Annotated in this window: 55 protein-coding genes and 2 tRNA genes (2 of these 57 running past the window's edge); 31 read left to right on the top strand and 26 right to left on the bottom strand. The window is 37.3% G+C overall.

The features are described from left to right. Both rplT and P7V56_RS06435 read left to right on the top strand, forming a co-directional pair. Positions 1-145, top strand: partial view of a 50S ribosomal protein L20 gene (rplT, locus tag P7V56_RS06440; protein ID WP_171222849.1) — the 3' end only. Its footprint begins 200 nt before the window's first position; the window shows 145 of its 345 coding nt (coding positions 201-345); its start codon lies off the left edge, out of view; it ends in the stop codon at positions 143-145. A 194-nt stretch (positions 146-339) separates the two neighbouring features. Then, complete coding sequence (locus P7V56_RS06435) at positions 340-2940, top strand: zinc-dependent metalloprotease (RefSeq protein ID WP_171222848.1); 2601 nt, start codon at positions 340-342, stop codon at positions 2938-2940. Between the two features lie 66 nt (positions 2941-3006). On the opposite strand, the gene P7V56_RS06430 is transcribed toward P7V56_RS06435, so the two are convergent. Next, positions 3007-3852, bottom strand: a complete 846-nt coding sequence (locus tag P7V56_RS06430; RefSeq protein WP_171222847.1) for an isoaspartyl peptidase/L-asparaginase — start codon at positions 3850-3852, stop codon at positions 3007-3009. 85 nt (positions 3853-3937) lie between these two features. After that, positions 3938-4810 carry a cyanophycinase gene (locus P7V56_RS06425; RefSeq protein ID WP_171222846.1) on the bottom strand — a complete coding sequence of 291 codons (873 nt, stop codon included), beginning with the start codon at positions 4808-4810 and terminating at the stop codon, positions 3938-3940. Positions 4811-4925: 115 nt separating this feature from the next. Here P7V56_RS06425 and rluF point away from each other — a divergent pair, with 115 nt between their 5' ends. From rluF to P7V56_RS06395, 6 genes are read left to right on the top strand one after another with little or no spacing between them, the layout of a single operon-like run. Then, on the top strand, positions 4926-5753 hold the full coding sequence (rluF, locus tag P7V56_RS06420) for a 23S rRNA pseudouridine(2604) synthase RluF (RefSeq protein ID WP_171222845.1): 828 nt from the start codon (positions 4926-4928) through the stop codon (positions 5751-5753). 18 nt (positions 5754-5771) lie between these two features. Further along, the gene (gene crcB, locus P7V56_RS06415) at positions 5772-6131 is read left to right on the top strand and encodes a fluoride efflux transporter CrcB (RefSeq protein WP_304986258.1); all 360 of its coding nucleotides are present in this window, start codon (positions 5772-5774) and stop codon (positions 6129-6131) included. 36 nt (positions 6132-6167) lie between these two features. Continuing rightward, entirely contained in the window at positions 6168-7172 is a 1005-nt protein-coding gene (locus P7V56_RS06410; RefSeq protein WP_171222843.1) for a DHH family phosphoesterase, read from the top strand. A gap of 3 nt (positions 7173-7175) precedes the next feature. Continuing rightward, entirely contained in the window at positions 7176-7742 is a 567-nt protein-coding gene (gene gldI / locus P7V56_RS06405) for a gliding motility-associated peptidyl-prolyl isomerase GldI (RefSeq protein ID WP_171222842.1), read from the top strand. A gap of 10 nt (positions 7743-7752) precedes the next feature. Continuing rightward, the gene (locus P7V56_RS06400; protein WP_171222841.1) at positions 7753-8799 is read left to right on the top strand and encodes a peptidylprolyl isomerase; all 1047 of its coding nucleotides are present in this window, start codon (positions 7753-7755) and stop codon (positions 8797-8799) included. Positions 8800-8821: 22 nt separating this feature from the next. Beyond that, on the top strand, positions 8822-10042 hold the full coding sequence (locus tag P7V56_RS06395; protein WP_171222840.1) for a peptidylprolyl isomerase: 1221 nt from the start codon (positions 8822-8824) through the stop codon (positions 10040-10042). A 48-nt stretch (positions 10043-10090) separates the two neighbouring features. On the opposite strand, the gene P7V56_RS06390 is transcribed toward P7V56_RS06395, so the two are convergent. The 6 genes from P7V56_RS06390 to P7V56_RS06365 all read right to left on the bottom strand — a co-directional run bounded on the left by P7V56_RS06390 (position 10091) and on the right by P7V56_RS06365 (position 15142). Then, positions 10091-11536 (bottom strand): APC family permease, encoded by a 1446-nt coding sequence (locus P7V56_RS06390; protein WP_171222839.1) that lies wholly within the window; start codon positions 11534-11536, stop codon positions 10091-10093. A 124-nt stretch (positions 11537-11660) separates the two neighbouring features. Continuing rightward, positions 11661-12434: a nucleoside triphosphate pyrophosphohydrolase gene (mazG, locus tag P7V56_RS06385; protein WP_171222838.1), complete on the bottom strand. Its 774-nt coding sequence runs from the start codon at positions 12432-12434 to the stop codon at positions 11661-11663. Positions 12435-12514: 80 nt separating this feature from the next. Beyond that, entirely contained in the window at positions 12515-13000 is a 486-nt protein-coding gene (locus tag P7V56_RS06380) for a DUF5606 family protein (RefSeq protein WP_171222837.1), read from the bottom strand. A 135-nt stretch (positions 13001-13135) separates the two neighbouring features. Beyond that, positions 13136-13726 carry a peptide deformylase gene (gene def, locus P7V56_RS06375; protein WP_171222836.1) on the bottom strand — a complete coding sequence of 197 codons (591 nt, stop codon included), beginning with the start codon at positions 13724-13726 and terminating at the stop codon, positions 13136-13138. 84 nt (positions 13727-13810) lie between these two features. Then, positions 13811-14227, bottom strand: coding sequence for a Holliday junction resolvase RuvX (gene ruvX, locus P7V56_RS06370; RefSeq protein ID WP_171222835.1), 417 nt, complete (start codon positions 14225-14227; stop codon positions 13811-13813). 6 nt (positions 14228-14233) lie between these two features. Continuing rightward, a complete protein-coding gene (locus P7V56_RS06365; protein ID WP_304986257.1) occupies positions 14234-15142 on the bottom strand; it encodes a copper resistance protein NlpE N-terminal domain-containing protein in 909 nt (302 codons plus the stop codon). Between the two features lie 157 nt (positions 15143-15299). On the opposite strand from P7V56_RS06365, the gene P7V56_RS06360 reads away from it, so the two are divergent. The 5 genes from P7V56_RS06360 to P7V56_RS06340 are packed head-to-tail and all read left to right on the top strand — an operon-like array spanning position 15300 to position 19449. Continuing rightward, entirely contained in the window at positions 15300-16115 is an 816-nt protein-coding gene (locus P7V56_RS06360; RefSeq protein WP_171222833.1) for a 2,3,4,5-tetrahydropyridine-2,6-dicarboxylate N-succinyltransferase, read from the top strand. A gap of 12 nt (positions 16116-16127) precedes the next feature. After that, positions 16128-17099 carry a stealth family protein gene (locus P7V56_RS06355; RefSeq protein WP_171222856.1) on the top strand — a complete coding sequence of 324 codons (972 nt, stop codon included), beginning with the start codon at positions 16128-16130 and terminating at the stop codon, positions 17097-17099. A 14-nt stretch (positions 17100-17113) separates the two neighbouring features. Beyond that, on the top strand, positions 17114-17704 hold the full coding sequence (locus tag P7V56_RS06350) for a LicD family protein (RefSeq protein ID WP_171222832.1): 591 nt from the start codon (positions 17114-17116) through the stop codon (positions 17702-17704). A 16-nt stretch (positions 17705-17720) separates the two neighbouring features. Then, the gene (locus P7V56_RS06345) at positions 17721-18401 is read left to right on the top strand and encodes a phosphocholine cytidylyltransferase family protein (RefSeq protein WP_171222831.1); all 681 of its coding nucleotides are present in this window, start codon (positions 17721-17723) and stop codon (positions 18399-18401) included. A gap of 1 nt (position 18402) precedes the next feature. Next, the gene (locus tag P7V56_RS06340) at positions 18403-19449 is read left to right on the top strand and encodes a CDP-glycerol glycerophosphotransferase family protein (protein WP_240976665.1); all 1047 of its coding nucleotides are present in this window, start codon (positions 18403-18405) and stop codon (positions 19447-19449) included. On the opposite strand, the gene P7V56_RS06335 is transcribed toward P7V56_RS06340, so the two are convergent. Together P7V56_RS06335 and P7V56_RS06330 are read right to left on the bottom strand one after the other, a co-directional pair. Continuing rightward, a complete protein-coding gene (locus P7V56_RS06335; protein WP_171222830.1) occupies positions 19446-20261 on the bottom strand; it encodes a glycosyltransferase family 2 protein in 816 nt (271 codons plus the stop codon). The genes P7V56_RS06340 and P7V56_RS06335 overlap by 4 nt on opposite strands. Positions 20262-20298: 37 nt before the next feature. Beyond that, positions 20299-21186 carry a lysophospholipid acyltransferase family protein gene (locus P7V56_RS06330; protein ID WP_171222829.1) on the bottom strand — a complete coding sequence of 296 codons (888 nt, stop codon included), beginning with the start codon at positions 21184-21186 and terminating at the stop codon, positions 20299-20301. Between the two features lie 75 nt (positions 21187-21261). Between P7V56_RS06330 and P7V56_RS06325 the strand changes: the two genes are divergently transcribed. The 4 genes from P7V56_RS06325 to P7V56_RS06310 are packed head-to-tail and all read left to right on the top strand — an operon-like array spanning position 21262 to position 25188. After that, on the top strand, positions 21262-21828 hold the full coding sequence (locus P7V56_RS06325) for an L-threonylcarbamoyladenylate synthase (RefSeq protein ID WP_171222828.1): 567 nt from the start codon (positions 21262-21264) through the stop codon (positions 21826-21828). Between the two features lie 26 nt (positions 21829-21854). Further along, positions 21855-23273, top strand: a complete 1419-nt coding sequence (locus P7V56_RS06320; RefSeq protein WP_171222827.1) for a CCA tRNA nucleotidyltransferase — start codon at positions 21855-21857, stop codon at positions 23271-23273. Positions 23274-23318: 45 nt separating this feature from the next. Further along, entirely contained in the window at positions 23319-24368 is a 1050-nt protein-coding gene (locus P7V56_RS06315) for a COX15/CtaA family protein (protein ID WP_171222826.1), read from the top strand. 49 nt (positions 24369-24417) lie between these two features. Then, the gene (locus tag P7V56_RS06310; RefSeq protein ID WP_171222825.1) at positions 24418-25188 is read left to right on the top strand and encodes a CDP-alcohol phosphatidyltransferase family protein; all 771 of its coding nucleotides are present in this window, start codon (positions 24418-24420) and stop codon (positions 25186-25188) included. 29 nt (positions 25189-25217) lie between these two features. Here P7V56_RS06310 and P7V56_RS06305 read toward each other — a convergent pair whose 3' ends face one another. From P7V56_RS06305 to P7V56_RS06265, 9 genes are all read right to left on the bottom strand, one after another. Next, positions 25218-25823, bottom strand: a complete 606-nt coding sequence (locus P7V56_RS06305) for a thioredoxin family protein (RefSeq protein WP_171222824.1) — start codon at positions 25821-25823, stop codon at positions 25218-25220. A 6-nt stretch (positions 25824-25829) separates the two neighbouring features. Continuing rightward, positions 25830-26315, bottom strand: coding sequence for a TlpA family protein disulfide reductase (locus P7V56_RS06300; protein ID WP_171222823.1), 486 nt, complete (start codon positions 26313-26315; stop codon positions 25830-25832). 84 nt (positions 26316-26399) lie between these two features. After that, positions 26400-27155: a LytR/AlgR family response regulator transcription factor gene (locus P7V56_RS06295; RefSeq protein ID WP_171222822.1), complete on the bottom strand. Its 756-nt coding sequence runs from the start codon at positions 27153-27155 to the stop codon at positions 26400-26402. Positions 27156-27245: 90 nt separating this feature from the next. Then, positions 27246-27551 (bottom strand): 2TM domain-containing protein, encoded by a 306-nt coding sequence (locus P7V56_RS06290; RefSeq protein ID WP_171222821.1) that lies wholly within the window; start codon positions 27549-27551, stop codon positions 27246-27248. After that, positions 27551-27853, bottom strand: coding sequence for a 2TM domain-containing protein (locus P7V56_RS06285; RefSeq protein ID WP_240976663.1), 303 nt, complete (start codon positions 27851-27853; stop codon positions 27551-27553). Before P7V56_RS06285 ends, P7V56_RS06290 begins: the two co-directional genes overlap by 1 nt. Before the next feature lie 2 nt (positions 27854-27855). Further along, the gene (locus P7V56_RS06280) at positions 27856-29193 is read right to left on the bottom strand and encodes a 2TM domain-containing protein (RefSeq protein ID WP_171222819.1); all 1338 of its coding nucleotides are present in this window, start codon (positions 29191-29193) and stop codon (positions 27856-27858) included. A 69-nt stretch (positions 29194-29262) separates the two neighbouring features. After that, a complete protein-coding gene (locus P7V56_RS06275; RefSeq protein WP_171222818.1) occupies positions 29263-29442 on the bottom strand; it encodes a hypothetical protein in 180 nt (59 codons plus the stop codon). A gap of 80 nt (positions 29443-29522) precedes the next feature. Next, complete coding sequence (locus P7V56_RS06270; protein ID WP_370529619.1) at positions 29523-30191, bottom strand: hypothetical protein; 669 nt, start codon at positions 30189-30191, stop codon at positions 29523-29525. Positions 30192-30340: 149 nt separating this feature from the next. Further along, positions 30341-32494 carry a TonB-dependent receptor gene (locus P7V56_RS06265; RefSeq protein ID WP_171222816.1) on the bottom strand — a complete coding sequence of 718 codons (2154 nt, stop codon included), beginning with the start codon at positions 32492-32494 and terminating at the stop codon, positions 30341-30343. A gap of 174 nt (positions 32495-32668) precedes the next feature. Here P7V56_RS06265 and P7V56_RS06260 point away from each other — a divergent pair, with 174 nt between their 5' ends. The 9 genes from P7V56_RS06260 (at position 32669) to P7V56_RS06220 (ending at position 45219) form a co-directional block, all read left to right on the top strand. Further along, positions 32669-33064: a hypothetical protein gene (locus P7V56_RS06260; protein ID WP_171222815.1), complete on the top strand. Its 396-nt coding sequence runs from the start codon at positions 32669-32671 to the stop codon at positions 33062-33064. A gap of 118 nt (positions 33065-33182) precedes the next feature. After that, the gene (locus P7V56_RS06255; protein ID WP_171222814.1) at positions 33183-33719 is read left to right on the top strand and encodes an IS1096 element passenger TnpR family protein; all 537 of its coding nucleotides are present in this window, start codon (positions 33183-33185) and stop codon (positions 33717-33719) included. Positions 33720-33822: 103 nt separating this feature from the next. After that, entirely contained in the window at positions 33823-34881 is a 1059-nt protein-coding gene (locus tag P7V56_RS06250; protein WP_171222813.1) for a nucleoid-associated protein, read from the top strand. Between the two features lie 103 nt (positions 34882-34984). Beyond that, positions 34985-36829 carry a BamA/TamA family outer membrane protein gene (locus P7V56_RS06245; protein ID WP_171222812.1) on the top strand — a complete coding sequence of 615 codons (1845 nt, stop codon included), beginning with the start codon at positions 34985-34987 and terminating at the stop codon, positions 36827-36829. A 163-nt stretch (positions 36830-36992) separates the two neighbouring features. Continuing rightward, entirely contained in the window at positions 36993-37259 is a 267-nt protein-coding gene (locus tag P7V56_RS06240) for a DUF1660 family phage protein (protein WP_171222811.1), read from the top strand. A gap of 49 nt (positions 37260-37308) precedes the next feature. After that, a complete protein-coding gene (locus P7V56_RS06235) occupies positions 37309-38202 on the top strand; it encodes an ABC transporter ATP-binding protein (RefSeq protein WP_171222810.1) in 894 nt (297 codons plus the stop codon). A gap of 12 nt (positions 38203-38214) precedes the next feature. Then, a complete protein-coding gene (locus P7V56_RS06230) occupies positions 38215-39048 on the top strand; it encodes an ABC transporter permease (protein ID WP_171222809.1) in 834 nt (277 codons plus the stop codon). A gap of 152 nt (positions 39049-39200) precedes the next feature. Beyond that, on the top strand, positions 39201-44300 hold the full coding sequence (locus tag P7V56_RS06225; RefSeq protein ID WP_171222808.1) for an FIDD domain-containing protein: 5100 nt from the start codon (positions 39201-39203) through the stop codon (positions 44298-44300). 1 nt (position 44301) lies between these two features. Next, positions 44302-45219, top strand: coding sequence for an alpha/beta hydrolase (locus tag P7V56_RS06220; protein ID WP_171222807.1), 918 nt, complete (start codon positions 44302-44304; stop codon positions 45217-45219). A 169-nt stretch (positions 45220-45388) separates the two neighbouring features. Here P7V56_RS06220 and typA read toward each other — a convergent pair whose 3' ends face one another. Beyond that, the gene (gene typA, locus P7V56_RS06215) at positions 45389-47185 is read right to left on the bottom strand and encodes a translational GTPase TypA (protein WP_171222806.1); all 1797 of its coding nucleotides are present in this window, start codon (positions 47183-47185) and stop codon (positions 45389-45391) included. A gap of 162 nt (positions 47186-47347) precedes the next feature. On the opposite strand from typA, the gene P7V56_RS06210 reads away from it, so the two are divergent. Together P7V56_RS06210 and P7V56_RS06205 are read left to right on the top strand one after the other, a co-directional pair. Next, on the top strand, positions 47348-49066 hold the full coding sequence (locus P7V56_RS06210) for a PAS domain-containing sensor histidine kinase (protein WP_171222805.1): 1719 nt from the start codon (positions 47348-47350) through the stop codon (positions 49064-49066). A 16-nt stretch (positions 49067-49082) separates the two neighbouring features. After that, positions 49083-49493, top strand: a complete 411-nt coding sequence (locus P7V56_RS06205; RefSeq protein WP_171222804.1) for a response regulator — start codon at positions 49083-49085, stop codon at positions 49491-49493. A 70-nt stretch (positions 49494-49563) separates the two neighbouring features. Here the strand turns inward: P7V56_RS06205 and rpsT are convergent, their stop codons facing one another. From rpsT to proS, 4 genes are all read right to left on the bottom strand, one after another. Next, the gene (gene rpsT / locus P7V56_RS06200; protein ID WP_171222803.1) at positions 49564-49815 is read right to left on the bottom strand and encodes a 30S ribosomal protein S20; all 252 of its coding nucleotides are present in this window, start codon (positions 49813-49815) and stop codon (positions 49564-49566) included. Positions 49816-49965: 150 nt separating this feature from the next. Next, positions 49966-50037 (bottom strand) — tRNA-Glu (locus P7V56_RS06195). A gap of 23 nt (positions 50038-50060) precedes the next feature. Further along, positions 50061-50132, bottom strand: a tRNA-Glu gene (locus P7V56_RS06190). Between the two features lie 82 nt (positions 50133-50214). Beyond that, entirely contained in the window at positions 50215-51693 is a 1479-nt protein-coding gene (proS, locus tag P7V56_RS06185; protein WP_171222802.1) for a proline--tRNA ligase, read from the bottom strand. Between the two features lie 100 nt (positions 51694-51793). On the opposite strand from proS, the gene P7V56_RS06180 reads away from it, so the two are divergent. From P7V56_RS06180 to rimO, 3 genes are all read left to right on the top strand, one after another. Continuing rightward, positions 51794-52726, top strand: coding sequence for a hypothetical protein (locus P7V56_RS06180; RefSeq protein WP_171222801.1), 933 nt, complete (start codon positions 51794-51796; stop codon positions 52724-52726). A gap of 76 nt (positions 52727-52802) precedes the next feature. Further along, positions 52803-54308: an OmpP1/FadL family transporter gene (locus P7V56_RS06175; protein WP_171222800.1), complete on the top strand. Its 1506-nt coding sequence runs from the start codon at positions 52803-52805 to the stop codon at positions 54306-54308. A 123-nt stretch (positions 54309-54431) separates the two neighbouring features. Next, the gene (rimO, locus tag P7V56_RS06170) at positions 54432-55733 is read left to right on the top strand and encodes a 30S ribosomal protein S12 methylthiotransferase RimO (protein ID WP_171222799.1); all 1302 of its coding nucleotides are present in this window, start codon (positions 54432-54434) and stop codon (positions 55731-55733) included. On the opposite strand, the gene P7V56_RS06165 is transcribed toward rimO, so the two are convergent. After that, complete coding sequence (locus P7V56_RS06165) at positions 55730-56608, bottom strand: TorF family putative porin (RefSeq protein WP_171222798.1); 879 nt, start codon at positions 56606-56608, stop codon at positions 55730-55732. The genes rimO and P7V56_RS06165 overlap by 4 nt on opposite strands. Further along, on the bottom strand, positions 56598-57671 hold the 3' portion of the coding sequence (locus P7V56_RS06160) for an ATP-binding protein (protein WP_171222797.1). 1035 nt of this gene lie beyond the right edge of the window; the window shows 1074 of its 2109 coding nt (coding positions 1036-2109); the start codon falls outside the window, past its right edge; it ends in the stop codon at positions 56598-56600. Before P7V56_RS06160 ends, P7V56_RS06165 begins: the two co-directional genes overlap by 11 nt.

Here is a 57671-nt window from a genome sequence, read left to right as displayed (position 1 = left end):
CGGAGCTCGTTTGGAAGGAATGAGTTATTCACAATTCATTGGATTGGTTAAGAAAAACGGAATCGAATTGAACCGTAAAGTATTAGCTGATTTAGCTATGAATCACCCGGAAGCTTTCAAAGCTATCGTGAAAAAAGTGAAATAAAACGTTTGTACAACCTCGATTTAACTTACTTATAAATAAAAAATCCCTCTCGAAAGATGGGGATTTTTTTATTTCAAACCCAAGCCGTTAAAAAAATCATAACATTTGGTTGACACATCAAATATTATAGTAAATTGGGTGGTTTTTAAACTCAAACTTTTAAAGTTATACATCAATCTATTAAATTAAAATTTATGAACAAACTAAGACTTACGTTCATGGTGTCTTTAGGGATTCTTTTTTGCTCTGGTCAAACTTTCGCACAAGACAAATCAGACCGTAAAAAGAAAAATAATAAAGAGAACACAGTCAAGACTGACTCTATTAAAAAAACACCTAAGAATGCTATTGCCGACAAAGTAAAAAGCAGCAAAAAATCAGAAGGTCTCTTTACCATTTACCAAGATACTGTGACCGGTAGTATCCAACTTTTTATCAAAAAAAATCAATTAGACAAAGAGTTCATCTACCAAAGTTACTCTATGAGCGGCCCAACTACTTTAGGCTTAAACCAAAGTATGCACAGGGCTACCAATGTTTTTAACATTAAAAAAGCCAATGATAAAATCGAATTCGGTTTAGTCAACACCAACTTTTATTACGACAAAAACAACGCTGTAAGTAAAACTGCCGGAACTGATATTGCCGAAGCTATTTTCTTAGCCGAAAAAATTGTGGCCAAAGACAGCACCGGTTACTTAATCGCTGCCGATGGTTTGTTCTTGAGCGAAAAATTGGATCCGGTAAAACCGGTTATGCCTCCGGGAATTCCACCGGGCGCTGTATTTAATTTAGGGAATTTTAATTCCGCTAAATCAAAATACCACAGCATCCGCTCTTATCCTAACAATACTGATGTTACGGTAGATTTGGCCTACGACAATCCGGCGCCTTTGAATGGCGGTGGTGAAGACATTACTGATGCGCGTTATGTTCGTGTTCGCATGCAACACACCTTCTTGGAAATGCCTGTAAATAATTTCAAACCTAGAAGAGATGATTCTCGCGTTGGGTATTTCGGACAAACCATAACCGATTTAACCAGCGTAAAAGCAACACCCTATAAAGATATTATCAACCGTTGGTATTTGACCAAAAAAGACCCGACTGCTGCCATCAGTGAACCGGTTGAACCTATTGTTTGGTGGATTGAAAATACTACACCATTAGAATACAGACAAACCGTAATGGAAGCCGGAAACAAATGGAACGAAGCTTTTGAAAAAGCCGGTTTCAAAAATGCCGTGGTCATGAAAATCCAACCCGATGATGCCGAATGGGATGCGGGAGATGTTCGTTACAATGTGATTCGTTGGGTTTCTTCAGCCTACCCAAGTTATGGTGCCATCGGACCAAGCTTTGCCAATCCGAAAACCGGTCAAATTTTAGGCTCAGATATTACTATCGAATGGTATTCAGGAAGCAGCACACCAACAATGGATGAATTGTTTTCTTTCAAAAATGATGGCGCAAGCGATAATTTAAATTCTCATTTCCACCATGATGGTACAGCTTGTACTTTAGCCAATGAGCTAAAAAGTCAATTTTTAATGGGCGCCACTTTTGCCGAAGTAAATTCTGAAGATCCAAAAACGATTTCCAGAGCACACAAAGAGTTCTTGTACTATTTAGTTTTACACGAAATGGGACACACTTTAGGGTTAAACCACAATATGAAATCGAGTCAAATGTTGAGCCCGGCCGATTTACACAATACTGCTATCACCGAGAAAATCGGTTTAATTGGCTCAGTAATGGATTATCCGGCTATCAATCTTGCTTTGGACAAAACCAAACAAGGGAACTTCTACACCACAAAACCGGGACCTTATGACTTGTGGGCTATTGAATTTGGTTACAAGGAATTTGATGAAAAATCAGAAGAAGCTGAATTGCAAAAAATCCTTAGCAGAAGTACCGATCCTAATTTGGCTTTCGGAAACGATGCCGACGATATGAGATCACCAGGAAAAGCTATTGACCCAAGAGTAATGGTAAATGATTTGAGTAGTGATGCCGTTGGTAACGCAGAAGAACGTTTTAAAATCGTTAATAATGTGATGGCCAAATTAAAAGATAAATACAGCAAAAACGGGGAAAGCTATGCTGAGTTAAGAAACCGCTTCAACATGCTTAACGGTCAGAGAAGAAATATGGCTGCTGTAGTAAGTCGATATGTTGGTGGTGTTTTTGTTGACCGAAGTTATGTGGGACAAAACGCAACTGTAAAACCATTTACTCCGGTTACTAAAGCACAACAAAAAAGAGCGATTGAAGTTTTGAACAAATATGTCTTAGCGCCAAATGCTTTTGATGCTGACGCGTCGTTATATCCTTATTTGCAAATGCAAAGACGCGGATTCAATTTCTTCTCTTCTACGGAAGATCCTAAATTAAACAGCATTTATCAATCCATCCAAACTGATGCTACTTTAGGTCATATTTTACATCCAACCACTTTGCAAAGAATTTCCAACACCAGTTTATATGGCAATACTTATACCGTGGCTGAAGTGATGACCGACTTAACCAATGGTGTTTTCAAAGCGGATTTGGTTGGAAAAGTAAACATGCACCGTCAATATTTACAAACGTATTTTGTAAAAGAAGTAATTGAAATTGCCGATGTAAATGATCCGAGAAATCGTCATGACGATATTTCCAGAGCTGCCGCTCGCCAAACTTTGAAGAAAATAAAATTAATGTTGGCCACAGCTTCCTCTTTAGATGAAAGCACCAGAGCCCACAGAAATTATATTACCTTCTTAATTGATAACGCTTTAGCCATCAAATAAGCCTAGCGTAACCAACAAAAAATCCCAACCGAAAAGTTGGGATTTTTTATTTTATTTTCAAATAGATTATTTAAATACTTCTTCTTTTTCTCCATCAAAACTCGCAAAAACCATACTCGGATGAGAATCTTGGTGGAAGATATTTCCTTTATTATCAATAGCAATCGCTCCTGCAAAACCATCGAAAGGCTTGAGTTCGTTAAAAGTTTTTTTAAATGCTTCTGCCAAGGTAAAACCATCGGTAACGCGAGTAACGATTTTTGCTGCTACAGCACCGCTGACAATGTCTTCGCCTACTCCGGTTAAACTCACCCCACAGAACTCATTAGCGTAATTTCCTGCCACTGTAGCCGAATCTGAAATCCTACCCGGTATTTCAAAACCTTTTCCTCCGGTAGAAGTCGCAACTGCAATTTTACCTTCAGCGTCTAAAGCTACACAACCAACCGTTCCGGTTCCGGTGGCGGCCAATTTCGCTTCATACTCCGCTCGGCGTTGCGGAATTTCGGTAGAGAATTTCTCAAACCCGTGTTGACGGGCAAAATTTGTGGCACCGCTTCCACCCAAAACTTTATCATCATAATCGAGTAAAACCTGTGCCACTTGCACCGGGTTTTTAACTTCTTCAATGTTAATCACACCACTCATTTTCAAAGTCGAGCCATCCATTAAAGAAGCACTCATTCTGATTTTTCCGTCGCTTTGAATTTGGGAACCAATTCCGGCATTAAACAGTGCATCATCCTCCAAAAGAGAAACCGCATAAACTACCGTTTCCAAAGCCGAATGGTTTTGCAAATAAGCATACGACTCCTTAGCAATCCGCAACAACGCTTGTTGTTTGGCTACTTTAGTTTCGTGATTCGTTGATGATTCCGAGAAAAATCCGCCGTGGATGATTATTTTAGACATGTTAGATTATTAGATTGTTAGACATTTTAGACGGCTTAGATAGTTGACTTTCTGAAAAATCTAACAATCCAAGCAGTCTAATACTCTAAACATATTGTGATGACTTAATCGTCATTTTAAAAGTGTCCAAGTCGAAAGTGTCATTTTTACTCATTACGTGAGTTACCAAATGGTTGATAGAAATAGGTTGCCCGAGCTCAACTTGGGTCAAATTAGTATCTTTAATTTCTCTTCCATCGACCAAAATTACCAAACCGGAACCTAAGGCTTCCATTTGACGACCGTTAGTGATTAACAATCCTGTATCTTCACCCAAACCAATACCCAATACTTTCGGATTCCCGACTACTGCTTGGAACAAACGACCAATGCGACCTCTTTGCACAAAATGCGTATCGATAACCACATCATCAATCAACCCTAATCCGGAAGTGATTTTAACTTCGCCTTTTAACAAAGCTTCGTGACTGCTGCCTTGGTAAATCATATTATTGGAAGCCGCCGCCGCACCGGCTGAAGTTCCGGCGTAAACAAAATCATCGTTTCGGTATTTGCCAATCAATATTTCATCGAATGGTGTTCCGCCTAAAATAGAGGTTAAACGCAACTGATCACCACCGGTAAACATCACGACATCGGCTGCTTTTAATCGGTCTAACACTTCGGGGTCGGAAGCTTGCTCTCTTCTTTCAATATGAAGTACATCAACATTGTGCGCACCCAAGTAATTAAAGGCTTTTACGTATTCGGGGCCAATTTCTCTGGGGATTTTTGAAGCCGTGGTAATCACTTCAATTCTCGATTGTTCTTTGTTTTTTGATTCTTTGATGATGCGTTTTAAAATGCCTTCTTCAAAGAAATTCAAATTCTGTGGAGCGCTTTTGTCCAAATCGGTTTCAGTAAAACTTCCTTTGTCAACCGCACCGCCAATTATTATAAGTTTGCCTTGTATATTCATGTCCGTAAAAATAGGAAAAACTTAAAACTTACCAACCTTTTTTACGTTTTTTGAAACCAATTTATCAACGGACTTATCAAGAAACAGTCTATAGAAATTGTGTTATATTTGCCCTATGGAACTCAATCAAACCCGTATCAATAAATTCTTGTCCGAATCCGGATTTTGTTCGCGTCGCGAAGCCGATAAACTGTTGGAACAAGGCCGAATTACCATCAACGGAAAGGTACCCGAATTGGGCACCAAAGTATCCGCAGAAGACGAAATACGAGTGGACGGAAAACTAATCAGAGAGAAAACCGAAAAACCCATCTATTTGGCTTTTTACAAACCGGTTGGGATTGAATGTACAACGAATCAAAATGTACGCGATAATATTGTAGATTACATCAATTATCCCAAGCGAATTTTTCCGATTGGTCGTTTAGATAAAGCCAGTGAAGGCTTGATATTTATGACCAATGACGGCGATATTGTCAACAAAATTCTTCGTGCCAGAAATAACCACGAAAAGGAATACATCGTAACGGTGAATCGCCCTATCACAGACCGATTTATCGAACGTATGGGTAACGGCATCCCCATTTTAGATACGGTTACCCGAAAATGTAAGGTAGAGCAAATCAGTAAATATGTTTTCAGAATCATTTTGACCCAAGGCTTGAACCGACAAATCCGCAGAATGTGTGAATATTTGGGCTACGAAGTTACAGCACTGAAAAGAACGCGTATCATCAATATTTCACTTGACGTTCACGTTGGTCGCTACCGAGAATTAACTGATGCGGAAATCAAACAATTAAACCAACTCATAGCACCATCGAGTAAAACAGAAGAAGCAAGTTTGCCCAAATCCTCCAAAGTTGATTTTGGAAATGCCAAAACAGAAAATAGCAAATTCCAAAAACCAATTCACAGAATCAGAAAAAATCCTAATTCCTGAATCAAGATGCTCAAAACAATGCTATACATAGCTTTAGGTGGTGCAATTGGAAGTGTTTTGCGGTTTTTGACGACCGTTTTGGTTTCTAAATTTTGGTCGAATCACTTTCCGTTGGCGACTTTTTTAGCCAATATTATTGGATGTTTCTTAATTGGATTATTCATCGGTATTTTAGAAAAAAACCAATTGACCGACAGTAATTTGAAGTGGTTTTTAATCACCGGATTTTGTGGTGGTTATACGACTTTTTCTACCTTTGGAATGGAAAATTATAATTTGTTTCAAAACCAGCATACGCTTTTGTCCTTTGGTTATATCGGTTTGAGCATTTTAGTCGGACTTTTTGCGGTTTGGTTCGGACTTTTTGTATCCAAATAATTTTCAATTCCTGAAAAAAATGTAACTTCGCCCTCTATGAAAAAAGAAGACATTTTTGCCCTCCAACAATTATTGGCTACGCCCAAAAAAATCGCGATAATTCCACACCGAAGTCCGGATGGTGATGCTATGGGTTCGACCTTGGCTTTGTATCATTTTCTATTGAAATTGAATCACAAACCTACCGTGATAGCACCCAATGATTTTCCGAATTTCTTAGCTTGGTTACCGGGTTCTGAAACGGTGTTGATTTATGAAAATGACAAGGCAAATTGTGCTCAAATCATCAAAGAAGCTGAAATAGTTTTTACCTTAGACTTTAATGCCTTACACCGAACCGGTGAAATGGAGCAAGTGCTGAATAAAGTGACCGCGCCTATGGTTATGATTGATCACCACCAAAAACCTGACCACTATGCCACTTTCACTTATTCGGATACGATTTTTGGTTCGACTTGTGAGATGGTTTATAATTTTATCACGTTTTTAGGGAATAAAGATTTAATCGATAAAACCATTGCCACTTGTATTTACACCGGAATTACTACTGATTCGGGCTCATTTCGATTTCCGTCAACCACGGGAACTACCCACCGAATTGTGGCTGATTTAGTAGATTTAGGTATTGACAATAGTGAAATTCACAACCAAATATTCGATAATAATTCATTTGATCGACTACAACTTTTAGGCAGAGCGTTGCAAAACATGAAGGTTTTTCCGGAGTACAAAACCGCTTATACAACTTTAACTCAAAAAGAATTAGACGAATTTCATTACGTGAAAGGCGATACTGAAGGAGTGGTTAATTATGGCTTGACCATTAAAGGCATACATTTTGCAGCCATTTTTATTGAGCATAAGGACGAGAACATTATTAAAATCTCTTTCCGTTCACAAGGAAACTTTGATGTCAATCAGTTTGCCAGAGACCATTTTAACGGCGGCGGGCACATTAATGCAGCCGGAGGAAAATCGTACGAAAGCATGAAAGAAACCATCAAAAAATTTGAAAAATTAATTTCGAAACTAACCATTTAACAGATGAAAAACACAACCAAAATAGCTGTTTTACTGATTGTTTTTGTGACAATAATCAGTTGCAAACAACAACAAGCCCGCATGCCTATTTCTCGCTCTTCGGGGACTTTTATGAAAGAGTCTGTTGAGCGTAACAAAAAATTGGTAGCCGGCGAAGAAGCCAAAATAGATTCGATTATCAAGAGTAATCCACAAATCAAATACATCGCTTCCAAAAAAGGATATTGGTACCATTATGAAACCAAAAATGAAACTGACACCCTTCGTCCGAAGAAAGGCGATGTGGCTAATTTTGACTATGAAGTAAAAGATTTAAAAGGTAATGTGGTTTACTCTGAAGTTGAATTACGACCGCAAACTTATGTAGTCGATAAACAAAACATCATGATGGGCTTGCGCCACGGCATCAAATTGATGCGCAAAAACGAGAAAGTAACTTTTCTTTTTCCGTCACATATGGCTTATGGCTACCATGGCGATAACAAAAGAATCGGCTCTAATGAACCCTTAATTTGCACCGTAACGTTACACGATTTTAAACCTGAAACCAAATTAAAAACCGAAAATTAATTCCACTAAAATGAACAAAACTATTAGTCTTTTTGTATTGGCTTTATCCGTATTGGTAAGCGCCTGTAAAAACGAACACAAAAACCTAAAAGATGGTTTATACGCCGAGATTGTCACTTCAAAAGGCAGTATCATTGTAGAACTTGACTACAAAAAAGCACCTATTACTGTAGCCAACTTTGTAACTTTGGCCGAAGGCAATAATCCATATGTTATGGAGGATTTAAAAGGAAAGCCATTCTATAACGGTACCGTTTTTCACCGAGTTGAAAAAGGATTCGTGATACAAGGCGGCGATCCTTACGGCAATGGCTCCGGTGATCCGGGTTATATCTTTAAAAATGAAATCAGTGATTTAAAACACGACAAAGCCGGTGTTTTGGCTATGGCCAATTCGGGACCGGATACCAACGGTTGTCAATTCTATATCACCCAAAAACCAACGCCGCAATTGGATGGCGGTTACAGTGTATTTGGCCGTGTAGTTGAAGGTATGAAAATTGTAGATTCTATTGAAATCAATGATGAAATGACCGAAGTGACTATTATCCGAAAAGGAGAAGATGTCAAAAAATTTGATGCTTTAAAAGTTTTCTCGGAATATTTCAAAAAAAATAAAACCACCAAAGAACAAAAAGCCGCTTATTTCAAAGACCTCAAGAAAACGGCTGTCAAACTGCCTTCCGGCTTAGCTTATAAAGTAATACAGCCATCATCAGGTGAAACTCCAAAACCGGGAACAGCAGTAATGATTAACTATTCAGGATTTTTAGAAGACGGAACGCTTTTTGATACCAGCGATACCGAGGTTGCCAAACAATTCGGAAAATATGATGAACAAAGAGCCATGCAAAACGGCTATTCAAAAATACCTTTCACTTTTGGCGGTGAGAATCAATTAATTCCGGGTTTTGTTGAAGGTGTTGGAAAATTAAAAATCGGTGAAAAAGCCATCCTTTTTATACCGTCGAATTTAGGATACGGCGAGCAAGGTGCCGGAAATGCAATTCCACCCAATGCCAATATCGTTTTTGAAGTTGAACTATTAAATAAATAATACCAACAAATAAATGTTAACCATGAAAATAAAATTAAGTCTTCTTTGCTTGCTTGTTATCGGATTAACCGGCAGCATGGCACAAACCAAGAAAAAACCGGCTGCTGCAAAAGCCACCCCGGTTGCCAAAGCGAAACCTAATGTAGATACCTCAAACGAAGGAATTTTTGCCGAAATCGATACCGACAAAGGAAAAATTTTATTACAATTAGAATACAAAAAAACACCGGTAACTGTAGCCAATTTTGTTGCTTTAGCCGAAGGAACAAATGCTTCAGTTACGGATGCTAATTTGAAAGGGAAACCTTTTTTTAACGGACTGAAATTTCATCGTGTGATTGCCGATTTTATGATTCAGGGAGGTGATCCTGCCGGAAACGGTTCGGGCGGCCCGGGTTATGCTTTTAAAGATGAGTTTGCACCCGATTTAAAACACAATCGTCCGGGCGTGCTTTCTATGGCTAACTCCGGACCAAAAACCAATGGTTCACAATTTTTTATTACACACAAAGAAACACCTTGGTTAGACAATAAGCACACTGTTTTTGGTTTTGTAATCAAAGGACAAGATGTGGTTAATGCCATCAAACAAGACGATGTAATCAAAAGCATTACCATTACCCGTAAAGGTGCTGAAGCTAAAAAATTTGATGCTCCAAAAGTATTCGCCGATTATATGGCTAACAAAGCCAATGATGATGCCAAAGAAGCCGCCATTGCCGCTGAAAACAAAAGAAAACAAGCGGAGGCTGAAGCCCAAAGACAAGCCGAACACAAGGCCAAATACGGACCGGTTTTTGCTGCCAAAGCAAAATATTTAAGCGACGTTAAAGGTACGGCTACCGAAACCGCTTCGGGTTTAAAATATACTATTGCCCAAAAAGGAACTGATAAAAAACCAACTGATGGTACCACAGTTTATATTCACTATGCCGGTTATTTAGAAGACGGAACACTCTTTGACAGCAGCTATGAAGCCGTTAATAAAGAGTTCGGTAAATTTGACGAAAACAGAGCCAAACAAAATGGCTACCAACCTTTTCCTTTCCAATACGGAAACAAAAGTGGTTTAATCCCCGGATTCCTTGAAGGATTGAGCTTTATGAACTTTGGTGACAAAGCCATCTTATTTATCCCATCAAAATTAGGTTATGGAGAAAGAGGTGCCGGAAATGTAATTCCGCCTAACTCAAACATTATTTTTGAAGTTGAAATGTTAGAAACCGCACCGGTCAAACAATAAAGAATTATTGCTAAATAAAAAAAGAGTCCCAAAATTGGGACTCTTTTTTTATTCTCTTTTATTCATAAACAAATAATAAACCGGTATTCCTAATGCCACAATCACCAATCCTAATCCGGTGTTGACGGTATCGTAAATTAATAGTGCCACACAAATCGCAGCGGTCAGAATTATGTATAAAGCCGGGATAACTGGATAACCAAAAGCTTTGTAAGGTCTTTCGGCATCAGGTTCTTTCTTTCTTAAAATAAATATACCGTAAATAGTCAGTATGTAAAACAACAGCGAAGCAAAAGTTGCATAAGTCAGTAAGTCACCGTATTTTCCGGAAATGCACAATATACAAGCCCAAACGCATTGAAACCAAAGCGCTTTTTCCGGCACATCATGCTTATTTAACTCGCCTGCTTTCTTGAAGAAAAGATTGTCTTTAGCCATCGCATAAAAAAGTCTTCCTCCCGATAAAACCAAACCACTGTTACAACCAAAGGTCGAAACCATAATCAAAGCGGCCATCACAAAAACTCCAATATTACCCATAATCATATTCGCTGCAGCAGCGCCAACTCTGTCTTGAGCGGCAAACATAATTCCGTTTTCCACTACCGAACCCTCAGGAGAACCGTTTAAAGGTAATAACGCTAAGTAAGCTATATTGGCTAAAATATAAATCACTGTTACAATCAAGGTTCCTAAAAACAAACTTCTGGGAATATTTTTCTTAGGGTCTTTGATTTCTCCCGCTATAAAAGTCACATTGTTCCAAGCATCACTCGAAAACAAAGAGTTAATGATGGTTGCTCCTATTGCACCAACTAAAGCAATTCCGGTTAATTTAGTCACCGTTACCGTTTTAGTAGTTTCATCAAAAACCGTTTTACTGGCTTCCCAAGTATTGTTGAAATTGTTAGAGAAAGTATCGGTACTGAAACCAATATACAAGCCGAAACCAATTAGAGCAAAGAGCGCAATTAATTTGGCAGACGTAAAAACCAATTGAATGACTTTACCGTTCTTTACCCCTTTGGTATTAATATAGGTGAGCAAAACGACACTCAGCATGGCCAAAACCTGACTATTTTTAAACACAAAACTATCGCCTATTCGAAAAATTTCTTCTTGTAAAATTGGAAAAAATACCGCGGTATAATTGGCAAAAGTCACCGCTACTGCGGCTATTACTCCGGTTTGAATTACAGTAAAGACCGTCCAACCGTAAAGAAAAGAAGCCAATTTTCCATAAGCTCTTTGGATGTAAACAAATTGTCCTCCGGCGGTAGGCATCATTCCGGCCAATTCGCCATAGCTTAATGCTGCCGACATGGTCAACAAGCCGGTAATCAACCAAGTAATTAATATCCAAGCGGCGGAGCCTAAATCGCGCGCCATGAAAACGGTAACTACAAAAATACCGGAACCTATCATGGAACCGGCAACTATACTGGTGGCGTCAATTAGCCCAAGGGAACGTTTTAATTCGTGTTTTTCTGTCATGTTGGTGGATTATAGTTTATGGTTGTTGGTTTAGTTTATCAAATATAGTCAAATAGAGAAAAGAAAAAATTGAACAAAGAAAAAAGACTATTAACTGCTGCTTACTGCTACTGGAAACTGAATACTAGAGTTTTTTCGCTTCTTCCCAAAAAACATCCATTTCCGCTAAAGTCATATCGGCTAGAGGCTTGCCTAGTTCTGATGCTTTACTTTCGAGATACATAAATCGCTTCATAAATTTTTTATTGGTGCGTTCCAAAGCATCTTCGGGATTGATTTTGAGGAATCGGGCGTAATTGATCATGGAGAACAAAACATCACCAAACTCGGCTTCGATTTTATCTTGATTGCCGGCTTTGACTTCAACTTGTAATTCCTGAAGTTCTTCCTGAACTTTATCCCAAACTTGGTGTGGTTCTTCCCAATCAAAGCCTACTCCTTTGACTTTGTCCTGAATTCGGCTGGCTTTTACTAAAGCAGGCAAGCTTTTCGGGACACCTTCCAACACTGACTTTTTGCCTTCTTTAAGTTTGAGTTTTTCCCAGTTTTGTTTTACTTCTTCTTCATCGGCCACCACCACATCACCATAAATATGCGGATGCCGGTCGATTAATTTGTCGCAAATACTATTGGCAACATCGGCTATGTCAAAAGCATTGGTTTCGCTTCCTATTTTGGCGTAAAAAACTATATGCAATAACAAATCACCTAACTCTTTTTTGATTTCAGCCAAATCATTATCCAAAATGGCATCGCCCAATTCATAGGTTTCTTCAATGGTTAAATGACGTAAACTTTCAAGGGTTTGCTTTTTGTCCCAAGGACATTTTTCGCGCAAATCATCCATGATATCGAGTAATCGACCGAAAGCTTCAAGTTGTTGTTGTCTATTGTTCATCGTTTAGAATTTGCATAAAAATAGAAAATCCTATCATTGCATTGCAACAATAGGATTTGTATTTATAAAGAAGTAATTAACTATTCTTCTTTTTTTGCAGCTTTTTTAGCAGGTGATTTTTTGGCCTTCACTTCTTCCACTACTTCTTCTTTGATGGCTTCTGCGTTTTCTACTTTTGGTTCTTCTTTAGACACCAAGCCTTTAGCTTGAAGGATATTGTACCAATTCAAAACTTTTTTAATATCTGAAGCGTACACTCTTTCTTCATCATAATCAGGTAAAATTTCTTTGAAGTAGGCTATTAGCTTTCCGTTATCTTCTTTGTGAGAAATGGCAGGACCTTCATTTTCTTTAATGGCAATCGCTCTAATAATGTCGGCTAACGGTTTTTCTTCACTATAAGTGTACATTGAAATCTCAGAAAGTAAACTTACGTTACTTCTCATTCCAACCGTAATTTTTTTTCCGTCTAATAATGACTCGGCTAAAAACCCTGAGCGAGTTTGTAATTTCAATTCGAATAATCCCGGTTTTCCGGCTATAGCTAATATTTTCTCTACGTTCATTGTATTAATTTAATTTTAGGGCACAAATATAAATAATTCAAATTCCAAATATCAAAAACCAAAGTCCAAAAGAGGTGATAAAATTGTTAAAGTTTTTTCAAAATTGGGATTTGGAATTTAAAAGATGAAATTTTTCTAGTTTCTTCCTTTTTTATTGGCAAATTTCATGCGGTAATCAGGGAAAGCTTTGCCGTCCATGATATTTTGTAACTTCTTCTTGATTAGTGTTTTTTTCAAGGTCGATATTTTATCCGTAAACAAAATACCTTCGATGTGATCGTATTCATGCTGGATGACACGGGCGATCAAACCGTCAAACACTTCTGTTTTTTTAATGAAATCTTCATCACAATATTCAATCGTGATTCTTTCGTGACGGTAAACATCCTCACGAACATCGGGAATACTCAAACAACCTTCATTAAAACCCCATTCTTCACCTTCTTCTTTCAGCATTTTGGCATTGATAAAGGTTCTTTTGAAGTTTTTGAGTTGGGCTTGTTCTTCTTTGGATAAATCATCGCTGTCGCTAAAAGGCTCTGTATCAATTACGAATAATCGAATAGCCATACCAACTTGTGGTGCAGCCAAACCCACACCATAAGCGTTGTACATGGTGTCATACATATTGGCGATAATTTCTTTTAAATTAGGATAATCCGGTGTGATTTCTTCTCCGACTTTTCTTAAAACCGGTTCACCGTATCCGTAAATTGGGATAATCATTTTGATTTTAGATTTTTTGAATAAGAATTTAGATTTTAAGCCCGAATTCCTATTTCTAATTTTAACGGAGCAAAAGTAACAAAATTAAATCATTTTTCGGGTGAGATAATCTTGGAGTAAAATCGTAGCGGCAATTTCATCAACCAAAGCTTTGTTTTGTCTTTGTTTCTTTGATAAACCACTGTCTATCATGGTTTGAAAAGCCATCTTTGAGGTAAATCGTTCGTCTACTCTTTCCATTTTCATTTCAGGAAAAGCCTTAGTAAAATCAGCTACAAACTTTTCAATAACAGGCGTACTTTCCGATGGTTGACCGTTCATTTGTTTGGGTTCGCCAATCAATACTTTAGCCACATTTTCTTTAGAAAAATAGTTTTTTAAAAAGGCAATCGCAGTGTCAGAAGCAATGGTTGTCAAACCCGAAGCAATGATTTGCAATTCGTCGGTAACGGCAATTCCGGTACGTTTTATTCCGTAATCAATGGCTAAAATTCTGGACATTTCTTATTATTTTGCAGGCTCAAAGGTAGCCAAAATTGCTACTTTTCCTTTGTGCAACTTTAGAATATTATCTTTAATAGAATAATGCTCGGTTTCTGCCAATGCCTTAGAAAAAAGCGTTTCTAACAACATGTTAGGACAAGCCATACGGGTCATTGCTACATTGGAAAATGTCAAACCAAAAGCAGAAGGCATCACATAACTTCCCGTCAGATTATTACATCCGGCATAGGCGCTAAATCTGCCGTCTTTAGAATTTAATTTTAAAAAGAAGTCTTTTTTTCCATTTTGAATTACTACTTTTCCGTTTAGAGTAATCAGTCTCCATTTGGTTTCCGCCAAGGTAGCTTTACCAATAGCAGGATTAACTTTTTTAACTACGGTTTGAGCTTCCATTCTGCTATTCAAATCGACTGTCTTCTTGGGTTCAGTTGTGGTTTCAAGTTCGGAATTCTCAGATGGTTGTTTGGCCAAAATATGCGCTGCTGCTAAATCCCCGGTGATTCTTTTGCCCGACAAATCTAATTGTGTCAGCGTATTTTCGCCTACGAAATATTGATTGGGACCATTCTTTACATCGTCTAAGATAATGGTATTGCCTTCTTTATTCCATGAAAAAGTACCCTTTTGTTCAAATACTTTATCGCCTTTACCTTGGTACTTCGTTTTGATGTTGTAAGTGTTATTTTCATTAATACAAACAATCGTTTCCAAACCTTCACAATCGGCACAAGGCAAAATACCTTTATAGGTTCCGATATAATCCAATGAATTTTTGGCATGATGTGCCGCTACATTGTTTACGGAGTCAACTTTAGCAATAGAATCTTGAGTTGATGGTTTGTTTTCCGCTTGCTTTTGACAACTCATAAAAAAACAAGTTGACAAACTAAAAAGTAAAAGTTTTGCTTTCATAAGTTAGAGATTCAGAAAGTTAAATTGGTCATCACAAACTTACTTATTCTAACAACTAATGGTTGGAATTTAACATTTTTTTGATACTCAATCCTTAGCAATAAATGCTTTGTTACTTTCTAAAAATGAAACTATCTTTGTTCCAAATTCAAGAAACATGACAACACTACAAAATACTATTGAAAAAGCTTGGGACAACCGAGCTTTATTACAAGAAGAAACTACAACAACAGCCATCAGAGAAGTAATTGCTTTGTTAGACGCCGGAACTTTGCGTGTTGCCGAACCAACAGACGATGGTTGGCAAGTTAACGAATGGGTCAAGAAAGCCGTAGTGATGTATTTCCCTATCCAAAAAATGGAAACCTGGGAAGCCGGAATTTTTGAATACCACGACAAAATGTTGCTAAAAACCGGTTATTCCGAAAAAGGAATTCGAGTAGTCCCACCGGCCACTGCTCGTTATGGCGCCTATATTTCTAAAGGTGTAATTTTGATGCCAAGTTATGTCAATATCGGTGCTTATGTTGATGAAGGAACCATGGTAGATACTTGGGCAACCGTTGGTAGTTGTGCCCAAATCGGGAAAGATGTTCACCTTTCGGGTGGTGTTGGAATTGGTGGTGTTTTAGAACCTTTACAAGCCGCTCCGGTAATTATTGAAGACGGTGCTTTTATTGGTTCAAGATGCATCGTTGTCGAAGGTGTTCACGTGGGTAAAGAAGCCGTACTTGGTGCCAATGTTTGTTTGACTGCATCGACCAAAATAATCGACGTAACCGGAAGCGAGCCGGTTGAATACAAAGGATTTGTTCCGGCGCGTTCAGTAGTAATTCCGGGGAGTTATACAAAGTCTTTTGCCGCAGGAGATTATCAAGTTCCTTGTGCATTGATTATTGGAACCCGCAAGCCTTCAACCGACTTAAAAACATCACTCAACAATGCGTTGAGAGAATATGATGTAGCGGTTTAATACTTATTTTTTATGGAAAACAAATTTGATATAGATGCGGTTATTTTGTGGGTTGACGGAAACGACATTAACCACAAAAACAAACTAATTCAACATCTTGATGACCAGACATTGATTAACAAAAAGGTCGTTACTAACCGAATCAATCAGGTTAATGAGATTGAGTATACGGTTAAATCAATTATCAAATTTGCTCCTTACATAAGAAACATTTACATCATTACCGACGAGCAGCAACCCGATTTCTTAAAAAAAGCGGAGACCGAAAGTCAATACCAAAAGGTTAGCATCATTGATCATAAAGTAATTTTTGCCGGTTACGAACAATATTTACCGGTATTTAATTCTTACACCATTGAAACAATGATGCATAGAATACCCGGATTGGCGGAGCATTTTGTTTATTTCAATGATGACATGCTTTTATTCCGAGAAACCAAACCCGAAGATTTTTTTACCAAAGAAGGTTTACCCATCATAAGAGGTCAATGGATGCGTTTTGAGGCGGAAAAAATAACCAAAAAATTACCGATTCTTCTCGGACTTAAAAAACCCAAAACCAAAGGTTACCTAGGCTACAAAAGAACTCAAGATTACACTGCAAAAGCTTTGGGTTATACCCGAAAGATTTGCCTTAACCATACGCCTTTTGCAATGAGAAAGTCGGTTCTCGAGAAGTTCTACCAAGACAACCAAACGATATTTATCAATAACATCAAGAACAAATTCAGACACGAAAATTTGGTAATGGTGCAATCTGTCGTGGCACATCTTGAGGTTGAAAACAATAAAAATGTGCTCAAAAACGATTACCAATTGGTTCGTTTTGATTCCGCTAAGAAACCATTGTCTTGGATAAAATTTCGGTTTATTATTCACAAAATGAATAAAAATAAATTATTTTTAAATATTCAAAGTCTCGATTTGTACACTAAAACCAAAATAGCATACATCTTGAATTGGATTGATAAAAATGTTTCCTAACTTTCCTTAAATAAATGGGATACGCAATAAAATTAACCGGTAGAAATAAAAAAAATGCAGAGTCACTGTTGCATGAGGTGACTTTACTTTTAGAAAAATTTAAAGTAAATTATGCCTTAGAAGGCGGAACATTATTAGGCATTTACAGAGAAAACAGATTGCTTCCTTGGGATAGTGATGTTGATATTTCAATCTTGAGTGAAGAACTTTTGAAAATGGATGAAGTTTACAAAGAACTTCATAAAAGTAATTATCGCATCAGAATCAGAACCTTTGAGGCAAATGACAGTCCATTCCAAAAAGGAATGACACGACTGATTAAAATCAGAAAGAAGTATTTTTTCGGGCTTTTAAAAGGGAATGTTTGTTTGGAAATTTTTATAAAATTTACCGATAAAGAACATGTTTATTGGAAAGTAGCGGACAAAACTATGATGGCTCCGAAAAAGTTTTATGAAAATTACACCCAAATTGAATTCTTAAATAAACATTATACCATTCCATTATTAACCGAAGAATATCTGACACATAAATATGGCGATTGGAAAAAACCGAACAAAAATTGGAATGCCTCAACAGACGAACTTTCAATCCTAAAAAATTAATTTTACATTAAAAAATATGAAAATAGTAATTCTAGCCGCCGGTATCGGTTCAAGACTTGGTAATCCGTTTCCGAAACCGTTAACACCACTAAAAAATGGTAAAAGTATCATGGAATACCAAACCGAAAACATCGCTTCAAAATTTAATATCGATGATATCAATGTGGTAGTCGGCTTTAAAAAGGATTTAATTATGGAACGTTTTCCGGAACTGACTTACATTTACAATCCGTTTTTTGACCGAACCAACACTTCAAAAAGCCTGTTGCAAGCCTTGCGCAAAAACCGAGACAAATCGGTGATGTGGTTTAACGGCGATGTGGTTTTCGACCGACAAATTCTTGACATTCTTCATCCTTATATCAAATCAAAAACTTCTTTTGTAGCCGTAAATACCAGCAAAGTAGCCGACGAAGAAGTGAAATACACTTTAAAAGACGGTTACATTCACGAACTGTCTAAAACCGTTAAAAACGGTCTCGGAGAAGCAGTTGGCATCAACTTCATTGCTTCTAAAGACATCCAGCATTTTATCAACCGATTGGAAGAATGTGAAGACAATGATTACTTTGAAAGAGGTTTAGAATTGGCTATCGAAAAAGATGGTATCAAGATTACCGCTGTTGATATTTCTGCATACAATTGTATGGAAATTGACTTTGTGGAAGACTTAGAGAATGTGAACAAAATGCTCTAAAATGAAATGCATTCTTTTTTGCCAAAACAATTATTCGTTCGGAATTCTTGAACCCATTAAAAACCATTTGGCACTTAATGGAGACGAATACATTTGGTATGTCAATAAAAAAATATTGGCAGATTTTCCGTTTACCAACGAAAACCACACTACTGAGATATCCGATTTAGAAGCGTACCAAAGCGATGCCATTTTTGTGCCCGGCAATGAAGTTCCTCATTACTTAAGAGGTGTAAAAGTTCAGGTTTTTCACGGACTGGCCGGAGAAAAGAAAGGCCATTTCAGAATACGCCATTATTTTGATTTGTACTTAACTCAAGGTCCGTATTTCACCCGAAAATTCCTCGAGTTTAAAAACAAATACCGCGACTTCGAAGTCATGGAAACCGGTTGGCCTAAGCTCGATGTTTACGGTACCGATTTTCACAAATACGATACTGAAAAGCAAAATCTTTTGCAAAAACACGGGGCGAAAAAAATACTCTTGTATGCGCCAACATTTTCTCCGAAACTGACTTCTGCGCCTTTTGTAACAGAAGAATTAAAAACTTTGGTTAAAAATCCGGATTATTTGGTGTTGCTAAAGTTTCATCCTTTAATGGATGTCAACTGGCTGGAAGTGTATAAAAAAATAGCCGAAGAAACGCCAAACATTATATTTGAAACTGAAAAAAACATCATCAAGTTTTTATTGATGGCCGATTTGTTAATCAGCGATACTTCCTCAGTAATTTATGAATTCTTGCTATTGGATAAACCCGTAGTAACCTTCAAAAACATTTCGGAAAATATTCTTTGGGAAAACAGTTCCGACTATAATCAGCTAATTCCTTTGGTTGAAAACAACCTTTCGAAAGATCCTTTTGCCCAAAACAGAAAGGAAATTTTCAACCAATACCATCCGTACATCGACGGAAAATCGGCAGAAAGAATGGTAGAAGCGGTAAAAAAATATTGTGCAGATTTCGGCGTACCCGAAAAGAGAAAGATATCGCTGTTCAGAAAAATGAAAATGTATTCGCTTTTTGGAAAACCTGCTAAAAGTTAAGCCAACTTTTCAATTCCGTTTTTAATTTTAATGATGTGGTGCTTTTTATTGTAAGCTCTAATTGCTAAATTTTTATCCCAACCTTCTTGGCTGAAATAGCCACGAGCGTGATCTAAGTGTACACAGACCGCGGCATACCTGATTTGTTTTGAAATCAAGCCATTGTTGAACAAACGTTCCCCTACTTCGCGGTCTAAACCACCATATTGCATGTCTTCATTAAATCCGTTTACGGCTATGATATCGCTTTTAAAACACGAAGTATTGTGTCCGTTAAAGGTTCGTTTGGTTGGCGTTAACCAGTTCATAAAAGCCGCAAAGTACTTATTGTGCGTTAGTTTTGAAGCCTTGAAACTCAGTGACAACCCTTGCTTTTTTAACCATAAAACATCAAAACAATTTTGCTTAATAATATCATCATCCGTAATGGCTTTGGATAGGTTCATGGGTAATTTGAAGTAACCTCCCGAAAGAAATGATCCTTCTTCCTTGTGTTTTAAATGAACCGCAACAAAATCTTTCCGCGGAATGCAATCACCATCGGTAAACAATAAATAATCGGCATTGGTTTTGAGGATGGCTTTATTGAGAATTTCAGACTTTCGAAAGCCTAAATCTTCTTGCCAAACATGTATAATCGGGTATTTAAACTTAGCTGAAAACAAAGCCAAAACTTCTTTGACTTTGGGCGTAGAACCATCATCGGCAATCACAATCTCGAAATCAGTTGTGGTTTGAACACTATACCCTACAAGAACTTTATGAAGCCATTCTTCTGCATTGTAAGTGGTGATGATTACTGATAATTTCATTATTACAATAATACTAAAATAAAATTGTAAGTAGTCATTAGTTGACCAATTTGTTTTTGCCTTTGTGCTTCCACCTTTTGTGCGTCCAAAGATAAAACTCGGGTGCTTCCCTGATTTGATCTTCAACTTTTCTCAAAAATGTTTCTGTGATTTGATAATCGGGAACAACAACGGCATTATCGGATAAGAGTTCTAATTCGGCTTCATAAAAACCTCTTTTAACTTTTTTCACTTTCAAAAAAACAACCGTCATGTCAAAACGTTTGGCCAACATTTCGGCACCGGTATGAACGGGAACTTCTATTCCCATAAACGAACTCCAATACGTTTTTCGTTTAACTTGCGGCGATTGGTCGCTGGCGAATCCGTAAAGTCCTTTTATTCCTTTAGCTTCATTACTTTCAATAGTAATAACAGCCTGCTTAGTCGTAATCAATTCAGCTTTAAAACGAGAGCGAATCTTTTTGACCAAGTCGTCAAAATACTTATTGTTGATTCTTTTATAAATGGCATAACCTATAAAATTAGATCTTGAATTGATGGAAATCACCCATTCGTAACTGGCGTAATGTGCACACATCAAAGCCACACTTTTGCCTTTTTTTTCCAAATCCTGATAAACCTCTAAATTCTTAAAGACAAAGCGTCGCTCAATATCTTTAACCGAAATAGTCATCGTTTTAATCATCTCTAAAAACATATCGCACAAATGACGATAGGAATCTTTTTCAATTCGCCTTCTTTCTTTTTCCGCCAAATGAGGCAATGCCAAAGCGATGTTGGCTCTAACCACTTTTTTTCTGTAACCGAAAACGTGGTAAACCAAAACAAACACAAAATCTGAAAAAAGATACAGCAGTCTAAAAGGCAATATCGAAATTAAATACAAAATCGGATATAGAATTAAAAACAGTAACAGTTGCATTTTTCTATTTTTCGGCAAAGATAACCAAAACAGAATTCTTGTGATTTACATTATCTTTACAAAAATTTTGCAAAAATGAATCTCAACGAAGAAGTACACAAAGCTTTTGAAGTCATCCAAAACGGTGGCATCATCCTCTATCCTACTGATACAGTTTGGGGAATCGGATGCGATGCTACCAATGCCGAAGCCGTAAAAAAAATCTACGCCTTAAAACAACGTGAAGAAACCAAAAGCATGATTGTTTTGATGAATGGCGAAAAAATGATATACAATGTTTTCAAAGACATTCCTGAAGTGGCTTGGCAAATTTTGGATTTATCTGAAAAACCAACGACCTTAATCCTCGACAATCCTAGAAATGTAGCGGCTAATGTTATTGCAGAAGACAAAACCCTTGGCGTGCGAATCGTTAAAGAACCGTTTTGTTTCAAACTGATGGAACGCATGAAAAAACCTTTGGTTTCGACCTCGGCTAATATCTCGGGCATGTTTACCCCAAAATCTTTTAAAGAAATCAGTTCCGAAATTATAAAGGGTGTAGACTATGTAGTAAATTTGCACCACGAAAAAATTTGTGACAAACCATCAACGATTATCAAACTTACAAGTGATAGTCAGGTGAAAATCATCAGAAAATAAAGTCGCAGTTCTCAGAGCCCAAAAGAATGAATTATACCAAAGCATTAGACAACCCAATATTTAAAATTATAACGCAGGCCAGTCAGGAACTTAAGCTGGAAAGCTACGTAATCGGTGGCTTTGTTCGTGATTTTCTTTTGCAACGCGATTTCAAAAAAGATATTGATATCGTGGCTGTGGGTTCCGGTATTGATTTGGCGCTGAAAGTTTCCCAATTATTACCTAACAAACCCAAAGTACAAGTTTTTAAAAACTATGGTACGGCCATGTTGCGTTACAAAGAAATCGATATTGAATTCGTGGGCGCACGAAAAGAAAGTTACACCCAAGACAGTCGGAATCCTATCGTAGAAATCGGGACACTCAAAGACGACCAAAATCGGCGTGATTTTACCATTAACGCCTTAGCATTTTCTTTGAATCCGAATAATTACGGTGATTTGGTTGACCCATTCGATGGCTTAACCGATTTGAAAAACAAACTCATTAAAACGCCTTTGAATCCGGATATTACTTATTCTGATGATCCGTTGCGAATGATGAGAGCGATTCGTTTTGCGACGCAATTGAATTTTACCATTGAAGAAAAATCTTTGCAAGCCATTACCGATAACAAAGACCGTATCAAAATCATTTCAGGAGAAAGAATTGTAGACGAATTAAACAAGATTTTGGAAACACCGAAACCATCTATTGGTTTTTTACATTTATACAAAACCGGCTTACTCGAGATTATTTTACCCGAATTGACCGCGCTCAATAACGTAGAAGAAATCGAAGGCCATACGCATAAAAACAACTTCTATCACACGTTGGAAGTAGTAGATAATATTTGCCCGAATACCGACGATGTTTGGTTGCGCTGGGCTGCCTTGTTGCACGATATTGGCAAAGCACCTACAAAACGTTTCAATAAAAAACAAGGCTGGACCTTCCACGGACACGAATTTTTGGGAGGCAAAATGGTCAAGAAAATTTTTGAAAGATTGCACATGCCATTGAACCAAAAGATGAAATTTGTGCAAAAAATGGTGATGTTGAGTTCACGCCCAATTGTCTTGTCAGAAGATATCGTAACCGATTCGGCCGTGCGAAGATTGGTGTTTGATGCCGGAGAAGATGTCGATAATTTAATGACATTGTGCGAAGCCGATATTACGACTAAGAATCCGGCCAAATTCAAAAAATACCACAACAATTTCGACATTGTTCGACGAAAAATTATTGAGGTGGAAGAACGCGATCATGTACGCAATTTCCAACCGCCTATTAGTGGTGAAGAAATTATGGAACTCTTCAATTTGCAACCTTCAAAAGAAATCGGCGTGCTGAAAGAAGCGGTAAAAGAAGCAATTCTGGAAGGAGAAATCCCAAATGAGTACCAAGCCGCATATGATTTTGTTTTGGCGAAAGCCGAGAAATTAGGTTTGAAAAAAGTAAAATAAATTGGTATTAGATTAACTTTTGTTGAATACTGAATTCAGCTTTCAATGGTTAATTTTGTAAAATATTTTAAAACAGTGAAAAAAGACAAATCAGTCATTTATTGGCTACTTTCCGGTTGTGTTTTAGTGTTTATAATGGTCGTAGTTGGCGGTATCACTCGCTTAACCAATTCGGGTTTATCGATGACCGATTGGCATTTGGTAACCGACACTTTTCCACCCATGAGTGAGGAAAAATGGGTTCATGCTTTTGAAGAATACAAGAAATTTCCGGAGTATCAAAAAATTAATGTTCACAACGATTTTCAGTTGGATGATTACAAGTTCATTTATTTCTGGGAATGGTTCCACCGTTTTATCGGCAGAATTATCGGTTTGGTATTCATCATTCCGTTTGTCTATTTCTTAATCAAAAAACGAATCGATAAAGCCACTTTAAACAAATGCTTTATCCTACTGGGAATGGGCGCTTTGCAAGGTTTCTTTGGTTGGTTTATGGTGAAAAGCGGTTTGGTTGACAATCCGGATGTGAGTCATTTCAGATTGGCATTGCACTTGACTTTTGCGTTTATCACTTTTGCTTACACGCTTTGGGTCGCTTTGGATTTGATTTATCCCGAAAGAAAAGAAGTGATTGTTCCTTTGAAGAAATTAGCGCGCATTACGATGTTTTTCTTAATTGCCCAAATCATTTACGGTGGTTTTGTAGCCGGATTAAACGCAGGATTAATACACAACCATTGGCCGCTCATGAGTGACGGACAGTTTTTTCACGAGAGTATTGCTTTGGAAAAAGACAGTTGGTTACTCCGATTAACCGAAGGCAAAAGCGGCGTTCAATTTGTACACCGAACGATGGCTTATCTAGTCGTTGGTTTGATTTTGTATTTGTATTTCAAAAGTAAAAAATATGCGCTTTCAGCCCAACAACAAAAGGGTTTGAATGCCTTGGTTGTATTGGTGTTTGTACAATTTGCTTTAGGCGTTCTCACTTTGTTGTATGCAGTTCCTCTTTGGTTGGGATTGACACACCAAGTGGTAGCGTTCTTCTTATTGACAGCGATGACTTATACTTTGCACCGCTTGTCAAAATAATACGCTTGCCCTGACTATATTGTCGCAGTTACCTTGTTTACTAACTTAAATGTCTAAACTTGCCGCTCAAGATAAATTTTTAGATTTATCAGATTACGGAAGATCTTTCGGGAGATTTTTCGCTCTTCAATTAAAAGATTCCCGCTTTACGCCAATTCATGTTACCTTACTTTTCGGGCTTTCCGGACTGATTGCGATGTATTGCATTTTGGTACATCAATATTTATTGTCCGGATTTTTCATTTTACTAAAATCAGGAATCGATGCCGCGGATGGTGAATTGGCCCGATTGAAAAATACGCCTTCCTATTCCGGCAGGTATTTAGACAGTGTGTTTGATATCGTTTTGAATTTTATGTTTCTGATGGCGATTTGTTATGTTTCTGAAACCTCGATTTGGTTTACCCTTTTGGCTTTTATCGGGCTACAATTGCAAGGCACTTTGTATAATTACTACTATGTGATTTTGAGAAACAAATCGGTTGGCGGTGATAGCACGAGCAAGATTTTTGAATACAAAACGCCTAAAGCTTTGCCGGGAGAAACCCAAAAATCAGTCAATATTCTATTTGGCATTTACCAAATTGTTTACGGCACTTTTGACAAAATCATCCACGCTTTGGATTCAGAGGCTTACAAAGTCAAAACCTTTCCCAACTGGTTTATGACCTTGCTTTCGTTATACGGATTAGGCTTTCAATTGTTGATTATCGCGGTAATGTTACCCATGGGTTGGATTGAATTGATAGTACCGTTTTTCATAGTTTATACCCTATTAATCTTCGCCTTGATTGGGATTCGAAAGGTTTATATTAAATAAAAAGTCCCGACTGAATCGGGACTTCTTGTTTATACTTTTTTCTTGGCTTTTATCGAACAACCAATGGCTTTGGTGAGAGAAGGTGAAGGTTCACTTCCTTTTTCCAATGCGGCGATGGCGTTTTCTAAATATTTTTCTTTTACAGCAGAAGCATCATCTGAATTGTCATCAATAGCGCCGATGTATTTTACCACTAAGTTTTTGTCTAATAAAAATACATGCGGTGTTTTAGTGGCACCATATTGCGGATAAACCTGTTGTCCTTCATCTACTAAATAAGGAAAAGCAAACTTTTTGTCTTTAGCCTTTTCTTGCATTAACTCGTAAGTATCGGCCGGTTGTACTGCAGGATCATTAGGATTGATGGCCAAAAGAACATAACCTTGCTTTTTGTATTTTTTGGCCAAATCATTGATTCGGTCTTCATATTTCACCGCAAACGGACAGGTGTTACAAGTAAAAACCACAATAAAACCTTTGGCGTCTTTGTAATCAGCCATGCTGTACATTTTGCCGTCAACGGATTTTAGTTTGAAATCGGCGGCTTTGTCTCCGGGTTGGTAGCCGTTATTTACCACAGTTTCTCCCAGAAATAAACTGCTGAAGAATAGGACTAATAAGGATAAGACTTTCATGTTGAATTAATTAAGATTGATAAATGAGTTTACGTAATCGTTGAGTTCGGTAAAGTTTTCAAATTCGCGTTCGGCAAATAAGTGCTTTTTACCTTGTATGAGTAAGGTGGCCGGAATGGCACCCGACCAGTCTTTGTCGATTTTAGACAACCACGAATTGTAATCTTTGTCGCTTAGGAGCAAAACCTCAGCGGTGATTTTTTTTCTTTCTACAAAAGGGATAAGCTTTTTCTCCAGGTCTTTTCGGCTGTCGAGGCTGACCAATATTACTTTTACCTTTTTATTTTCCTTGTGAAGTTGCTCAAAATAAGGTAACTCTTTGATACACGGAGCACACCAAGTCGCCCAAAAGTTAATCACATAAACGTTCTCATCTTCTTTGATTACCGCTTTTTCAAAATCGTCAAATTTTTCATAAACGGTTATTTGTGCCAAAGCATTACTGGCAAAGGTCAGGATGAAAAAGATTGATATTGAGTAAAGTAACTTCATCAGAAAAATTAAGTGTAACGAAGTTAATGAGTTAGGGTTTAGATTGGAATTTACTTAACAAAATTTTACCAACTTTAACATAGCTTACCCCAACCACTCCTTAAACTCACTCACCCTCTCTCGTGCCACAATTATCTCGTCGTCTTTGTAAGTTGGTAAAATCACTTTGAGTCTGGAATTGCTATGGAGTTGAATCTCTTTTATTGCTTTCATCGGGATGATGAATTTGCGCGAAACGCGGTAGAAGTCCTTTGGGTCAAGTTCGGTTTCGAGTTGTTCTAAAGTGTTGTCGAGCAAGTAATCTCGGTTGTCTGAAGTGTGTAAATAAGTGCCTTTGTTTTCGCTGTAAAAACATTCGACTTCCTCAATGTTAATCATCTTCAATTGTTGTCCCATTTTGATAGTGAAACGTTTTTTATAAGTTCGGTCAATGGGGTTGACCAACATTTTTTTAATCATTTCAAAATCCAAAGAAAGATTCGGCGCTGCTATGTTTCTCGCTTTGAATTTGTTGACCGCCTTTTCCAAATCGTCTTCATCTATTGGTTTCAATAAGTAATCGATACTGTTCAGTTTAAACGCACGCAATGCATATTCGTCATAAGCTGTGGTAAAAATAACGGCACTTTTAATGTCTGTATGCTCAAAGATTTCAAACGACAAACCGTCGGACAATTGGATATCCAAAAAAATCAAATCAGGATGCGGATTGGTGTTAAACCATTGGATAGATTCTTCTACAGAATGTAAAAGTGTATTGATTGGCAAGCCCAGTTTTTCCACTTTGCGTTGGAGTAATCTGGCTGCGGGCTTTTCGTCTTCGATGATGATGATATTCATTTTTCTTAAGGTTCTTAAGGTTCTGAGGCTCTAAGGTTCTGAGGCCTTTTTTTTCTTTAACCTCAGTACCTCAGCGCATTAGCGCCTATTTTATTCCCATTTATTATTTTTCTCCTTCTCCATCAACTCTTTAATCTTTTTGTCTTCCCAATTTTTGCCCAAAATCATGGTGGGTACAAAAACAGAAAAACCGTGAGCGACTAAACCGATGCCCCAAAACATAGCTGTGACAAAATTTTTCCAATGAAAAAAGCCTTCGGTAGAGTTTTGAGTGTTTACAATCAACAGTATGATGTTAATCACCACATAAACCGCAGCGTGACTGTAGAATCCTTTGATTCGCTTGACCCTTTTTACCGCTTCTTGGTATTTGATTTCGTCTAGATTTCCCATCATTATTCAAATTTATTTCTTTTATTTTCTTCCTCCATGTATTCTTTGATCTTTTTTTCTTCCCATTCTTGGTTGAAGAACGGGAACCAATTGAAGACTTTCATTGCATGAAAAAACAAACCAATTCCCCAACCCATCATAGACCAAAGAAACCAAAGGTATTGTGGGGTGTATTTTAAATTGATAAAAATTAAAATCGCCATGACCAAGATATAAGAAGCCAAGTGACTGTAAAAACCTTTGATTTGCTCCACTTGTTTTTTGGCGCGTTGGTATCTTTCGAAGTCGTTATTATTTGTTTCCATGATTAACTCCATTTGTTATGCTGACTATTTTCTTTATTTAAAATTTCTCTGATTTTACGTTCTTCCCAACTTTTTCCGTAGCCAAAAGTTTCTAAGGCATGAAAGGTCAATCCCATTCCCCAACCCAACATGGGAAACCAAAACCATTGAAAACCGCCGGTTTTTAAATTAATAAAGATTAAAAACGGAATCACACAGCAGTAGGAAATTAAATTGCCGTAAAATCCTTTTAGTTTTTCTACTCGTTCTTTGGCTTTCATGTAAGCCATATTCTCGTTGTAAATATTTTGTGTTTCCATGAGGACTATTTGTTTGGTTAAAATGGGAATTTTTACTTTGAAGGCTGTTTCCGTTTGATCGACCAAGACTTTGCGCTCTGAAATTAATCCATAACGGTTGACTATGTTTTGTAAGCCAACACCTTTTCGGTCTTGCAAGACTTCTTTCTTCTGTAAATTATTCTCAACGATTAAATAATTATTTTCAATATAAATTTTGATGTGCAACGGCTTTTGCTCGCTTGCCACATTGTGCTTGATGGTGTTTTCCAGTAAAAGTTGCAAGGATAACGGCACCACTTTAGCTTCCGGATTATCGAAATGAGTTGGTAGTTCATAACTGATGCTGTTTTCAAAACGCATTTTGAGTAAGTTCATATAAGTTTTGGCGAAAGCCAACTCTTCCTCAACCGAAACCAATTCTTTGTCTTTTTGTTCCAAAACATAGCGGTAAATTTTGGACAAAGAAGTCGTAAATCGTTGAGCATTATCGGGGTTTTCTTCTATCAGTGAACTCAACACATTCAAGCTATTGAACAAAAAATGCGGATCAATTTGGTTCTTCAAACTTTCAAACTGTGCCGAAGCGGTTCCGGCGATTACCTTTTGCTCTTTGACTTTGTTTTCGGCGTAGGCTTTGTAAAAATAAAACGCGTGAAAAGCTAAAGTAACTATGAAAGTGATAATCACCGCTACTAAATAATTGGACAATTGTTCTTGGCTTAAAAAGTCCCTAAACGAAACACCTTCGACGACCACATCTTCAAAAATTCGCAGTAAAAAAATAACAACAATAGAAATCAGAAACGAAGAAACAAAGCCTATTAATATGCGTTTGGGTGTAAATCTTTCCGCTTTAAATACTTGATCCAAATAAATAAAAATAGCTGCATTGGCAAAGTACAACGAGAATCCGTAAAGCATGTTGTACCCAAAGTTAACCAACAAAGCATAATCAAAAGCTACTTGGTTTCCGGTAATCAGTCTGATTAACAACAACACGAAAAAGATGCTGATGGAGATGATGATAGCTCTTGGGATTTCTTTTATCAATTGTTTCATTACTTTTCTTTTAGGTTCTAAGGTACTGAGGTCTTTACTTAGAACCTCAGCGCCTTAGTGTTTTTTTTCTTATTTATTTTTTTCTGAGCGATACATAGCCGAAGCAATGAATCCTACACCCATTCCGGCTAAAGTGCCGACAGCAACGTGACCAAAATACATTCCGGATGCGATGCCCACAAACATGAATCCGACGAATATCATTCCGCCTAATTTGTTTACTTCTTTGTTTTGGTTTTGGTTTTCCATGATTTCTATTTTTTTTTAGGTTCTGAGGTTCTAAGGTACTGAGGTTTTTTTACTTAGAACCTTAGCACCTTATCACCTTCTTATTTACAATTTTTCAAAGCTTCTTTGGCTCTGTCTGATCCCCATTTGGGATGAAAAGGTGATTCGGGTTGAAATTTTTCAAACAACGGAATGGCACTTTGCAAGTCTTGACACAATTTTTTCACATCGGCTCCGGTCCATGGTGCGCTGTTGATTTCAAATTCGGCTTTGCAATATACTACTCTTGGATTTTCCGGAGCAATGATTTTGGCTTTGGTATACAATTCTGTCACTTTTGGAGAATACTTCATCCCGTTGACCATCGGATCCTGAACAATCAAAGCGGTATAAATCATCGCTTGCATGACCATCAGTTCCGGATTATTTAAGCTAATCATAGAAGCTGCATCTTGGGCATTTTGTGCTTTTTCCAACAAGGCAGCTACTTTGGCTTTATTTGCCGGATTGAAAGCTTCTGTTGTATTAATCAAAGCTACATAATAATTGGGCAACCAATTGTTTTTTTCTGCAGCGGCAATGCGTTCCATCAAATCCGAAGCTTCCTGTGCTTTTCCTTCACCCCAAAGTCCGAGTGATTTGGCCATACCTTGTTCATATTGTGTTTGCGCCGATAATAAAGAGCAAACGAAAAAAGCGATTGTAGTGATAATTTTTGTCATGTCTTTTAATGTATTGATGATTAAAACTCTTGTTATTTTATAGTCCAAAAGTATCTCGGTTTTGATTGCTGTAAAACTTATACTTACCGAACTGTTGATTTTTGGGGATGAATTGTTTTTTTTGAGTGGCTTAGTTTCTGAGTATATAAGTTCCTGAGCCTTTTCTCAGTTACTCAGCGACTCAGTTACTCAGAAACTTATAGATTATTCAACTGATTATCCTTCTTATTCTCACTAATCGTCCAAAAGAAACCAACAAAGAAAAACTGATCCGCGGTTGGTCTGATGGTTCTTCGGTTATAAACGCCTTCTGTGTTGGGCGAGTTGGCATATTCGTAACCAAAAACATTTTGAGTTCCCAATACATTCGATACTGAAAAGTACAAAATCTTTTGTTGCGACATTAAATAAGCCCAGCCCAAACTCAAATTATTGTAGCCTTTGGTTCTGCCGTTCATAAACTCCGACTCATTCGGATTGTTGTAAGGTCTTCCGGTCGTGAAGGAATTGGTGATACTCAATTGTGATTTCAGTTTGTTAATCCACCATTTGCTTACGACGCTTAAACTATGATTGGCAACAAAACTTGGCGTTACTTCTGCTGTATAATTTTTATAGTTTCTTTGGGTATCGATAAACGAATAAGAAACCCAGTATTCTACATTTTTAACGGTCTTATTGTCTCTCCAAAAAATGTCTAAACCTTTGGCATAACCGGAACCGGTATTGCTGAAATCGGTATCAAATTGAGCCGTATCTGTGTCGTACTTCACCAAATCGGAATAGTCTTTAAAGTAAGCTTCAGCGCGGAATGTTCTGCGGTCTTTGCTGTATTGGTAATTCAAAATATAATGCTGTGCCTTTTCGCTTTCCAAATAATCGGCATATTTTAAATAATCTTGTCTTGGCGCTTGGGTAAAACTGCCGTAAGCAAAAGAAAACTGACCGTTTTTGGAAATTTTATAAGCCAAGGATGCTCTCGGAGCAACGACTGTTTCGTCAAGTAAATCATTGTTAGATAACCTTGCTCCTAATTTTACAGCAAACTTTTTAGAGAAGAAAATATCCGCTTCGGTGAAGAAAGCTGCAATGTTAGCGTTGTAGCCACTGTTAAAAATATCTCTTTCGTATGGTTTGAAATCTTCGTCAAATTTTGTGATAAAATAATCGCCGCCAAAAGAAAGCTTTACCCTATCTGAAAATGATTTTTTTAATTTTAGTTTCAAATGAGACGCATGTTCTGAGTTGGCTACATTGTCTAAATCTAAACCAATTTTATTTTGGCTATAACCATAACTCAAACCGGTAAACAATTGCCATTGCGAACCAAAATTGCCTTTGTAAGAGGAATTCAAGTAAAAATTATTATTATCCAAATCCACTCTGATTTTATCGGGATTGTTAATCGACTCACTGTTGATGTCGAATTGGGAAGCTTCAAAAGCGGCGTATAATTTAAAAATACCACTCGTAAAACTGTATCGGTAAACTGCTTCACCCGAAAGTGATTGGAAAGGTTTGTTCCAATCGGCGCGTTGCGGAAATACTTTTTGGTACGGCGCCAAATTGATATAAGCCGTATTAAAACTCAAGGAATTTTTTTTCCATTTTTGGGTATTGGCCAAACCTAAACCAACGCTCATCAAAGAAATATCAGTTTTCTCTTCAACAGCTTCGTCTTGGGTATTTAGCAATAAAACACTCGACAACGCTTCGCCATATTCGGCAGAATAACCACCGGTAGAAAACGACATTCCGCTGAACAAAAAAGGTGAAAATCTACCACGCGTTGGCACATTGGCAGTCGTGGCGCCATAAGGTTGTGCTACGCGAATACCGTCTACAAAAGTTTGGGTTTCATCGGCTTCACCACCGCGAACGAACAATCTTCCGTCTTCGCCTACAGTTTGTGTTCCGGGTAAAGTTTGTAATGCTGAGACGATATCTCCCATTGCGCCTGCTGTTGTAACAATGTCTAAGGGTTTCAAAACCGAAACTCTTGCTTTCTCACCGGCATCAAAAGTTCCGGCAGTTACTATAACCGCATCGAGTGAATTGACACTTTCTTTAAGTTTGAAGGATTTATTTTGGCAAGTAGCCACGTCAATTGGCGTTTTTAAAGTTTCATAAGTCAAGAAACTAATCACTAAAATCTGATTGCCAATGGCGGTTGTGGTGAATTTAAAATTCCCGTTTTCATCTGAAGAACCGCCATCGTAAGTGCCATCGATAAAAATATTGGCTCCGACTATGGGTTTATTTTTTTCATCTAATACAGTTCCGGAAACTATTTGTTGGGCATTGCTTAGACAAGCAACTAAAAAAAGGATTAAGGTGTAAATCTTCTTCATTGGTTTTGTTTTGATGAAGCAAACTTGCAACAAAACATAAAACTAGAGAATTTAAGTTTACCGAATTGTAGTTTTATGCAGATGAATTGTAATTCGTTTTCAAAAAAAAAATATCTTTAACAAAAAATACGAATAAAAATCAGTAGCATTGCATTACCAAAAACCACTTAGACAATGAAAATTATCAAATCACTATTGGCCATTGCGGCTTTCTTTGCCCTAAACAGCGCATCAGCCCAAACCATTACTGAAAGATGGCCTGAAATTAAAGCGTACCATGAAGTAATGTCAAAATCATTTCATTCTTCAGAAGATGGAAACTTGAATCCCATCAAATTAAATTCGGAACTACTAGTTGAACGAGCGGAAGCCTTAGCCGTAGAAAATATGCCGGAAGAATACCGCACTCCCAAGCTCATAGAGTCGATAGTAGTTTTGAAAAAAGAAACTAAAAAAGTCAATGATTTAGTGCAAAGAAACGCCGGAGATGAAGAAATAAAAAAAGCTTTAGCGGCACTTCACGATACCTTCCACAAGATTGTCGGTTTGTGTCAAACGGAAAATAAGTAATCAAAAGCCCGACCGTAAGTCGGGTTTTTTTTATGCAAATAGTTTTCAACAAATCGCCTCTGAGAAATCAAATATTGCAAATTAAATTTACCTTTGTGCGCTTATAAAAATTACCATTATGATTTATAAATTCAGAGCTATACTTGATGCCGAAGAAGATGTTTTCAGAGACATTGCCATTCAGGAAGAGGACACTTTAGAAGATTTGCATAACGCCATTGTCAATGCCTTCGGATTTGACGGATTAGAAGTGGCTTCTTTTTACACTTGTGATGACCAATGGAACCAAGAAGATGAAATTCCGATGTTTGATTCGGGTGATGTTCCGGGTGAAATGAAAATCATGAGTGATTATTCTTTGAACCAATTATTGGGCGAAGACCAAACCAAAATCATTTACGTGTACGATTTTATCAACATGTGGACATTCCTGGTAGAACTGGCTGCGATTGAAGAAGCCGAAACCGGAGTTATTTATCCCAGTTTATTATTCTCTCACGGTGAATTGCCAAACGTAGCTCCGGAAAAAGAATTTGAAGCCGAAAATGAAGACTTTTACTCCGAATTTGAAGACGATTTAGACGAAGATGATTTAGACATGTTTGGCGGTGATGACAGCTTTGAGGATTTTGGATTTGAGGAGAATTGGAATTAATAAAGCGCTCAGCTTTCGGTTTTGATAACTTATACTATTAAATTAATTATATTAAAAGCTAACTGCTAAAAGCTAACCGCTGATAGCTAGCCAACCGCTACAAATGATCAACCTATTCAACGCCCACATCGAGTCCTTATCCATCCACCGAGTTGGAAACAAAAGCCGTAACGAAGCCATTTTTCTTTCAGACCAACCTTATGGTTTGAATGATGAAATTGTACCGCTTTTAAAAGAATATTTCTTTAAATCCTTTCGTGAAAAAGAGGAAAATTATTTTCAGTTTGCCCATGATGTCGATTTGGAATACAACGACATGTTCAACCTAGCGACAGAGATTTTCACCAATCCGAGTGACATCCATGAAGTGTCTAAAAAAATTACCAAGCATTTGTTTGAACAGTCTAATCATCCGCATATCAAAAACGGAGAGGTTTATGTTGCGCATTTAACTAATGTTTCTATTGATAATAACACCGTAGATGCAATTGGTGTTTTCAAAAGCGAAATCAAATCTGATTTTATGCAATTTGAAGAAAAAGGCAGCACGTTAGAAATGATTTTGCAACAAGGAATTAACTTGAACAAACTAGATAAAGGTTGTTTGATTTTCAATTACAAAAAAGAAGAAGGTTACAAGATACTAACCGTGGACAGCAACCGTTATGATGCGCGATATTGGTTGGAGCATTTTCTTTCGGTAGATGCTTTTCAAGATGAAAATTTTTATACCAAAAAGTATTTGAAATTCTGTCAAGGCTTTGCCAAAGACGTGGTTCTTCCGGCAGAAGACAAGAAAGAAGAAGTCATGTTTATGAACCGTTCGGTGAATTTCTTTGCCAAAAATGACGAATTCGAAGAAAGTAAATTCTTAAACGAAGTCTTAGACAATCCCGATTTGATTCCGGAATTCAAAAACTACAAAGTAGACAAAGGTGAAAAATACAGCATCGAAGACATTACCAACTTCCCTATTGCCAATGCCGCGGTTACTGACGCTAGAAAATCTATAAAAAACGTGATTAATTTGGATACCAATATTCAAATCAAACTTGATTTCATCAACCCCGAAAGTGCTGAAAAGTTTGTAGAAAAAGGTTGGGACGAAGAAAAACAGATGTATTATTACCTAGTGTATTTCAATAAAGAACAAAAATCATAATCTTTTATAAAAACAAAAACATTCCTCAATTGTTAAAACAATTGGGGATTTTTTTTATCTGGTAATTAATTTCATACCTTTCAGAATTAGTTATTAAACAAGCATGTCCTCAAAGCATTACATCTACTTTCTACTACTCCTTTTTTGTTGCCAAAACTTACTGGCGCAGCAAAAGGAAGTTCATAGCGGTAATGACTCAGTCAAGGTGTACAATAACATCGAAAAACTATCTAAAAAAAGTAAATTCAATCAGTTTATTTACAAGCTGTTATTCAAATCAAGCCGGAAGCCAAAATCAACCGCCGGTGCCAAAAGAAGGCGTTTTTTAATCAAAAAATCTTTTGACCGCAACGAAGGTAAAATCATCCGAAATATCAATATTGAAACTTTAGATCCATTTGGATATTCAGTGGATAATTACAAAGATGTACCCGAAAAAGGATTTGAAAAGTTTGGGAACAATCTTCACATCAAGTCGAAAGTTTGGACGATTCGCAACTTATTGCTTATCAAAAAAAATGAGCCTTTGGATTCAATTACCGCCAAAGAATCAGAACGTTTAATTCGTCGGCAACGTTATATCAGAAGTGTAATCATCAAACCGGTTGAAATTCCGGGGAGCAAAGATTCTGTTGATATTTCGATCCGCGTTTTAGACACTTGGAGTTTGATTCCCAACGGAACTTTATCAAGCAGCCAAGGCAACTTTGAACTGACGGAAAGAAATTTTTTTGGCTTAGGTCATGAATTCAAAAACGAATACACCAAACGTTTTGATGGCGGACAATATGCTTATTTGGGCAAATATTCCATCAATAATATTAAAAATACTTTTATTAATGCTTCGCTTTCTTATGAAAATTCAATCGACAATTATACGACCAAAAGCGCTCGAATTGAAAGACAATTCTTTTCCCCATTAACCCGTTTGGCAGGTGGTTTATATTTAGAGAATAAATTTTATATCGATTCGTTACCCAATAACAGTGGTACTTTTGCAGACCATCGATTTAAATTGGAAACCCAAGAATATTGGCTTGGACATTCGTTTAAAATTTTTAGGGGAAAAGACGAAGATTACAGGACGACCAACTTGGTGACCACCTTGGGATACAAAAACACAAACTACCTTGAAATTCCTACTTTAACCTACGATCCAACTCGGTTTTTTGCTTCAGAAAAACTATACTTGGCTTCCATTGGTATAAACACCCGAAAGTTTGCCGAAGACAAGTATTTGTTCAATTTTGGGATTATTGAAGACATTCCGTATGGTCAAGTTTATGCAATTACCGGAGGTTTTCAAGATAAAAATGATTTAAGGCGAAGTTACTTTGGCGGTCGATTTGCCTATGGCGATTATTTCTCATTTGGCTATTTGGGCACCAATATTGAATGGGGAAGTTTTTTTAACAACGGTTGTACCGAGGAAACTACTTTTAGAATTGAAGCCAATTATTTCACCAACCTACAATATTTAGGTGATTGGAAAATAAGACAATTTATAAAACCAACATTAGTTATAGGCAACCATAGAGCTCCCATTATTAAAGACCGTGTATTGCTTTCGGATGATAACGGTATCAGGGGATTCAACAACCCTTTAATCAACGGAACAAGAAAACTTTCGGTGGCGCTTCAAACCCAAACTTATGCGCCGGGCAATTGGCACGGATTTCACTTTAGTCCGTTTTACAACATGACTTTCGGGTTTTTGGGCAATGAAACCGATAAATACCTCAACGGTCGATTGTATTCCAAATTCAGTTTGGGTGTTTTGATTAACAATGATTATTTGGTTTTCAATAGTTTTCAAATTTCCTTTTCTTACTATCCTTCTATTCCCTTTGAAGGCGATGATGTTTACAAAACGAACTCCTTCAAAAACAACGATTTAGCGTTGCCGGACTACCAAATCGGACAGCCTATTATCGTTCCTTACAAATAATTATTTGCTTAAATTTGTAAGTTTATATCTTAATAAAATTCTATTTTACTGTATTTTAACGACTATTTTTTGCACTTTAACGTTAAAACAATAAGTTTACTACACCTAATAAAACCTAAATGCGTCTATTTGCCTGATGCATTGTGGCATAAAACCTTATCCTATGAAACTAAACTACTTAACTCAGGGACTGGTCAATAAAAATTATCGCTGTTCCCTACTCGGACACCGATTTGTGGAAACCAAAAAAATCAATATTCATTTTAGCGAATACCAATGTGATGTTTGTAAGTTACAAGCCACCAATGACAGCAGAGGTCAAAAAATTACACTGACTTCCAAACTCAAAGACATTAATGAAACACTCTTCTATTTGAATTTGAAAAAACAGTTTATTTCTAAATTTTACTTTCCCAAAAAAGAGCAGTAACAAAACCTGATTTCAATCGTCATACCCTAAATCAAAAAAAAAACGACCCTTGGAATCAACTATTCTTAAAATCAACAAGCTTAACAAACGTTACGGCAAAATTCATGCGGTAAAAGATCTTTCACTCGAAATACAAAAAGGCAATGTTTACGGTATTCTCGGTCCAAACGGAAGCGGAAAATCAACCACTTTGGGCATTGTTCTGAATGTAGTTAACAAAACCTCGGGTGACTATAGTTGGTTTGACGGTGCCATGCAAACTCATGAGGCATTAAAAAAAGTTGGGGCAATCATTGAGCGACCTAATTTTTACCCCTATATGTCGGCCAAAGAAAATTTGGAATTGGTTTGTAAAATCAAAGGCATCAATTACTCAAAAGTAGATGAAAAATTAGAAGTTGTTGGACTAACCGATCGAAAAGACAGCAAATTCAAAACCTTTTCCTTAGGAATGAAACAGCGTTTGGCTATTGCTTCAGCGCTTTTGAACGACCCTGAAATTTTAATTTTAGACGAACCAACCAACGGTTTAGATCCACAGGGAATTCACCAAATTAGAGATATCATTAGGTTAATTGCTTCACAAGGCACCACAATTCTTTTGGCTTCGCACCTTTTAGATGAAGTAGAAAAAGTATGTAGTCATGTTTTGGTATTGCGCTATGGTGAAATCTTATACAACGGAACCGTAGACGGAATGATTGCACATGAAGGCTATTTTGAACTTCAAGCCAATAACAATCAAAAACTTTTACAAGTCTTAAATCAACATCCTGAAATTGAAAAAGCATCGGAAGTTGAAGGAAAAATAGTGGCTCATTTCAAAACCATTGTTGATCCGGCAGCCCTAAACAAGTACTTTTTTGACCATGACATTTGCTTGAACCATTTGGTCTTGAAAAAACTGAGTTTAGAAGAACAATTTTTAGCCTTAACACAATAACCCGAAACGATTATGAAAAGATTACTCGCCATAGAATTACAAAAAATCTGGAAAAATCGCGCCAGTAAAATACTGACCATAACCTATTTTTTATTACTGACTTTTTTATCGTTTATTGCTTCCATCAAGTTTGATGTCGGACCGATTCACATTAGACTTGCTGACCAAGGCATTTTTGATTTTCCTTTTATTTGGCATTTTAATTCATTTATTGCCGCCTTTCTGAAAATATTCCTCGCCGTTATTATAGTTTCAATGATGGCAAACGAATACAGTTACGGTACATTGAAACAAAACTTGATTGACGGAATGAGTAAAAAGGAATTTATCACTTCAAAAGTTTTAACGATATTGGTGTTTTCTGCCATTTCAACTTTGTTTGTGTTTATAGTTTCTTTAATTCTCGGATTAATATTTTCATCGTTTAATGAAGTTGGGATTATTTTTTCCAGCATGGAATATTTATTTGCCTATTTCATCAAATTACTGGGTTTCTTCTCTTTTTGTCTTTTTATCGGAGTATTGATAAAACGTTCCGCTTTTGCTTTGGGCTTTCTGTTCCTGTGGTTTATGTTTGAGATGATTACTTTTGCCATAGCCTACAACAACTTGCAAAACAAAGAGTTGGTTGACAAAGTATACGATTATTTTCCACTGATGTCAATGTGGAGTCTAATCCCACAACCTTTTACTAAACTAAATGCTATCAGAACTATCGGTAGCCAATTGGGTGTTGAAGATTTAAGAAACTATGATGTCCATTTTTCCTCAATAGCCATTGTTTTGGGTTGGACAGTAATTTTCATTTTTTCTTCCTATCAGATAATCAAAAAACGAGATTTATAATTCAATCACCGGTCAAAGCAAAATTGCTTTAAAGCTTTAACCGAAACCGCTTAGTAACTGTTTAGATTACAGCGGAAATAATCAATTCTTAAAGAAAACATAAATAGAAAACTTCTTTTTATGTTTTCTTTTTTATTTGTTAATTTTAGCAAATGAAAAAGAAGTTATTTTTTGTATTATTTATTGTATTCTCCTCTATAAATTGTTTCTCACAATTTAGCAAAACGCATTACATTCCACCGCTTTCCGGTGCAAGTAATGTTACATCAGAAGATCAATTCCTATACATTTCCACCCCCAATATTAATCCGATTAACTTTAGAATAATAGAATTAGGCGGAGGCGTAATCACCGGTACCGTTTCAAGAAGTACACCCTATATTCACAATGTTGGTTTTGGTAATGATACCCAATTACATGTCGACGCCAGCATGGTTAATAATGTCTTTAACAATAAAGGCTATATTGTTGAAGCCGATGACTTGATTTATGTTTCTGCCAGAGTAACCGCAGGTTCAGGAAATCAAGCCGGTGAGTTAGTCTCAAAAGGAAAAGCTTCTTTGGGAAACCGATTCAGAATTGGCGCCATTACCAATCTTGCCGTTACCAATTACATTGATATTCACACCACATTCATATCGGTTTTGGCTTCTGAAAATAACACCACGGTCAATTTCAGTGATATCAGAGCCGGTGTTCAACCCATCAACAGTTCCAATGGCAACAATCCGTTTAGCATTGTATTAAACAGTGGCGAAAGTTATGTAATGGCCGTTCAAGGACCGCATAACCCAAATCGCGACGGACTAATAGGTTCATTGGTTACTTCCGACAAACCCATTGCCTTAAATTGTGGTTCATTTGGCGGAAGCAATGCCCCGGGTAATTTGGATTTGGGATTTGACCAAATAGTTCCGGCAGAACGCATTAACAATAACGAATATATTTTTATAAAAAGTACCGGTATTGATATGGTTGAAACCGTTTTATTGGTAGCTGACCTAGACAATACCGAAATCTATTTAGGCGGTGCAACAACACCAACAACTACCATAAATGCCGGAGATTATGTCGTTTTCGACGGCTCTTTTTTTGACGGTAATGGCAATCTGTATATCAGTACCAACCAAAAAGTTTTTGCTTATCAAACCATTGGCGATAACAGTGCTGTTGATCAACGAAATCAAGAAATGTTTTTTGTCCCACCCTTGAGTTGTCAAACACCTAGAATTATTGACAATATTCCTTCCATCAACTTTATAGGCAACAGACAATTTACTGGTCGAGTTACCATAGTAACTAAAACAGGTGCGGCCTTAAACTTTATCATTGACGGTGTAAACTATACTTTAGCAGATTTGTCGATGACAACTAATGTCGTTGGTCCAACTCCCGTGCTTGGCAATGCTGATTATGAAACTTATGTTATCACGGGTTTAACGGGTGATGTTTCTGTTTTTTCAACCGAAGAGTTGTATTTAGCCGCTTATGGAACTAGTGGTGCGGCAACATTTGGAGGTTTTTATTCCGGTTTTACATTTGAACCTGAGATTTCATTTAATCAATTGGACCCAATTCAGGCCAGTTGCATTCCCAATACCAGTTTATCCGTAAACACTTTGAGTCCGTTTGACACTTTTCAGTGGTACTTTAACGGAAATGTAATTCCCGGCGCCACCAACAGCAGTTATACACCTTCAGCACTAGGACCGGGTTACTATTATGTTTCTGCTACCATTTCTAGTTGTACACTGCCTATAAATTCTAATGAGATTCCGGTTAGTTCTTGTCCTGTTGACACTGATGGCGACGGTATTAACAATAATATTGATTTAGACAATGACAACGACGGAATAACTAACTGCATCGAATCTTACGGAAATCAAGATGTTAATTTAACCAATACCAGTGCCGGATCAGTTACCGTTGGCAATTACACCAATACGTTTACAGGTGCTGTCTCTTCGACCGGAACAGGAACGCCACCGACTACACTCATTGTAGGCGATGCTAATGGTAATTTTGTAACTGAAACCGCCGATGGGAAACAAGACAAAGTAAGCTATACCACCACTTGGAATAACCCAATTAGTTTGGCAATAGAGTATGCCTCAACCGCTATAGTCAATGATTTATTTACCTCATCAACAGAAATAAGAGTTACCTGTCCGATTAATAAAACCCTAACGATTTTAAATCCGGACAACCAAATACTGATAGATACCAATTACGACGGGATTTTTGAAAGTGGCGTAACCCAATATTCTTCCTTTGAAATACGCTTCCGCTTGAATAGCAGTATACCTTTGGCGTCAGGAACGGGTACTTTTTCGGTTAGAGGTAATTTAATCGATGCTATCACTGTGAGTAATATCAACTTAGTAGACACTAATTCCAGCAGGGTTGCCATGCGACTAATAGCTACTTGTGTTCCTTTAGATTCCGACAGTGATGGTGTTGCAGACCAAATTGACTATGACAGCGATAATGACTCTATTCCGGATGTAGTTGAAAGTCAAGGACAAAACGCAACAGCATTGTCCAATGTTGACGCCAATAATGACGGGATTGATGATCTGTTCGGAAACGGAATCACACCAGCTGACTCCGATGGTGATGGTTTTCCCAATTACCTAGATTTAGACAGTGATAATGACGGTATTTTTGATATTATTGAATCGGGCAGTCCCGGGAATGGTTCTAATACAAACGGTATTACAGTAAATCCTGTAGGAAGTAATGGCATTGACAATAGTTTGGAAATCACAACAGGCAGCGGCGTCATCAACTATACGGTTGCCGATACCGATGCAGACGGCATTCTGAACTATATTGAAGCAGACAGCGATGATGACGGCTGTTTAGATACCATAGAAGCCGGATTTTCAGATTTGAATAATGATGGCATTCTCGGAAATGACTCACCAACAGTTATTTTAGCCAACGGTCTTGTTTCGAGCAGCAGCGGTTATGGTGTGCCCAATGGAAATTATACCATTGGCGCTCCGATTTCAATTACTGTTCAGCCGGTTGATGTAACTATATGCGAATTACAATCGGCTTCTTTTACCATTACCTCGGTTGCCGTGAATAGTTACCAATGGCAATTGTCTACAGATGGCGGAACCAATTGGGTCAATTTGACTAATGATGCAACCTATTCGGGTGTGACTACTGTTTTGCTCACGGTTTCTAATGTTTCTCCAACGATGGCTGGTTACCAATACCGAGTGTTTTTGAATAAAAACGGCAACAGTTGCGGTTTGTATTCCGAGGCGGCTATTTTGACAACATATGCTTTGCCTGTAATCACTACTCCTATTTCGCTAATCCAATGTGATGATGATACCGATGCGATTTCGGTTTTCAATCTGACTCAGAAAAACAATGTGATTTCGGCTAATTATTTGAATGAAACTTTTACCTATTTCACCAACAATACTGCTGCGAATACTGAAGATACTGCTTTTGAAATCACAAACCCGTTAGCTTACACCTCAGGTAATACTGTGGTTTATGCTCGTGTGGAAAACAGTAACGGCTGTTTCAGAGTGGCTCAAATAAATTTGGTTGTTTCAGTGACCCAAATTCCGGCCGGCTTTGTGATTCCGAATCAGTATTTGTGTGATGATTATTTGGATGCCGTAAATGACGATTATGACGGTATTTCGGGACCATTTAATTTCACGTCCATACAGAACAGTTTAGCGGCTATACTACCGGCCAATGTTACCATCAAATTCTATAAAACCCAAGCCGATTTCTTAGCTGAAACTGATGCTTCCGGAAATTCTTTAGCCATAGCAAACATTAGCAATTACAGAAATATTGGTTTTCCGAATACGCAAACCATTTGGGTTCGCGTAGACAGTACGATAGACAATTCTTGTTTTGGATATAAAACTTTTGACATAGTAGTAGAAGCTTTGCCAATAGCATATCCTGTGAATTCGGCTAATTTAATCCGCCATTGCGATGACAATCATGACGGAATTTATGGGTTTGACACTTCCGGAATTGCAGCCGCAGTTGTCAATGGTCAAACCGGCGTTAATGTTAAATATTTTAGAGCTAACGGAACACAGATTTTACCCTTTACAAATCCGTACAATGTAACGGGAAGCGAAACCATTACCATCAGAGTCAGTAATAATACCACACAAACCGGCGGTCAACCTTGTTATGATGAAGTAACGCTTCAATTCATCGTAGATGATTTGCCGGAAGCCTTTGCTATTCCGAGTAGTTTGACGACTACTTGTGACGATGAAGTTTTGGCTATTGCACAAGATGGCTATTTTGACTTTGACACTTCTTCATTTTTGAATACTATTTTGGGAACGCAAACCGGTATGAATGTTTATTATTACGATGAAAATAATGTTTTGATTCCTAATGCTGTTCCGAATCAATTACCGAATCCGTTCAGAACCCGTACCCAAAATATAAGAGTTGTGGTTGAAAACCCTACCAACACCGATTGTTATGCCGAAATTACCATTCCGTTTATAGTTAATCCAACGCCTAAAATTGATCAAGAAGAAACCATCATTATTTGTCTTCCTGATACCCAAGCGTTGATTGATGCCGGAATTCTTGATGGCTCGCCAACGGGCAATTATACGTTCCAATGGTATGAAAACAATGTCATTATGCCGGGACAAACCAATCCTACTATAACAGTCAGCACACCCGGACTTTACAGTGTTGAAGTAACCAACGCCTTCAACTGTACTAAAACCAGAAATATCACCATTGTAGGTTCAGAAATTGCTTCCATTCAAGCCATTGACGTGGTTGATTTGAGCGATGTCAATTCGATTCTAGTCAATGTAACCGGCTCAGGTGATTATGTGTTTGCCTTAGATGACATTAGCGGACCTTACCAAGAAAGCAATTTCTTTAACAATGTGCCTATAGGTTTTCACGAACTGTATGTCAGAGACGAGAACGGTTGTGGTACGCTTGGTCCAATTTTGATTCCGGTATTAGGTATCCCGAAATATTTTACTCCAAATGGTGATGGATTTCATGATTATTGGAATGTAAAAGGCGTAAGTGCACTTCACAATTACCGTTCAACGATTTATATTTTTGACCGTTACGGAAAATTGTTGAAACAAATCGGTACCACCGGTACGGGTTGGGATGGCACCTATAACGGAAGACCAATGCCGGCAGATGATTATTGGTATTCTATTGAATTTGAAGACGGTCGAAGTGCAAAAGGGCATTTTACCTTAAAACGATAATATGAAAAACCTATTCACAACCGCTTTATTTATGTTGAGTTTGCTATTAAACGGACAAAACATTAAAGTTTCCTCCGGAAAAGTACAACGCTTTGACAATTTCAAATCGGTTTATGTGGATGCCCGAAATGTGGATGTTTGGTTGCCTGATGGATATAATGTCGATGAAAAATATGCCGTTTTGTACATGCACGACGGTCAAATGCTTTTTGATGCAGAAACCACTTGGAACAAGCAAGCTTGGGAAGTAGATGAAGTAGCCGGAAAATTAAATGCCGAGGGCAAAGTCAAAAAATTTATTGTGGTTGGCATTTGGAATATTCCTTCTAAACGGCATCCTGAATATTTTCCGCAAAAACCTTATGAAAGTTTGACTGCAGTTCAAAAAGACACCATCACTGCGCAATTGCAGAAAGCAGGTCGAACCAAAGAAGTTTTCAAACCTTATTCTGATTTGTATTTGAAATTTTTGGTCACCGAATTGAAACCTTTCATCGACAAGACTTTTTCGACATACAAGGACAAAGACAATACCTTTATGGCCGGTTCGAGTATGGGCGGTTTGATTTCGTTGTATGCGATTTGTGAATATCCTGAGGTTTTTGGTGCTGCGGCTTGTATTTCTACACATTGGCCAGGGATATTTGCGGTGGAAAACAATCCGATTCCTGAGGTATTTTACGCCTATATGAGAAAGAAATTACCTAATCCTAAGACCAACCGAATTTACTTTGATTACGGTGACCAAACTTTGGACGCATTGTATCCGCCATTGCAAAAAAATGCGGATGCTGTTATGGTTGAGAAAGGATTTGCGACTACTAATTGGATTACTAAATTCTTCCCAGGTAAAAATCATTCTGAAGAAGCTTGGGCGGAAAGATTGTCTGTTCCGATGGAATTCCTACTGAAAAAGTAAACCCTAGCCCGGATAGTAGTGGAAATCCTCGAAGAGATTGCAACGGATAGCCGGAAATAGCTTCACAAGAGACAAAAAGTAAATAAAAAACCCATTCGTAACTGAATGGGTTCATTTTTATATTATTTTACCCAGAGATGCGATGCATCGCGTCTCTACAGGAATGAAATTACATTTTGAAACGTTTTCTGTCGTTTTCGTTCAAATAGATTTTACGCAAACGCAACGATTTAGGCGTTACTTCTACATACTCATCTTTTTGAATGTATTCCAAAGCTTCTTCTAGAGAGAACTTGATGGCCGGAACGATTTTGTTTTTATCGTCGGCACCGGCAGAACGGAAGTTGGTTAACTGTTTGGTTTTGGTGATATTAATCGTCATATCATCGCCACGAGAGTTTTCTCCAACAACCTGACCTTCATAGATGTCTTCGTTTGGATCTACAAAGAATTTACCGCGATCTTGTAATTTATTAATGGAGTAAGGAATTGCTTTTCCGTTTTCCATAGAGATTAACGAACCGTTGATACGACCTGCGATTTCACCTTTGAATGGTTCGTAACCAATGAAACGGTGTGCCATGATAGCTTCTCCGGCAGTAGCGGTCAACAATTGATTTCTCAAACCGATAATTCCACGTGACGGAATGTTGAATTTGATGATCATGCGCTCGCCTTTTCCTTCCATTGACAACATTTCCCCTTTGCGAACCGACACAAACTCTACAGCTCTTCCTGAAACGTGTTCCGGTAAGTCGATAGTTAATTCTTCGATTGGTTCACATTTAACGCCATCAATTTCTTTGATGATAACCTGTGGTTGTCCGATTTGCAATTCGTAACCTTCTCTTCTCATGGTTTCGATTAAAACCGATAAGTGAAGTACACCACGACCGAACACCATAAATTTATCGGCAGAATCAGTATCCGCTACGCGAAGGGCTAGGTTTTTTTCTAATTCTTTGGCCAAACGATCTTTGATGTGACGAGAAGTTACAAACTTACCTTCTTTACCAAAGAAAGGCGAATCGTTAATGGTAAACAACATACTCATGGTTGGTTCATCGATGGCGATGGTTTGCAAAGCTTCCGGGTTTTCGAAGTCGGCGATAGTATCTCCAATTTCAAAACCTTCTACTCCAACAATTGCACAAATATCACCGGCGATTACTTCTTGTACTTTTTTACGGCCTAAACCTTCAAAAGTGTGTAATTCTTTGATTCTTGATTTGAATACTTTACCGTCTCTTTTTACCAATGAGATAGGCATATTTTCTTTTAAAATACCTCTTTCCAAACGACCGATAGCAATACGACCGGTAAAAGAAGAGAAGTCTAATGAGGTGATTAACATTTGCGGTGTTCCTTCAGATACTTTTGGTGCCGGCACGTGTTCAACCACCATATCTAAAAGCGGTTCAATATTAGAGGTTACATTTTCCCAGTGGTCGGACATCCAATTGTTTTTGGCTGAACCGTACACGGTTGGGAAATCCAATTGCCATTCTTCGGCCCCTAATTCGAACATTAAGTCGAATACTTTTTCGTGTACTTCTTCCGGAGTACAGTTTTCTTTGTCAACTTTATTGATTACCACACAAGGTTTTAATCCTAAATCGATGGCTTTTTGCAATACAAAACGTGTTTGCGGCATTGGTCCTTCGAAAGCATCTACCAACAAACAAACCCCGTCAGCCATATTTAATACTCTTTCAACTTCTCCACCAAAATCGGCGTGTCCGGGAGTATCGATAATGTTAATTTTGGTTCCTTTGTAAACCACTGAAACGTTTTTAGAAGTAATAGTAATTCCTCTTTCACGCTCTAAGTCGTTGTTGTCAAGAATTAAGTCTCCGGTGTTTTCGTTTTCACGAAATAATTGGCAGTGGTACATAATTTTGTCAACCAATGTTGTTTTTCCGTGGTCAACGTGGGCAATAATTGCAATGTTTCTGATAGATTCCATGTGTGCTTTTTTGTGGGTGCAAAGGTACACTTTATTTTCGGATAAAAAACCATTAACAAATTAGTTTACACTTTATTAAAATAGAGACAAAAGTTTATAAAATCCTTAATAAGTTTTTGGCTAAATTTTAAAACTTATTTGAAAATCTATATATTTGGAGTAATGAAAAATAATTCTAATAAAATCACCCTAACATACGTCCTCATCTTAATGTTTGTGGCCGTACTTGGTCACCAATTTTTTTTAGATTACCTCAAAACTTCACCTGAAAAATCTTCAATCTTTTTTTATGTAAGAGATTTTATTTTCATTCTTATTTCGGGTTTTATTTTAAAGTTTATCCTTTACCGCAACGACGAGAAAAACAAATCGGTTTTTGAAAAGTTACAGGTTACCAATAATGAAATTTTAGAATCCAATGAGCGTTATGATATTGTAGCTAAGGCGACAAGTGATACTATTTGGGATTGGAAAATTGAAGACGATAGCTTTATTTGGAACAAAGGAATTCAGGGTGTTTTCGGCTACAAAAAAGAAGATGTTGGAATGACCTCTAAATGGTGGTTTGAGCGCATTCATCCGGAAGACAGTTTGAAAATGTCGGTGAAGCTTTATTCCTTTTTGGAACAAAAAACCGAGAAGTGGCAGGACGAATACCGTTTTCAATGTGCTGACGGCAGTTACAAATATGTATTTGACAGGGGATTTTTAGTTAAAGACAAAGACGGAAAGCCCATCAGAATGATTGGAGCCATACAGGATGTTACCAAACAAAAAGAGGAAGAGCAACGACTCAGACTTTTGGAAACGGTAATTACACAAACTAAGGACGCTGTGATGATTACCAATATTGACACTTCGACTGAAGTCATTCCGAATATCATATTTGTCAACTCGGCTTTTACGGATATGACCGGTTATAATTCGGAGGAAGTGATAGGCAAATCTCCGGTGATGTTCTTTGGACCGAAATCTGATATTTTGGAATTTGACAAACTCAAAACCGCTATTCAAGAATACAAAGAATGTTATGTAGAAACCATTAGTTACAAAAAAAGCGGAGAAGAGTTTTGGGTTAATTTTTCTATGATACCCGTGACCAATAAAGACGGAGAACATTCTCACTGGATATCAATTCAAAGAGATGTTACTGAGGAAAAGAACAAAGAAAAAGAAAGAGAACAACTCATTAGAGAACTGACCCAAAACAATAAAGATTTAAAACAGTTTTCTTATATCACGTCGCACAACTTAAGAGCGCCATTGTCCAACCTAACCGGTTTATTAAACTTGGTGGAAGACATGCCGATTGAAGATCCTGAACTGAAAGAAATTATTGCCGGATTTACCAAGTCGACTCACCTTTTAAATGAAACCATCAACGATTTGGTTAAGGTGGTAATCATAAAAGACAATCCTTCCATACAAAAAGAAAAAGTATTGATTAAAGAAATTTTTGAAAATGTTTTTAATCAATTGAGTTTCTTAATCGGACTACACAAACCTATTTTAAAAATAGATTTGGAAGAAGTCACAATTTTAAACATCAATAAGTCCTATTTAGAAAGTATTTTTTTAAATTTACTCACAAACGCCATCAAATACAGATCCGAGAACAAACAACTGCGAGTGTCCATTTCATCTAAAATAGTAGATGACCATTTGGTGCTCACTTTCAAAGACAATGGTATTGGAATAGATTTGGTTAGAAACAAAGATAAAATTTTCGGTTTGTACCAAAGATTCCACAACCATCCCGACAGTAAAGGATTGGGATTGTATTTGGTAAAATCGCAAGTAGAAGCCATGGGCGGAACTATAAACGTAGCGAGTACTGTGGGTAAAGGAACAACATTTACCATAACATTTAAAAACAACTAAACACTTTTTTAATTATATGCTGGATAAAATACTCTGTGTAGACGACGATGCCATAACATTAATGCTTTGTAAAAAAGTAATTGAACGAGTGTCTTTTGCCCAAGAAGTATTGACGGCTAAAAACGGAGAAGAAGCAATTCTATATTTTAATGAATTAGCGCCACAGTTTCAAAAGAATCCAACATTGACTTATCCAACACTGACTTTTTTAGATTTAAATATGCCTATAATGAACGGCTGGGAGTTTCTAGACAATTACTTACAAAACGGCTATCACGAGCTCTTTTCCGAAGCCAAATTTATTGTGCTCTCCTCTACTATAGATCCTCAAGATGTTGAGAAAACAAAGAGCTATCCCATGGTTATAGATTTTCTCTCTAAACCAATTACCAAAGAGATGCTTGAAAATTTAAAGCAAAACTTATAAGAACAATAAATGAAAGACAAAAAAAAAGCACTCAAATTGAGTGCTTTTTTTTTATACTGCAGAAGTTAGATTATAACTTAGTAACGTGCTTAGTTAATTTAGATTTCAAATTAGCTGCTTTGTTATCATGAATGATATTTTTCTTAGCCAATTTGTCAATCATAGAAATAACAACAGATAATTTTGCAGAAGCATCTGATTTATCAGTAGACAATCTTAATGCTTTGATAGCATTACGAGTGGTTTTGTGTTGATATCTGTTCAACACTCTTTTCTTTTCGTTGCTTCTGATTCTTTTTAAAGCTGACTTATGATTTGCCATTTTCTTGAAATTTAATTGTAATTAATAATAAAATATTTAGTTAAAAAAGAAAAACCTCCCACAATTAAAAAATCACTTTGGTTTTAACTAATAAAACAAAATTCGAGACACTGAAGTTTTGCTTTATAAAACTAATTTACAACTAATTTGTAGCCCGTAGGGGAATCGAACCCCTCTTACCAGGATGAAAACCTGGCGTCCTAACCGATAGACGAACGGGCCAATTTTAAGCCTTAATGTTTTAGTAGCCCGTAGGGGAATCGAACCCCTCTTACCAGGATGAAAACCTGGCGTCCTAACCGATAGACGAACGGGCCATCTTTGCTTAAAATTGCGGTGGCAAAAATACAACTATTTTTTAATCCCGCAAGGCTGCAACTATTTTTTTTCTTTTTTTTATTAGTACGCTTTTGCAAATAACACTCTACCAACAGATTTGCTTCCCGAAAAAACACAAATTCCTTCTTCTTCTTTTCGGTCTAACGGAATACAACGAATGGTTGCCTTGGTCAATTCTTTGATTTTTTCTTCGGTTGCCGAAGTACCATCCCAATGGGCAGCAACAAACCCGGTCTTGTTTTCCAAGACATCCTTAAAATCTTCAAACGAGTTGACTTCGGTTATGTGAGTATTTCTGAATTCAAGTGCGCGATTGAATAAATCTTTTTGAATTTGCTCTAATAAATCATTAACATAGTCTACAGCTCCTTCTTTAGCAATAACTTCTTTAGACAAAGTATCACGTCGGGCTACCTCAAAGGTGCCGTTTTCTAAATCTTTTGGTCCAATAGCTATTCTGACAGGCACTCCTTTCAATTCCCATTCAGCAAACTTAAAGCCCGGTTTTTGAGTAGTTCTGTTATCAAATTTAACCGAAACCCTCAATTTATTGAATTGCGCAACCAATTCATTTGCCGCTTGGGTAATCGCTTCGAATTCTTCATCTGTTCTGAAAATAGGCACGATTACAACCTGAATTGGCGCCAAGTTAGGAGGCAAAACTAATCCGTTATCATCCGAATGCGTCATTACCAACGCTCCCATCAAACGGGTAGAAACACCCCAAGAAGTTCCCCAAACATGCTCCTGCTTCCCTTCTTGGTTGGCAAATTTAACATCAAATGCCTTGGCGAAATTTTGTCCTAAAAAATGGGATGTTCCGGCCTGCAATGCTTTTCCGTCTTGCATTAAAGCTTCAATACAATAAGTCTCTTCAGCACCGGCGAAACGTTCTGATTCGGTTTTTAGTCCTTTGATTACCGGTATAGCCATAAAATTTTCTACAAAATCAGCATACACGTTCATCATTTTTTCAGACTCTTCAATAGCTTCAACTTTAGTTGCGTGTGCGGTATGCCCTTCCTGCCATAAAAACTCTGCTGTTCTTAAGAACAGTCGAGTTCTCATTTCCCAGCGAACCACATTAGCCCATTGATTTATTAGCAACGGTAAATCTCTGTAGGATTGCACCCAATTTTTATAAGTTGACCAAATAATCGCTTCACTGGTAGGGCGAACAATTAATTCCTCCTCCAATTTAGCATTAGGATCAACCATTAATTTTCCGGGACGGGTTTCATCGTTCTTTAATCGATAATGAGTAACAATGGCACACTCTTTAGCAAAACCTTCTGCATTTTTCTCTTCGGCTTCAAACATGCTTTTGGGCACAAAAAGAGGAAAATAAGCATTACTGTGACCGGTTTCTTTAAACATACGGTCTAATTCCGCTTGCATTTTTTCCCAAATTGCATAGCCGTAAGGCTTGATTACCATACAACCTCTAACCCCTGAATTCTCAGCTAAATCAGCCTTGACTACAAGCTCGTTATACCATTTGGAATAGTCCTCTTCTCTCTTTGTTAAGTTCTTACTCATATTGAATAGTTTGGCATAAAAATTGTTTAACTTTTTTTAACTAAATAGTTCGGCAAAACTAACTATTTTTGTATAGTCCAACAATAAAAATGCTATAGATATGAAAACTTATTATTTATTCAGTAGAAGATTGTCCTTATTTTCCGTCTTCGGAATTTTGGCTATCACATTCACCTCATGCGGTTCTTATCAAAATAGTTCTTACTACGACTCTGACGGAGTATACGGAAGTTCTGAAAACAAGAAAAAAGAGGTTGCCTCCAACGACAATTCTCAAAGCAATAAATACCAAGAATATTTTAGCGAGCTAAACAAAGATGCCGAGGCATTTACCAACGTTGAAACCTATAGCACCATTGAAGACACTACCGCTACTAACAGCAAAAACTACAACGAAAATAATGCCGGCTGGGGTAGCAACGCTCAATCCGTAACTATCAATGTTTATGACAACAACTGGGGTTGGGGTTATTGGAACAACTATTGGTACGGAAATTATTGGGGTTGGAGCAGTTGGGGACCTTCATGGGGTTGGGGTTGGAATAGTTGGTACGGACCAGGTTGGAATATCGGTTGGGGCGGTTGGTACAGCCCTTGGTATAGCCCATGGCATGGTGGATATTTTGGTTACAACAATTGGTATGGTGGTTATTACAACAATTATTACCACTACAATGGCGGAAGAAGAGGTTCTAATTACGGTTACTATGCCGGAAACAGATCATATAGTTCCAGAAACGGGATCAGAAATTCATCTTACGGCGGAAGAAATAACAATGTAATAAGACCAAGAAGTTCAAACTTTAATCCAACGAGAAATAACTACAGCACTCCGAGAAATAATTCTTCTAGTCCGAGAAATTACAATAATAATAGTTCTCCGAGACAAAACACCAATACTTCACAACCTAGAAATAACGTTAGAACAGAATCAGTTCCTACCCGTTCCTACAGTCCAAGTTCTAACTATGGCGGCGGACGTTCTTCGTCTGGTGGCGGTGGAGGAAGATCATCAGGCGGAGGAAGACGATAATCCTCCCGCCTATCTTATACCTATGCTTTGTTAATCTACAGCATAGGTTTTTTTTGAATAAAAAATTAAAACTACTATGAAAAAGTATCTACTATTATTATTCTTTGGAATGTTCTTTTCCAATATTTATGCTCAAGAAACAACCCCGGAAGATGTTATCAGGTTGGCCACAGACAACCTTACCGGAACTGCCAGATTCAGATCAATGAGCGGTGCCTTTGGCGCTGTTGGTGGTGATTTATCTGCCATAAGCGTTAATCCGGCAGGTTCTGTTTTTTTTAATAACAATTACGCTACCATAACAGGCTCTGTTTACAATGCCAAAAACAAATCTCGTTATTTCGGCACATCAACAAATGACACAGACAGTACACTAGACATTAATCAAATTGGTGCTGTATTCATTTTTAAAGAAGGTGCAGACAGCAAAAACGATTGGAAGAAATTAGCAATAGGCTTAAATTACGAAAACGCTAACAACTTCAACAATAGTGTTTTTTCTGCCGGAGTCAATCCGTTTAATTCTATCGGCAATTATTTTTTAAATATTGCTCAAGGAATCCCAACCAACGTTCTGACAAACTACAGTTATTACGACCTGAATTTTTATGAGCAACAGGCTTATTTGGGTTATGATACTTACATTTTTGAACCAAATAATAGTGACCCAAACAATACTTCTTATTATACCAATATTCCAAACGGAGGAAATTTTTACCAAGAAAATCAAATATTAACTACGGGTTATAACGGAAAACTAACCGGAAACTTCTCTGCGGCTTATAAAGATATCCTATTCTTAGGTGCCAACTTAAATTTTCACTTTGTTAACATCGAAAGATTGTCATCTGTATATGAAAGTAATGAAAACCCGGTTTATGACACCGGCTCAACTATTTCAGAAATTCTTTTTGAAAACAGACTTTGGACAACCGGTTCCGGATTTTCATTCAACTTAGGAGCTATTGTTAAACCAATTGAAAGTCTTCGTATCGGATTGGCTTACGAATCTCCAACGTGGCTCAGACTAACCGATGAATTACAACAAGGCGTTAGCACTCAAAGTCTCAACAATCAGGATGGAAATGAATTCCCTTTCTCTTACCACGACCCAATTACCTATTTACCTTATACTATTCAAACACCCGGAAAATGGACCGGAAGTATGGCTTACATTTTTGGAAAAAGAGGTTTATTGAGCGTTGATGTCTCTACCAAAGATTACAGTAATACAAGAATAAAACCCAAAAATGATTACGCGGGCATAAATCAATTTATGAGCAACGCTTTAGATAATGCTATGGAAATTCGCGTTGGTGGTGAATTCAAAATCAAGCAAGTAAGCCTAAGAGCCGGCTATCGTTTTGAGGAAAGTCCGTATAAAATTGACCAAGCCTTTGGAGACTTAACCGGATATACCGGCGGTATTGGGTATAATTTTGGTGAAAGCCGTTTGGATTTGGCTTATTCTTATGACCATAGAAACAGCAATCAAGCTTTTCTTTCCTCCGGCATGACTGATCCTGCGAGAATCAGCAGATACAATAATAATGTAACTCTTAGTTATTCTATCAATTTCTAATTTTTCCCATACACCATTTAAACCATCTCAAAACGAGATGGTTTTTTATTTCCAAAAGGCAACAAATTAATTAGAAATAAAGCGTAATTTTGCACGCTTTCCCAATAAATCGGAATTAAATCTATGAGAACTAAGTCTTTAAAGAAAAATAAAATCAATGTTATTACCTTAGGTTGCTCCAAAAACACTTACGACAGTGAGGTTTTAATGGGACAATTAAAAGCCAATGGTAAAGAGGTAGTGCATGAGCAAGAAGGAAATATTGTAGTAATTAATACCTGCGGATTTATTGACAATGCCAAAGCAGAATCTGTAAATACCATCTTGGAATATGCCGATAAAAAAGACAAGGGTTTAGTAGATAAAGTATTTGTTACGGGTTGTCTTTCAGAAAGATACCGCCCCGATTTAGAGAAAGAAATTCCGAATGTAGACCAATATTTTGGAACCACTGAATTACCGTTACTACTCAAAGCACTCGGTGCCGATTATAAACACGAACTGTTAGGTGAACGTTTAACCACAACACCGAAAAACTATGCTTATTTAAAAATCGCCGAAGGTTGTGACCGACCGTGTAGTTTTTGTGCAATTCCGATTATGCGTGGCAAACACGTTTCGCAATCTATTGAAAAATTGGTTAAAGAAGCAGAAGGTTTAGCCAAAAACGGTGTTAAAGAATTGATCCTTATCGCTCAGGATTTGACATATTACGGCTTAGATTTATACAAAAAAAGAAACTTAGCTGAGTTATTAGAGAACTTAGTAAAAGTTGAAGGTATCGAATGGATTCGTTTGCATTATGCGTTTCCTACAGGTTTCCCGATGGATGTATTGGATTTAATGAAACGCGAACCGAAAATCTGTAATTACATCGATATTCCTTTGCAACACATTTCAGATAATATTTTGAAATCGATGCGACGTGGTACGACCAAAGAAAAAACGACCAAATTATTGAAAGAATTCCGCGAAGCTGTTCCGGGCATGACCATCAGAACCACTTTGATTGTGGGTTATCCGGGCGAAACCCAGGAAGATTTTGAAATTATGAGAGACTGGGTTCAGGAAATGAAATTTGAGCGTTTAGGTTGCTTTACCTATTCTCACGAAGAAAACACCCATGCTTACCAATTGGAAGATGATGTTCCGGAAGAAGTAAAACAAGCACGCGCTGCCGAAATAATGGACTTACAATCGCAAATTTCATGGGACTTAAACCAAGAAAAAATCGGACAAACTTTCAAGTGCATTATCGACAGAAAAGAAGGCCAACACTTTATCGGTAGAACTGAATTTGACAGCCCGGATGTTGATAATGAAGTCTTGATTGACGCCGCTAAATTCTATGTGAAAACCGGAGAATTCGTCAATGTGAAAATTATTGACGCCACTGAATTCGACCTTTACGGCGAACCGGTTTAATAGCTGAAACTTATCGTTGTTATCCAAAAGTTTTTTCCAAATGCTTCTGTGTTTTTGGAAGCGCCATTGTGAGTATAATTGAAAGAAATAGGCATGGTAATTCCTTTGCCCAAATCAATTTCTTTGGAGGCAGTTAACCCCAAATTTACGAAAGAAGGCTTGTCATAATCGGCATAAGTATAATATGCAGCCTTATTGTTAATCACAGCGCCTATAACCGGTGCAATCTCAATATTTTGAAACGCAGCATATTTAGTATTTTCAAAAAATGAAAATGTATACCCTAATTCCAAATAAGTCGTGAAATTTTGTTTAGGATTCTCTCCGTTTCTGTCATAATAAAAATCATTTCCGGCCACCAAGGTGCTAATAGTTGCATTAAAAGGATATCGATACCCTTCAGAAAAATCAAAATACCAAATAGCATCAACAGTTTTAGAACCATCTCTTCCATAATTTAAAAAACTATTATCAATACCTTCTATACTTTCAACAGAAGGCCAATAGTAATCCCAAAGTTGGAACTGCAAAAAATCACTAATTTGATAACTCAAATAAAAATCTATTTCCTGATAACCTTTATAATAAGTCACGCCATCAGGGTAAAAATAGTCGTTTTGGAAATTGGTAGTAGCCCAAAAACCCAAAGTAAATTTTGGCGTAAGCCGGTATTCAATAGTCGGTTGAATTGCCCCGTAATCTCCACCCCAACATTGACCACGCCAGAGATAGCGGTTTACAACATCTAAATTTAAAGACAATCTTTTTTCTATTTCCGGATTGACGCTATCGTTGACTTTTATATTTTCTTGTGCGATTGCAGGCATTGAAAGTAGTCCAAACAACAAGACAAAAGCTATTTTACTATACTTCATTCTTCCCTTTTTCTTCTAAATAGGTTGTTAATAATTCAAACAGTCTTTCTCTGTTTAATGGCTTTGTGATATAATCTGTAAAACCTGCCGCTTCAATTTTTGCCTTGTCATCAGAGGATGAATAAGCTGTTTGTGCAATAATTGGCAATGTTGGCCGTATGGGTTGAATCCTTTCAATTGCCTCAAAACCATTCATAATCGGCATCTTAATATCCATCAAAACCAAATCAATATTAGGATTGTTTAAGCAAACTTCAACTGCTTCCTGACCATTGACCGCTCTGATGATTTGGTAATTTTTATTTTGCATCATTTTTTGGAACAACAAGAAATTGATATTGTCATCTTCAGCTATCAAAATCAACTTATCATCGGATTTAGTGACTTCAAGATTATTGATCGATCTAACGGTAATATGCTCCATTTTGGCATATTTAAGCGGAATAGAGAAATAAAAAGTTGACCCTTCGCCTACTTTAGACTCCAAAGTAATGCTTCCACCGAGCAACTCAACATAAGCCTTGGAGATGGCCAAACCTAAGCCCAAACCACCTACTTTAATAGAAACATCGCTATCCACACGCTTAAAACGGTCAAATATGTTTTGGTGCTCTTCCGCGTCTATTCCTAGTCCGGTATCTCTGACTGTAAAATGAATCTGTTTGTTTTTTTCATCAATTTCGTATCCAAAAGTCACCATACCTTTATCGGTAAATTTAATGGCATTGGTCAACAAGTTGATGATGACTTGCTTTAGCTTGATATCATCGGTAACTATATTAAACTCGGCCGGGAGGGAACTTTTGATTAAAATGAATTCGATGTCTTTATTTTGAATGGTAACCTTGATGGTTTCGTAGAGCTCGTTGACACATGATTCTAAATTGACCAAAGTAAAATTAGGGGTAATTTGATTGGAATCAATTTTAGACATTTCTATCAAATCATCAATAATAGAAACTAAATTTTTTCCGCTTTTTTCAATAACATTAAGGTATTCTAACTTCTCCGTTTCATTGATATCCGTATTGAGAATCAAATCCGTAAAACCATTGATGGCATT

This window comes from Flavobacterium sp. IMCC34852 (assembly GCF_030643905.1).
GTDB classification, from domain to species: Bacteria; Bacteroidota; Bacteroidia; order Flavobacteriales; family Flavobacteriaceae; genus Flavobacterium; species Flavobacterium rivulicola.
Note: the sequence above shows the minus strand (reverse complement) of the source record. Positions and strands in the feature narration are given on the sequence as shown.

Coding starts and splice junctions, on each gene's coding strand:
- P7V56_RS06180 (WP_171222801.1), top strand. CDS start 51,794: ATGAAAACTTATTATTTATTCAGTAGAAGATTGTCCTTATTTTCCGTC.
- P7V56_RS06230 (WP_171222809.1), top strand. CDS start 38,215: ATGAAAAGATTACTCGCCATAGAATTACAAAAAATCTGGAAAAATCGC.
- P7V56_RS06210 (WP_171222805.1), top strand. CDS start 47,348: ATGAAAAATAATTCTAATAAAATCACCCTAACATACGTCCTCATCTTA.
- P7V56_RS06350 (WP_171222832.1), top strand. CDS start 17,114: ATGGGATACGCAATAAAATTAACCGGTAGAAATAAAAAAAATGCAGAG.
- proS (WP_171222802.1), bottom strand. CDS start 51,693: ATGAGTAAGAACTTAACAAAGAGAGAAGAGGACTATTCCAAATGGTAT.
- P7V56_RS06290 (WP_171222821.1), bottom strand. CDS start 27,551: ATGATGGGAAATCTAGACGAAATCAAATACCAAGAAGCGGTAAAAAGG.
- P7V56_RS06300 (WP_171222823.1), bottom strand. CDS start 26,315: ATGAAGTTACTTTACTCAATATCAATCTTTTTCATCCTGACCTTTGCC.
- P7V56_RS06250 (WP_171222813.1), top strand. CDS start 33,823: ATGATCAACCTATTCAACGCCCACATCGAGTCCTTATCCATCCACCGA.
- P7V56_RS06265 (WP_171222816.1), bottom strand. CDS start 32,494: ATGAAGAAGATTTACACCTTAATCCTTTTTTTAGTTGCTTGTCTAAGC.
- P7V56_RS06295 (WP_171222822.1), bottom strand. CDS start 27,155: ATGAATATCATCATCATCGAAGACGAAAAGCCCGCAGCCAGATTACTC.
- typA (WP_171222806.1), bottom strand. CDS start 47,185: ATGGAATCTATCAGAAACATTGCAATTATTGCCCACGTTGACCACGGA.
- P7V56_RS06365 (WP_304986257.1), bottom strand. CDS start 15,142: ATGAAAGCAAAACTTTTACTTTTTAGTTTGTCAACTTGTTTTTTTATG.
- P7V56_RS06205 (WP_171222804.1), top strand. CDS start 49,083: ATGCTGGATAAAATACTCTGTGTAGACGACGATGCCATAACATTAATG.
- P7V56_RS06325 (WP_171222828.1), top strand. CDS start 21,262: ATGAATCTCAACGAAGAAGTACACAAAGCTTTTGAAGTCATCCAAAAC.
- rpsT (WP_171222803.1), bottom strand. CDS start 49,815: ATGGCAAATCATAAGTCAGCTTTAAAAAGAATCAGAAGCAACGAAAAG.
- P7V56_RS06430 (WP_171222847.1), bottom strand. CDS start 3,852: ATGTCTAAAATAATCATCCACGGCGGATTTTTCTCGGAATCATCAACG.
- P7V56_RS06395 (WP_171222840.1), top strand. CDS start 8,822: ATGAAAATAAAATTAAGTCTTCTTTGCTTGCTTGTTATCGGATTAACC.
- P7V56_RS06255 (WP_171222814.1), top strand. CDS start 33,183: ATGATTTATAAATTCAGAGCTATACTTGATGCCGAAGAAGATGTTTTC.
- rimO (WP_171222799.1), top strand. CDS start 54,432: ATGAGAACTAAGTCTTTAAAGAAAAATAAAATCAATGTTATTACCTTA.
- P7V56_RS06305 (WP_171222824.1), bottom strand. CDS start 25,823: ATGAAAGTCTTATCCTTATTAGTCCTATTCTTCAGCAGTTTATTTCTG.
- ruvX (WP_171222835.1), bottom strand. CDS start 14,227: ATGTCCAGAATTTTAGCCATTGATTACGGAATAAAACGTACCGGAATT.
- P7V56_RS06225 (WP_171222808.1), top strand. CDS start 39,201: ATGAAAAAGAAGTTATTTTTTGTATTATTTATTGTATTCTCCTCTATA.
- P7V56_RS06390 (WP_171222839.1), bottom strand. CDS start 11,536: ATGACAGAAAAACACGAATTAAAACGTTCCCTTGGGCTAATTGACGCC.
- P7V56_RS06330 (WP_171222829.1), bottom strand. CDS start 21,186: ATGCAACTGTTACTGTTTTTAATTCTATATCCGATTTTGTATTTAATT.
- P7V56_RS06240 (WP_171222811.1), top strand. CDS start 36,993: ATGAAACTAAACTACTTAACTCAGGGACTGGTCAATAAAAATTATCGC.
- P7V56_RS06245 (WP_171222812.1), top strand. CDS start 34,985: ATGTCCTCAAAGCATTACATCTACTTTCTACTACTCCTTTTTTGTTGC.
- P7V56_RS06355 (WP_171222856.1), top strand. CDS start 16,128: ATGGAAAACAAATTTGATATAGATGCGGTTATTTTGTGGGTTGACGGA.
- P7V56_RS06335 (WP_171222830.1), bottom strand. CDS start 20,261: ATGAAATTATCAGTAATCATCACCACTTACAATGCAGAAGAATGGCTT.
- P7V56_RS06435 (WP_171222848.1), top strand. CDS start 340: ATGAACAAACTAAGACTTACGTTCATGGTGTCTTTAGGGATTCTTTTT.
- rluF (WP_171222845.1), top strand. CDS start 4,926: ATGGAACTCAATCAAACCCGTATCAATAAATTCTTGTCCGAATCCGGA.
- P7V56_RS06340 (WP_240976665.1), top strand. CDS start 18,403: ATGAAATGCATTCTTTTTTGCCAAAACAATTATTCGTTCGGAATTCTT.
- P7V56_RS06260 (WP_171222815.1), top strand. CDS start 32,669: ATGAAAATTATCAAATCACTATTGGCCATTGCGGCTTTCTTTGCCCTA.
- mazG (WP_171222838.1), bottom strand. CDS start 12,434: ATGAACAATAGACAACAACAACTTGAAGCTTTCGGTCGATTACTCGAT.
- P7V56_RS06275 (WP_171222818.1), bottom strand. CDS start 29,442: ATGGAAAACCAAAACCAAAACAAAGAAGTAAACAAATTAGGCGGAATG.
- P7V56_RS06175 (WP_171222800.1), top strand. CDS start 52,803: ATGAAAAAGTATCTACTATTATTATTCTTTGGAATGTTCTTTTCCAAT.
- P7V56_RS06285 (WP_240976663.1), bottom strand. CDS start 27,853: ATGGAAACAAATAATAACGACTTCGAAAGATACCAACGCGCCAAAAAA.
- P7V56_RS06220 (WP_171222807.1), top strand. CDS start 44,302: ATGAAAAACCTATTCACAACCGCTTTATTTATGTTGAGTTTGCTATTA.
- P7V56_RS06310 (WP_171222825.1), top strand. CDS start 24,418: ATGTCTAAACTTGCCGCTCAAGATAAATTTTTAGATTTATCAGATTAC.
- P7V56_RS06410 (WP_171222843.1), top strand. CDS start 6,168: ATGAAAAAAGAAGACATTTTTGCCCTCCAACAATTATTGGCTACGCCC.
- P7V56_RS06280 (WP_171222819.1), bottom strand. CDS start 29,193: ATGAAACAATTGATAAAAGAAATCCCAAGAGCTATCATCATCTCCATC.
- P7V56_RS06400 (WP_171222841.1), top strand. CDS start 7,753: ATGAACAAAACTATTAGTCTTTTTGTATTGGCTTTATCCGTATTGGTA.
- def (WP_171222836.1), bottom strand. CDS start 13,726: ATGATTATCCCAATTTACGGATACGGTGAACCGGTTTTAAGAAAAGTC.
- P7V56_RS06320 (WP_171222827.1), top strand. CDS start 21,855: ATGAATTATACCAAAGCATTAGACAACCCAATATTTAAAATTATAACG.
- P7V56_RS06380 (WP_171222837.1), bottom strand. CDS start 13,000: ATGAACGTAGAGAAAATATTAGCTATAGCCGGAAAACCGGGATTATTC.
- P7V56_RS06345 (WP_171222831.1), top strand. CDS start 17,721: ATGAAAATAGTAATTCTAGCCGCCGGTATCGGTTCAAGACTTGGTAAT.
- gldI (WP_171222842.1), top strand. CDS start 7,176: ATGAAAAACACAACCAAAATAGCTGTTTTACTGATTGTTTTTGTGACA.
- crcB (WP_304986258.1), top strand. CDS start 5,772: ATGCTATACATAGCTTTAGGTGGTGCAATTGGAAGTGTTTTGCGGTTT.
- P7V56_RS06360 (WP_171222833.1), top strand. CDS start 15,300: ATGACAACACTACAAAATACTATTGAAAAAGCTTGGGACAACCGAGCT.
- P7V56_RS06315 (WP_171222826.1), top strand. CDS start 23,319: ATGGTTAATTTTGTAAAATATTTTAAAACAGTGAAAAAAGACAAATCA.
- P7V56_RS06425 (WP_171222846.1), bottom strand. CDS start 4,810: ATGAATATACAAGGCAAACTTATAATAATTGGCGGTGCGGTTGACAAA.
- P7V56_RS06165 (WP_171222798.1), bottom strand. CDS start 56,608: ATGAAGTATAGTAAAATAGCTTTTGTCTTGTTGTTTGGACTACTTTCA.